Source organism: Psychrobacter sp. Pi2-52, assembly GCF_904846705.1.
GTDB lineage: Bacteria > Pseudomonadota > Gammaproteobacteria > Pseudomonadales > Moraxellaceae > Psychrobacter.
Map to the genome: position 1 here is coordinate 1 of NZ_CAJHBS010000003.1, position 57671 is coordinate 57671.

48 protein-coding genes (1 of these 48 running past the window's edge) are annotated in these 57671 nt (G+C 43.4%); 22 read left to right on the plus strand and 26 right to left on the minus strand.

Annotated features, from left to right (window positions below):
- Positions 1-833: IS256 family transposase (locus tag JMY00_RS02370; protein ID WP_201578995.1), on the minus strand; the 833-nt coding region annotated here is incomplete at its 3' end.
- 358 nt (positions 834-1191) lie between these two features.
- On the minus strand, positions 1192-2691 hold the full coding sequence (locus tag JMY00_RS02375) for a SulP family inorganic anion transporter (RefSeq protein ID WP_201578996.1): 1500 nt from the start codon (positions 2689-2691) through the stop codon (positions 1192-1194).
- Between the two features lie 678 nt (positions 2692-3369).
- Between JMY00_RS02375 and JMY00_RS02380 the strand changes: the two genes are divergently transcribed.
- The 7 genes from JMY00_RS02380 to yfaE all read left to right on the plus strand — a co-directional run bounded on the left by JMY00_RS02380 (position 3370) and on the right by yfaE (position 11666).
- Positions 3370-4329: a bestrophin family ion channel gene (locus JMY00_RS02380; RefSeq protein ID WP_201578997.1), complete on the plus strand. Its 960-nt coding sequence runs from the start codon at positions 3370-3372 to the stop codon at positions 4327-4329.
- 520 nt (positions 4330-4849) lie between these two features.
- The gene (locus JMY00_RS02385) at positions 4850-5161 is read left to right on the plus strand and encodes a DUF493 domain-containing protein (protein ID WP_310649256.1); all 312 of its coding nucleotides are present in this window, start codon (positions 4850-4852) and stop codon (positions 5159-5161) included.
- Between the two features lie 499 nt (positions 5162-5660).
- Entirely contained in the window at positions 5661-7937 is a 2277-nt protein-coding gene (gene nrdA, locus JMY00_RS02390; protein WP_201578998.1) for a class 1a ribonucleoside-diphosphate reductase subunit alpha, read from the plus strand.
- Between the two features lie 144 nt (positions 7938-8081).
- Complete coding sequence (locus JMY00_RS02395) at positions 8082-9224, plus strand: hypothetical protein (RefSeq protein ID WP_201578999.1); 1143 nt, start codon at positions 8082-8084, stop codon at positions 9222-9224.
- A gap of 430 nt (positions 9225-9654) precedes the next feature.
- Positions 9655-10026 carry a hypothetical protein gene (locus JMY00_RS02400; protein ID WP_201579000.1) on the plus strand — a complete coding sequence of 124 codons (372 nt, stop codon included), beginning with the start codon at positions 9655-9657 and terminating at the stop codon, positions 10024-10026.
- Positions 10027-10123: 97 nt separating this feature from the next.
- A complete protein-coding gene (nrdB, locus tag JMY00_RS02405) occupies positions 10124-11257 on the plus strand; it encodes a class Ia ribonucleoside-diphosphate reductase subunit beta (RefSeq protein WP_057759544.1) in 1134 nt (377 codons plus the stop codon).
- 139 nt (positions 11258-11396) lie between these two features.
- Positions 11397-11666, plus strand: a complete 270-nt coding sequence (gene yfaE / locus JMY00_RS02410; RefSeq protein ID WP_057759542.1) for a class I ribonucleotide reductase maintenance protein YfaE — start codon at positions 11397-11399, stop codon at positions 11664-11666.
- A 170-nt stretch (positions 11667-11836) separates the two neighbouring features.
- Here yfaE and JMY00_RS02415 read toward each other — a convergent pair whose 3' ends face one another.
- The gene (locus tag JMY00_RS02415; RefSeq protein ID WP_201579001.1) at positions 11837-13162 is read right to left on the minus strand and encodes a trypsin-like peptidase domain-containing protein; all 1326 of its coding nucleotides are present in this window, start codon (positions 13160-13162) and stop codon (positions 11837-11839) included.
- Between the two features lie 380 nt (positions 13163-13542).
- Here JMY00_RS02415 and JMY00_RS02420 point away from each other — a divergent pair, with 380 nt between their 5' ends.
- A complete protein-coding gene (locus JMY00_RS02420) occupies positions 13543-14367 on the plus strand; it encodes a Nif3-like dinuclear metal center hexameric protein (RefSeq protein ID WP_201579002.1) in 825 nt (274 codons plus the stop codon).
- 1095 nt (positions 14368-15462) lie between these two features.
- Entirely contained in the window at positions 15463-16671 is a 1209-nt protein-coding gene (locus JMY00_RS02425; protein ID WP_102077942.1) for a transglycosylase SLT domain-containing protein, read from the plus strand.
- A gap of 166 nt (positions 16672-16837) precedes the next feature.
- Here JMY00_RS02425 and JMY00_RS02430 read toward each other — a convergent pair whose 3' ends face one another.
- The 3 genes from JMY00_RS02430 to JMY00_RS02440 form a co-directional block, all read right to left on the minus strand.
- On the minus strand, positions 16838-19822 hold the full coding sequence (locus JMY00_RS02430; RefSeq protein ID WP_201579003.1) for a LysM peptidoglycan-binding domain-containing protein: 2985 nt from the start codon (positions 19820-19822) through the stop codon (positions 16838-16840).
- 244 nt (positions 19823-20066) lie between these two features.
- Positions 20067-20561 carry a hypothetical protein gene (locus JMY00_RS02435; RefSeq protein ID WP_101205368.1) on the minus strand — a complete coding sequence of 165 codons (495 nt, stop codon included), beginning with the start codon at positions 20559-20561 and terminating at the stop codon, positions 20067-20069.
- A 385-nt stretch (positions 20562-20946) separates the two neighbouring features.
- Positions 20947-22245 carry a hemolysin family protein gene (locus tag JMY00_RS02440; RefSeq protein ID WP_201579117.1) on the minus strand — a complete coding sequence of 433 codons (1299 nt, stop codon included), beginning with the start codon at positions 22243-22245 and terminating at the stop codon, positions 20947-20949.
- 547 nt (positions 22246-22792) lie between these two features.
- On the opposite strand from JMY00_RS02440, the gene yajC reads away from it, so the two are divergent.
- From yajC to JMY00_RS02470, 6 genes are all read left to right on the plus strand, one after another.
- Positions 22793-23122, plus strand: a complete 330-nt coding sequence (gene yajC / locus JMY00_RS02445) for a preprotein translocase subunit YajC (RefSeq protein WP_057759529.1) — start codon at positions 22793-22795, stop codon at positions 23120-23122.
- 392 nt (positions 23123-23514) lie between these two features.
- Positions 23515-25392 carry a protein translocase subunit SecD gene (secD, locus tag JMY00_RS02450; RefSeq protein WP_101205370.1) on the plus strand — a complete coding sequence of 626 codons (1878 nt, stop codon included), beginning with the start codon at positions 23515-23517 and terminating at the stop codon, positions 25390-25392.
- Between the two features lie 9 nt (positions 25393-25401).
- On the plus strand, positions 25402-26664 hold the full coding sequence (secF, locus tag JMY00_RS02455; protein ID WP_201579004.1) for a protein translocase subunit SecF: 1263 nt from the start codon (positions 25402-25404) through the stop codon (positions 26662-26664).
- Between the two features lie 231 nt (positions 26665-26895).
- Positions 26896-28299 carry an MATE family efflux transporter gene (locus JMY00_RS02460; protein ID WP_201579005.1) on the plus strand — a complete coding sequence of 468 codons (1404 nt, stop codon included), beginning with the start codon at positions 26896-26898 and terminating at the stop codon, positions 28297-28299.
- Positions 28300-28454: 155 nt separating this feature from the next.
- A complete protein-coding gene (locus JMY00_RS02465) occupies positions 28455-29186 on the plus strand; it encodes an AzlC family ABC transporter permease (protein WP_240990628.1) in 732 nt (243 codons plus the stop codon).
- Entirely contained in the window at positions 29176-29535 is a 360-nt protein-coding gene (locus tag JMY00_RS02470; RefSeq protein WP_134292519.1) for an AzlD domain-containing protein, read from the plus strand. The genes JMY00_RS02465 and JMY00_RS02470 overlap by 11 nt, the downstream gene beginning before the upstream one ends.
- A gap of 119 nt (positions 29536-29654) precedes the next feature.
- On the opposite strand, the gene purF is transcribed toward JMY00_RS02470, so the two are convergent.
- From purF to JMY00_RS02525, 11 genes are all read right to left on the minus strand, one after another.
- Positions 29655-31190: an amidophosphoribosyltransferase gene (gene purF, locus JMY00_RS02475; protein WP_101205374.1), complete on the minus strand. Its 1536-nt coding sequence runs from the start codon at positions 31188-31190 to the stop codon at positions 29655-29657.
- Positions 31191-31426: 236 nt separating this feature from the next.
- A complete protein-coding gene (locus JMY00_RS02480; RefSeq protein WP_057759516.1) occupies positions 31427-31924 on the minus strand; it encodes a CvpA family protein in 498 nt (165 codons plus the stop codon).
- A 30-nt stretch (positions 31925-31954) separates the two neighbouring features.
- Positions 31955-32989, minus strand: coding sequence for a quinone-dependent dihydroorotate dehydrogenase (locus JMY00_RS02485; RefSeq protein WP_057759514.1), 1035 nt, complete (start codon positions 32987-32989; stop codon positions 31955-31957).
- A 214-nt stretch (positions 32990-33203) separates the two neighbouring features.
- Positions 33204-33605, minus strand: a complete 402-nt coding sequence (locus JMY00_RS02490) for a hypothetical protein (protein ID WP_227526596.1) — start codon at positions 33603-33605, stop codon at positions 33204-33206.
- Between the two features lie 202 nt (positions 33606-33807).
- Positions 33808-34377, minus strand: a complete 570-nt coding sequence (gene gspM, locus JMY00_RS02495) for a type II secretion system protein GspM (RefSeq protein ID WP_201579006.1) — start codon at positions 34375-34377, stop codon at positions 33808-33810.
- Between the two features lie 32 nt (positions 34378-34409).
- Positions 34410-35681, minus strand: a complete 1272-nt coding sequence (gene gspL, locus JMY00_RS02500; RefSeq protein WP_201579007.1) for a type II secretion system protein GspL — start codon at positions 35679-35681, stop codon at positions 34410-34412.
- A gap of 189 nt (positions 35682-35870) precedes the next feature.
- Positions 35871-36329 (minus strand): histidine phosphatase family protein, encoded by a 459-nt coding sequence (locus JMY00_RS02505; RefSeq protein WP_201579008.1) that lies wholly within the window; start codon positions 36327-36329, stop codon positions 35871-35873.
- 57 nt (positions 36330-36386) lie between these two features.
- Positions 36387-37679, minus strand: a complete 1293-nt coding sequence (locus tag JMY00_RS02510) for an NAD(P)H-dependent glycerol-3-phosphate dehydrogenase (RefSeq protein ID WP_201579009.1) — start codon at positions 37677-37679, stop codon at positions 36387-36389.
- A gap of 126 nt (positions 37680-37805) precedes the next feature.
- Positions 37806-38474, minus strand: a complete 669-nt coding sequence (locus JMY00_RS02515) for a nitroreductase (protein ID WP_201579010.1) — start codon at positions 38472-38474, stop codon at positions 37806-37808.
- Between the two features lie 121 nt (positions 38475-38595).
- Complete coding sequence (zapE, locus tag JMY00_RS02520) at positions 38596-39696, minus strand: cell division protein ZapE (protein WP_057759500.1); 1101 nt, start codon at positions 39694-39696, stop codon at positions 38596-38598.
- Between the two features lie 133 nt (positions 39697-39829).
- Positions 39830-40489 carry an alpha/beta fold hydrolase gene (locus JMY00_RS02525; RefSeq protein ID WP_201579011.1) on the minus strand — a complete coding sequence of 220 codons (660 nt, stop codon included), beginning with the start codon at positions 40487-40489 and terminating at the stop codon, positions 39830-39832.
- Between the two features lie 302 nt (positions 40490-40791).
- Between JMY00_RS02525 and JMY00_RS02530 the strand changes: the two genes are divergently transcribed.
- The 3 genes from JMY00_RS02530 (at position 40792) to xseB (ending at position 43370) form a co-directional block, all read left to right on the plus strand.
- Positions 40792-41160: a hypothetical protein gene (locus JMY00_RS02530; protein ID WP_201579012.1), complete on the plus strand. Its 369-nt coding sequence runs from the start codon at positions 40792-40794 to the stop codon at positions 41158-41160.
- Positions 41161-41530: 370 nt separating this feature from the next.
- Entirely contained in the window at positions 41531-43063 is a 1533-nt protein-coding gene (gene xseA / locus JMY00_RS02535) for an exodeoxyribonuclease VII large subunit (protein ID WP_201579013.1), read from the plus strand.
- Between the two features lie 61 nt (positions 43064-43124).
- Complete coding sequence (gene xseB / locus JMY00_RS02540) at positions 43125-43370, plus strand: exodeoxyribonuclease VII small subunit (protein ID WP_101205385.1); 246 nt, start codon at positions 43125-43127, stop codon at positions 43368-43370.
- 91 nt (positions 43371-43461) lie between these two features.
- Here xseB and pncB read toward each other — a convergent pair whose 3' ends face one another.
- The 4 genes from pncB to JMY00_RS02560 all read right to left on the minus strand — a co-directional run bounded on the left by pncB (position 43462) and on the right by JMY00_RS02560 (position 49654).
- Positions 43462-44688, minus strand: a complete 1227-nt coding sequence (gene pncB / locus JMY00_RS02545) for a nicotinate phosphoribosyltransferase (RefSeq protein WP_201579014.1) — start codon at positions 44686-44688, stop codon at positions 43462-43464.
- Between the two features lie 266 nt (positions 44689-44954).
- Positions 44955-45866, minus strand: a complete 912-nt coding sequence (locus JMY00_RS02550) for an ATP-binding cassette domain-containing protein (protein ID WP_201579015.1) — start codon at positions 45864-45866, stop codon at positions 44955-44957.
- A gap of 85 nt (positions 45867-45951) precedes the next feature.
- The gene (locus JMY00_RS02555; protein WP_201579016.1) at positions 45952-47880 is read right to left on the minus strand and encodes a glycine betaine ABC transporter substrate-binding protein; all 1929 of its coding nucleotides are present in this window, start codon (positions 47878-47880) and stop codon (positions 45952-45954) included.
- A gap of 394 nt (positions 47881-48274) precedes the next feature.
- Entirely contained in the window at positions 48275-49654 is a 1380-nt protein-coding gene (locus JMY00_RS02560; protein WP_240990636.1) for a coniferyl aldehyde dehydrogenase, read from the minus strand.
- A 511-nt stretch (positions 49655-50165) separates the two neighbouring features.
- On the opposite strand from JMY00_RS02560, the gene lipB reads away from it, so the two are divergent.
- From lipB to JMY00_RS02575, 3 genes are all read left to right on the plus strand, one after another.
- Entirely contained in the window at positions 50166-51005 is an 840-nt protein-coding gene (gene lipB / locus JMY00_RS02565; RefSeq protein WP_201579018.1) for a lipoyl(octanoyl) transferase LipB, read from the plus strand.
- A gap of 194 nt (positions 51006-51199) precedes the next feature.
- The gene (locus JMY00_RS02570; protein ID WP_057759479.1) at positions 51200-51730 is read left to right on the plus strand and encodes an inorganic diphosphatase; all 531 of its coding nucleotides are present in this window, start codon (positions 51200-51202) and stop codon (positions 51728-51730) included.
- A gap of 157 nt (positions 51731-51887) precedes the next feature.
- Positions 51888-52352: a hypothetical protein gene (locus tag JMY00_RS02575; RefSeq protein WP_101205393.1), complete on the plus strand. Its 465-nt coding sequence runs from the start codon at positions 51888-51890 to the stop codon at positions 52350-52352.
- Between the two features lie 146 nt (positions 52353-52498).
- On the opposite strand, the gene JMY00_RS02580 is transcribed toward JMY00_RS02575, so the two are convergent.
- The 5 genes from JMY00_RS02580 to JMY00_RS02600 all read right to left on the minus strand — a co-directional run bounded on the left by JMY00_RS02580 (position 52499) and on the right by JMY00_RS02600 (position 57367).
- Positions 52499-53314 (minus strand): sulfite exporter TauE/SafE family protein, encoded by an 816-nt coding sequence (locus JMY00_RS02580; protein ID WP_201579019.1) that lies wholly within the window; start codon positions 53312-53314, stop codon positions 52499-52501.
- A gap of 113 nt (positions 53315-53427) precedes the next feature.
- Positions 53428-53943 (minus strand): flavin reductase, encoded by a 516-nt coding sequence (locus tag JMY00_RS02585; protein WP_201579020.1) that lies wholly within the window; start codon positions 53941-53943, stop codon positions 53428-53430.
- Positions 53944-54048: 105 nt separating this feature from the next.
- Positions 54049-55077 carry a methionine synthase gene (locus JMY00_RS02590; protein WP_102090954.1) on the minus strand — a complete coding sequence of 343 codons (1029 nt, stop codon included), beginning with the start codon at positions 55075-55077 and terminating at the stop codon, positions 54049-54051.
- A 54-nt stretch (positions 55078-55131) separates the two neighbouring features.
- The gene (locus JMY00_RS02595) at positions 55132-56169 is read right to left on the minus strand and encodes a DUF1852 domain-containing protein (RefSeq protein WP_201579021.1); all 1038 of its coding nucleotides are present in this window, start codon (positions 56167-56169) and stop codon (positions 55132-55134) included.
- Between the two features lie 310 nt (positions 56170-56479).
- Positions 56480-57367, minus strand: coding sequence for an SDR family NAD(P)-dependent oxidoreductase (locus JMY00_RS02600; protein ID WP_201579022.1), 888 nt, complete (start codon positions 57365-57367; stop codon positions 56480-56482).
- A 228-nt stretch (positions 57368-57595) separates the two neighbouring features.
- Between JMY00_RS02600 and JMY00_RS02605 the strand changes: the two genes are divergently transcribed.
- Positions 57596-57671: the start of a DUF1622 domain-containing protein gene (locus JMY00_RS02605; protein WP_197707720.1), read on the plus strand. 326 nt of this gene lie beyond the right edge of the window; only the first 76 of its 402 coding nucleotides appear in the window; its start codon is at positions 57596-57598; the stop codon falls past the right edge of the window.

A 57671-nucleotide genomic window follows, 5' to 3' on the forward strand; every position in this document is an offset into this window, starting at 1 on the left:
AAATCAGCCGCTACGGCCTTTTTATCCGTCCACGGCACAAACTTCATTGAATAGCGCACCATGTGTACGATACACAGTTGAACCTGAGCATCGGGGTAGACCGTATTGATAGCATCAGGGAAACCCTTTAGGCCATCGACACAGGTAATGAGAATATCCTGTACTCCGCGGTTTTGAAGCTCGGTAAGCACGCCAAGCCAGAACTTAGCGCCTTCGTTCTCTGATAGCCACATACCAAGCAGCTCTTTTTTACCGTTAAGAGCAACACCTAGGGCTAAGTAAATGGCTTTGTTGATGATCTGCTTGTCTTGACGTACTTTGACGACGATGCAGTCTAGATAGACGATAGGATAAACACTGCTCAGCAGCCTGTTCTGCCATGCGGTGATGTCATCTATAATGTTGTCAGTAACTCTTGAAACTAAGCTGCTTGAGATATCTACATCATAGAGCTCTTTGATGCTCTCTACGATCTCAGTGGTGGTTTGACCCTTGGCGTAAAGGAATATGATCTTGTCATCAAGACCTGAGATACGGGTTTGATGCTTACTAACGAGTACAGGCTCAAAGCTGCTATCACGGTCTCTTGGGGTGGAGATTTCAAGATCGCCTGTATCACTGCGGACGGTCTTTTTAGTGTGTCCGTTGCGCTTGTTTGGTTTATCTGCTTTCTCATGCTTGGGGTAGCCGAGATGCTCTTCCATCTCAGCCTCTAAGGCAGTATCAATAAAGGATTGCATGAGCTGCTTTTGGAAGTCTTTGATGTCATCAAAGCTTTTCATGCTACCAGCCATTTGCTCGGCCAGTTTTTTAATGTCAGATTGAGTAGTCATTGCTTATTCTCCGGTTAGTAGATTATAAGCAGTTACACAGTTTTTAGGAAACTCCCCTCAATGAAGTTGAAAAAGAGCTGTTAAAGCTTTAAAAATTTCTCATAATCTTTAGAAACACTTTGCTCCACTATAGAACATCTAGATATTTCAATATAACGATTAATTATCTTAATATCACACCATCGTCTAAACTAGCACCCTCTTCTCTTCTCTTCTCTTCTGCCATCCTATTAGCTTCTAAAATATTTACTCACAAAGAATATAATCTTCTAACCAGGTTTTAATTTGCATAAAAAAAGCCAAGGTATACTCAGCTTTATAATATTTATCAATATGACATTATCAACCCATAGTTAAACTAATGCGCGCCTAAGCTTTGCTCAGCATCTGGCTTATCATGCACACCGAAATTGTCTATCATCGCTTGGCTCGCCTCATTCAAACCGATGAGCTCTACTTCAGTGCCTTCGCGGCGAAATTTAATAATCACTTTATCTATGGCGGCGACTGCTGTCACGTCCCAAAAATGCGCGCGCGACACGTCAATGACCACGTTAGAGACAGATTCTTTAATATCAAAGGAATCAATCATACGCTCTGCTGATGAGAAAAGTACTTGTCCGTCCACTCGATAATAACGCGTTTGCGATGCTTCATCCATGTGACTATTCACACTCATATAGCGCTCAATTTTATTGGCAAAGAACAATGCTGACAGCAATACCCCAATCAATACGCCATAGGCCAAGTTATGCGTTGCGACCACCACAGCAACGGTCGTAATCATGACAACATTGCTTTGCAGCGGCTTGGTTTTTAGCTCCTTAAACGAACCCCAGTTAAAAGTACCGATAGACACCATAATCATCACAGCGACCAATGCGGCCATTGGAATAATCTTTAACCAATCGCTTAGGAATACAACCATCAGTAATAAAAATACGCCTGCTACCAAGGTAGAGAGACGCGTATAACCGCCTGATTTGACGTTGATGATAGACTGCCCAATCATCGCACAGCCTGCCATCCCGCCAAAAAAACTACTAACCACGTTGGCAATACCTTGGCCTTTGCACTCTTGCGTACGGTCGCCTTTGGTATCAGTCAAATCATCTACGATAGTCATGGTCATCATAGACTCAAGTAAGCCAACTATCGCCAGACTAATAGAATACGGGAAAATAATAATCAACGTATCTAAGTTCAACGGGATATCAGGTATCAAAAACATCGGCAGAGTGTCAGGCAGCTGCCCCATATCATTGATGGTTCGCGCCTCTGTACCTAATAAGATAGCTATAGCCGTAACTAGTACAATACTAACCAATGGCGATGGAATCACTTTACCAATCTTTGGAATATATGGATAGCCATAGATAATGACTAGACCTAGGGCCACAAGACCGTATACGTGTACTAGGTTTGAACCTGCCTGCGGCATCAGCTCAGGAACCTGTGACATAAAAATCAAAATAGCCAAGGCATTGATAAAGCCGAGCACTACGGATTGAGACACATACTTCATCAGATTCCCCAGCTTTAAGAAGCCAAAGATAATCTGTATAACACCTGTCAGCACACTGGCTGCTAACAAATACTGCAAGCCATAATCTTTGACCAGTGTCACCATTAGTAACGCCATCGCACCAGTCGCCGCCGAAATCATCGCTGGACGACCGCCAACAAACGAAATCACTACCGCGATACAAAACGAGGCATAAAGCCCTACTTGGGGATCGACACCGGCAATGATAGAAAACGCAATCGCTTCAGGGATAAGCGCCAAAGCGACGACCATGCCAGCCAAGACATCGCCTCTCACATTGGATAGCCAATGCTCTTTAATTGTATTTAACATATTTAACTCAGTTTTGGAGAACTGCTTTAGTCTGTCAATAAACGAAGTATCTAATCACTATTTAGAAAACATCTAATTGGAAAGCATCTAAAAAGTAGTTAAAAATCAGCTCACATGAAAAGTCTGACGCATCTCTATCTAGGCACATCTCTATTTATACCCTTTGATATCCAGACACGTTGCCCATTGCCTATCAAATGATAAATATAAAAATGTGAACGAGCATAGTTAGCGAGTTATCGTCATAACTTACTCTTAGTGGGGTAATCTTTACGATCCATTAGATATATCGAATAGTGATACAAACGTTCAAGCAGTGCGTGCGCACAAGAAAAAGCGTTAGACGCTTTATGAGAGTAATTGCTATAGGAAGCAATCATTACTGAGGAGGGGTACAGCTAGGGTGGCGTATTCATCTTTGCGGTGACAGCTTTTATAGAGTTAAGAAATGATATTTCGCGTCATTTTAACATACATAAAGTAGATTAATAAAAACATCTCCCTTTTGGCGAGGATTCAACTCCTTTAGCTAACCCAATTACCGAGCTTAAGTAACCACCCTACGCTTCTGTTTGAATAAATTTATAGCCTTTTGGGCTTTACAGATTTCGTTTCTATATTAGAATCATACGTGACATTGAATAGTGTCTCCATATACCCCATCGCTAGGAAACTGACATGATTGTCCGGCAAACACCCAATGCCCTTAAGATATTTTTCACTCTGCGTGGATCAATCATTCCAAAAATTTATCCGCAAATTTTGCTGATTACTATTCTTAGTACGCTCATCACGATTATTCAGCACTGGATGCCTGACTCGTTTCCTTATTATGGTATGGCAACGTTTACCTTGCTCGGGATTGCCTTATCGTTGTTTCTTGGGTTTCGAAACAATGCCAGTTATCAGCGTTGGTGGGAAGCGCGCGGACTGTGGGGTCAGCTGGTATATGACTCTCGTAGCTTAACGCGCCAAGTACTGTCTTTTATAGATGAGGACGATGCGACTGCCATAGATGATAGCGAGGATAACAATGCAACTGGACGCGATACTCAGCGAACGATGGTATATCTGACCATTGCGTTTGCCCATGCGGTGCGCCACCGATTGCGTGGTACGCCACCTTGGGCGGATATCGAGCCTTTTGTCGCATCGAGGCATCATGCCCGTATGCACCAAGCGAAAAACGTACCTGATTATATAATGCGCCTGATGGGTAAGCAGCTAAGCGACATTCGGCGTCAGGGACTGGTATCGGAGCAAGTCATACAAAACATGGACGAGCGCCTGACCTCTATGACAATTGTACTGGCAGCGTGCGAGCGCATTCATAACACACCACTGCCCTTTGCTTACATGCTGCTGGTACATCGCACGACCTATTTATATTGCATTATGTTGCCCTTCGGTTTGGTGGCATCACTCGGTTGGGCAACCCCGTTGGTTTGTGCGGTGATTGCTTATACCTTTTTTGGTTTGGATGCGCTTAGTGAAGAGTTAGAAGAGCCTTTTGGTTTGGCCGCTAACCAGTTACCTTTGACTGCCTTGTCACGCACTATCGAGATTAACCTGCGAGAAGCATTGGGAGAGACGGATATTCCACCTGATATCACTCCTATCAATGGTTATTTGCAATAGCTTTTATAATAGTTTTAATAAAAGCCATTTAGCTTACTACTTCAAGATGAAACGGACTAAATACAGACTTCACTTGAATAATCACCTATAGACCACTATAAACAGTGCATATATTCTCTGCCTAATATAGCCATTCCACTATAAAAGTATGACAGCGTTAACCTCGCTTGAAGTATCACAGTTACATCTACACTCGGTTGCCTTGTACTACTTTTAAATTGAATCGACTATAGCTTGACTGATTTAAGTGCCACTTACGACCATACTGAGCCTGTCTCAGATTTTTGCGTTATGCTTTTGGCATGATTTGAGCAGATGTTTAACTAACTAAATGTCTATAGCAGCGATTTTCGAATTACTTAATGTTAGTTACTTACTTATTTACTACTAATGACTGATTAACTTTTTCCTATTTATCTATATAAGCGAGGCTCATATCATGAGTGATGATTCAAAAGACAACAACGACAACAGCCCAAATAACCCAACCAGCAATCAGCCATCAGTTAAAGTCACTGACCTGACGCCAAATAAAGGCGCATTGGTAGGCAAAAAGACTGATATTCAAAACCCAGAGCTTTGGGAGTTCCCGATGAACTACCCACTGAGCATCATCGGTCATGAAGGCGAGCGTGAGAGTTTGCTTAATGAAGTGAAGCTAATTTTGGGTAGCCAATTCCCTGATTTTGATTTGGCATCTATCGAAGTTAAGCCGTCTAAAACGGGTCGTTTTCACTCAGCACGGGTCAATTTGTACCTCACCGCTGCTGAGCAAGTGAATGCGCTTTATGCCTCACTTGATAATGCAAAAACGGTTCGTATTGTTTTATAAGTCGCATAAAAAACTTTCACGCCTTTTTAGTCCAAATCGTCACTCGCTAGTAATAAGTTATGGGTGGCGATTTTTTGTGGTTTGATGTACAATCTGCGCCCGCATTATTGCCGCCATGACTCCCATTATCAGTCGACAATAACCGAGAGAATGAAAAGTAAATCTCACGATATTTTTACAAAAATTTTATTATTGACCGCATTTGCGTCTAACCCTTATCCCATCGTCCTTTGCCAAAATTTGGACTGCCTACAACCTTGTAGCAACATAGTTTTATTCTAAAATCAATATAGTATTTTCAAAATTTTCCCGCTATATTGTGCCTACCGATTAACAAACACGCTATATGTAGTACTCAGTGATCTTTGCTATCACTATGGGTAGTGGCTGCTTGTTGCCAAAAAACTACTGCTACCATCGACTACAATCGCGTCATAAAGAATGTCTGCCGCCCACTCGGCGCGCAGCATCACAATAAGCAATCAAAATAGAGGCCAGCATGACACATATTGACAGAATCCAAGTAACCAAACGTGATGGACGTTTAGAGCCTATTGATTTAGACAAAATTCACAAGGTAATAGCGTGGGCAGCTCATGGCTTGGACAACGTGTCTGTGTCTCAAGTTGAGCTAAAGTCGCACATCCAGTTTTATGAAGGTATCAAGACTCGTGACATTCACGAAACCATCATCAAGTCTGCCGCCGACCTAATCTCTGAAACCACGCCTGACTATCAATATCTGGCTGCGCGTTTGGCTATCTTCCATCTACGTAAGATTGCTTATAACAAATTCACCCCGCCGCACCTATATGACCATGTCAAAACTTTGACTGATGCTGGCAAATACGATCAGCATATCCTAGCTGACTATAGCCGTGCTGAATTTGATGAGTTAGAAGAGTACCTTGATCACTGGCGCGATATGAATCTTGCTTATGCTGCTGTTGAGCAAATGGCTGGTAAATATCTGGTACAGGATCGCGTGAGCAAGACTGTCTATGAGAGCCCGCAGTTCTTATATATGCTGGTCGGTATGTGTCTGTTTAGCCAATACGACAAGTCAGATCGACTTGATTTCGTCAAACGCTTCTATGATGCGACCTCAGAATTCAAAATCTCACTACCGACGCCTATTATGTCAGGTGTGCGTACGCCATCGCGCCAGTTCAGCTCGTGCGTATTGATCGAATGTGGTGATAGCCTAGACTCTATCAACGCGACCACCAGCGCCATCGTACGCTATGTGTCACAGCGTGCTGGTATCGGCATCAACGCAGGTCGCATCCGTGCCCTTGGTAGCCCTATCCGTGGCGGTGAAGCACAGCATACTGGCTGTATCCCATTCTACAAATTATTCCAGACTGCTGTTAAATGCTGCTCACAAGGTGGCGTCCGTGGCGGTGCTGCGACTCTTTTCTACCCACTATGGCATTTAGAAGTTGAGTCATTACTGGTACTGAAAAACAACCGCGGCGTCGAAGACAACCGTGTCCGTCATATGGATTACGGCGTACAGTTAAACAAAACGATGTACACGCGCCTAATCAAAGGCCAAGATATCTCGCTATTCTCACCAGGTGACACGCCAGGCCTATATGATGCATTCTTTGAAGATCAAGACAAATTCGAAGAGTTATATACCAAGTACGAAAATGATCCTAACGTACGTAGCCGTCAGATCCCAGCAGCTGATTTGTTCAGCCTAATGATGCAAGAGCGCGCGAGCACAGGTCGTATCTACATCCAAAACGTCGATCATTGCAACACGCATAGCCCATTTGACGCGACGGTTGCCCCGATTCGCCAGTCAAACCTATGTATGGAAATCGCGCTACCGACCAAGCCACTGGACAACATCAATGACGAAGAAGGCGAAATCGCCCTTTGTACGCTATCAGCGGTCAACTTGGGTAAAGTCGAAAACGTTAGCGACATCGAAGAGCCAGCTGAGCTAATCGTGCGGGCGCTTGATGCCCTGCTCGACTATCAAGACTATCCAGTAAAAGCGGCTCAAAACGGCAGCATGCGTCGTCGTACGCTCGGTGTGGGCGTAATCAACTATGCTTACTACTTAGCTAAGAATGGCGCACGCTACTCTGACGACAGCGCACTTGGTCTGACCCATCAGACGTTTGAAGCGTTGCAGTTCTATCTCTTGAAAGCGTCAAACAAATTGGCAAAAGAGCAAGGCGCGTGTCCTGCGTTCAATGAGACTACATACTCGCAAGGTATCTTGCCGATTGATACGTACAAAGCCGACTTGGATAAAATCTGCCAAGAGCCGCTACATCTAGACTGGGAAACGCTACGTGGCGAGATCACAGAGCACGGTCTACGCAACTCTACCCTAACCGCCTTGATGCCGTCTGAGACCTCTAGTCAGATCGCCAACGCGACCAACGGTATCGAGCCACCACGTGGTCTGGTCTCTATCAAAGCGTCTAAAGATGGCATCTTAAAGCAAGTCGTGCCTGAGATTGATAAGCTAAAAGATCAGTACGAGCTACTATGGCAAATGCCAAACAATGACGGTTACCTAAAGCTGGTCGCTATCATGCAAAAATTCGTCGATCAAAGTATCTCTGCCAACACCAACTACGATCCAGTTCGTTATGCTGGTGGCCGTGTACCGATGAAGATCTTGCTAAAAGACTTGCTAAACGCTTATAAAATGGGTGTGAAGACGTTGTACTACCATAACACTCGTGATGGTGCGAACGATGCCCAAGCGGATATGGAAGATGATTGTGCTGGCGGTGCGTGTAAGATTTAAGAACCGTTAAAAAATTGCACTGCAATTTTAGGTTCGCAAGAGAAATTCTTTAAATAGAATTTCTGACGGGTTGCGGGTTTGGCTTTTAGGTTAGACCCGCTGTGCGTTGTTATCATATATTTATCTACTAATATCGAGATAACTATGATCTTCCCTTATAAAAGTCCTCAATTTGAAAACCTAAAGCGAAGGTTTGAAAACCAAATACATAAGCATTCTGAATATTTAGATTTGAGTACAGAGACAAATGACCTAGTTAAAGCCGTACTCAATATATTAGACAGTAAGAACAAAAAAAACTTATCTATTTTAGATAGTATTGATCTTAAGTATCACAACTGGGAAAAAATAGGTGTTGCACTGAATGATAACGCCTTAGCGGAAGACAATAAATGCTTGTATGATTTCTCTAAACAAGAGAAACCTCGAGCTAGTTTAGTTAGAAAAGTTATAGAGTCTATATATATAGTATTGCTAGCAGACATATATGAGGCTTCATTAATAACTACTGTTGAAACACATAGATCTTTTTTTGAGCAGGCAGTAGTAAGCTTACAGTCTTACTCTTATACATTGACATATGACAGTCTAAATAAACTTTGCTATTTGTGGTATATCATTCCACAAGAAGTATTCTCAAGACATTTAAATCGACGTCTTAATAGTTCGGTCATCCAAACTATTAATAAGTTGCATGAACATCAAGACATCATTGAGGAAGAAAATAGAAAAAACATTCTACTGAAAAAGGATATTATAGAAATACAAGAAACTCTGAACAACCAAAAAAGTGAATATAACTTTGTCGGCTTGTCCAATGGTTTTAGAACACTTAGAGAGCAGAAGAAAAAAGAATTGAACAGTCAAGGCTATATATATTATGGTCTGATGGCTGTAATAGTTTTACTTATAGTCTTAAAATCTGTCTGGTCGGCTTATTATTTAAGTTCCAATAGTTTTGAGAACCCAATATTTATCATAGTTACTATCTCGACTATCTTGTTTCTTTTCATACTTCTTTATTTCTTTAAAATATCATTGGTTAACGTTAGGTCTATCAAATCACAAATATTACAAATAGACTTACGTCTCACTCTCTGTCAGTTTATACATAACTACGACTCTGACACTAAGGGGTTAAGAGAAGGTATGAAAGAAAGCTTCGAAAGGTTCGAGAGTGTCATTTTCGCTCCTATCGTAGCTACTGAAGACCAAATGCCATCGACATTTGACGGAATTGAACAATTGACTGGAATGATAGGTCTCTTTAATAAGAAGTCGGACTAACGAGCGTAAGCTTAGTTGTAGGATGCGCCCAAACGAAAAAGCCGTTAAGAAAAAAGAAAGCCGCTCTAACAAGGCTTTTTAGCACGTAGGTTGGGTTGACGAAGGAAACCCAACGGTTTGAGTCTTTGTTGGGTCTCGTACCTCGACACCAACCTACTCAAAATCATAGAAAGTTGTAGGGTGCGCCCAAACAGAAGAATCGTTAAGAAAAAAGAAAGATGCCCTAACACGGTCGTTTAGCCCCGACTATAGCGATATCCTGCTGACGCCGATGGCGATGCAGTCTGTGACTGAGCGTAGTATCGGGACAACAGGAATGCGGTCAGACACAATAGACTGCACGCCAGCGGCAAAGCAGATACAAGCGGTAGGCGGGATTGGCTACTGTTATAATGAAAACATACAGACAGAATAAAACGACGGAGGTCATGTGCAATATACCGCAATCATCAAAGACGGTGGTTTGTTTATCCCAAACGTATTTTCAGACCTAAACGATGGTGGCTCGCATATCGTACAAGTCGAGGTTGATATTGCAGAGGTGCGTCAGCAGTTAGGTGTGAATGAAGCACCAAAGACAACTATCGCCAAAAAAAGCGTGGCAAAAGCAGTCAAAAAACCCGTATCGAGAACGGCTAAAAAAGACTTAAAAATAGCAGCAGAAGAGTCTGATGTGAGTACCCTACGCAAAAGCGCACTTGATGAATTAGAAGCGCTTGATGATAGTGAACTGAGCGAGATATTCAAAGCCTATATGAACGATGGGCAAGAGTCATCACAGATATCACTAGAGAACCTCTAAGCTAAAACGCTATAATCCAAAAACGTGTCATAACATCAAATCAAAACCAGTCAAACCCATATAAATTAATAACCGTATCAATTATAAAGGCAGTCCCATGACTTACTCGATTTTTTCTCAAACGCCAAACAATGCGCTAAAAGAGCCGATGTTCTTTGGTCAGCCCGTCAACGTGGCGCGCTATGACCAACAAAAGCACCCTATCTTTGAGCAATTGATTGAAAAGCAGCTATCGTTCTTTTGGCGTCCAGAAGAAGTTGATGTGTCACGCGATCGTATCGACTTCAGCAATCTGTCGTCGCATGAGCAGCATATATTTTTGAGCAACCTCAAGTACCAGACCCTACTCGACTCTATCCAAGGTCGTAGTCCAAACGTAGTGCTACTGCCGCTGGTGTCTATCCCTGAGCTTGAGACATGGATTGAGACATGGTCGTTCTCTGAGACCATTCACTCACGCAGCTATACGCATATCATTCGTAATATCGTCAATGACCCAAATATTATCTTTGATGACATTATGCAAAACGAGCACATCTTAGGCCGTGCTTCTGATATCGCTCAGTACTATGATGAGCTATACCGCAACTCACAGCTATATAGCCTGTACGGTCCAGGTACGCACAATATCAATGGTGAGCAAGTGACCGTTGATTTGAGATCACTGAAAAAGCAAATGTACCTGTGTATCATGGCGGTCAACGTCCTAGAAGCCATTCGTTTCTATGTATCGTTTGCCTGCTCGTTTGCTTTTGCTGAGCGCAAATTGATGGAAGGTAACGCCAAAATCATCAAGCTAATCGCTCGTGATGAAGCGCTGCATTTGACTGGTACGCAGCACATGCTGAACCTGATGCGCAACGGTCGTGACGATCCTGAGATGGTCGAGATTGCTGCAGAGTGTTATGAAGAAAGTATCGAGATCTTCCGCAAGGCTGCTGAGCAAGAAAAAGAATGGGCAGGCTATCTGTTCAAAGATGGCTCGATGATTGGTCTAAACAAAGACATTCTGTGCCAATATATCGAATACATCACTAACTTGCGTATGGAAACCGTCGGCTTGCCAGCGGCGTTCCCGAACTCAAAATCAAACCCAATCCCGTGGATCAACACGTGGTTGTCGTCTGACAATGTGCAAGTAGCCCCACAAGAGACCGAGATTAGCTCGTACTTGGTTGGTCAGATTGACTCTGACTTATCAGACAGTGATTTTGATGACTTTGAACTATAAGAGCTGAGTTGTAAGAGCTTTGAGCTATAAAGGTTTGAGCGGTAGATCTTTGAAGTTATAAAATTTCTATCGCGGTAATCGTCTTATGGGTTAATAGTAGGGATAGCAATAGCACAGACATATCCCAATAGGATTAACAATGACTTGGGTAATGACCAGTAAAAAGCAGTTCTATCTACACGATGACGAGAGTCTGCTAGATGGACTGCTACGCACCGGACACGATGTGAACTATCAATGCCGCGAAGGCTATTGTGGTAGCTGCCGAGTCAAACGTATTGCTAGCTCGCATACGGTCGATTATCCATTTGACCCACTGGCGATGATTGAAGAAGATGAGATCCTGCCCTGCTGCTGCCGTGTGCAAGGCGTTATTTATATCAATCATGACCCGATTGAGAAGTTATAGCAGGGTTATATATAGATAAAGCTAGCCTTCTAGTTTCAAAAACACCAGCTCCAACTAAAAGCGCGCTCCTTTAGATAAGGAGCGCGCTTTTTTATGCTATTAGCCAAATGCATGTGCTGTCTCATACATACATTATGAGTCAGCACATAGTCGTAAGAAGAACCTACGACTTACTGCGACGCGGCATCTTGTTCAAACAGTTTCATTAGCTCTTCGCGCATACGATCACGCTCTGCCTTTGACATCATCGGTGTTTCTTCATCACCTTGAATGTTTGGCTGCTCCATTCCGCCCATGCTCTCATTTTGTAGTACGACAGGACGCTCAAGTGGTTCTTGTGCTGGACGCTCTTCTAACGTGATTTTTACTTGGGCGTTTTTACCTTGACGTAATATCTGCGCATCCAGTTCAGTATTTGGTGGCTTACGAGCAACATACTGAATTAAGGTATTGGCATCTGTCATCTCGACATCGTCGATGGTTAGGACGATATCACCGACGCGTAGACCGCTTTTCGCCGCTGGGCTGTTATCAATGACGTTTAGTACTTCTACGCCTGTTGATGTCTCTAACTGCGTTGGATCACGTAGCTGTGACTGAATCTCGATACCTAACCAGCCACGACTGACACGGCCGTCTTTAATCAAAGCATTCATCACTTGCTCAACCAATGCCGTCGGAATCGCAAAGCCAATACCCATCGAGCCACCAGAGCGCGAGAATATCACGGTATTGATACCGACTAGCTCGCCATGAGCATCGACCAGTGCACCGCCTGAGTTACCCGGATTAATCGCCGCATCAGTCTGGATAAAGTCTTCAAATTTATTGACGCCCAGTCCAGTACGACCAGTCGCTGAGATAATCCCCTGCGTCACTGTCTGACCCACACCGAACGGATTACCAATTGCTAAGGCCAAATCCCCTACACGAATCGGATCTTCGCGGAAGCCGAGTGGTGTCAGCCCTGTCATATCGACCTTAATCACAGCTAGATCACTATCAGGATCTGTACCAATGATTCTGGCACGACTCTTACGACCATCATTAAACGCGACTGTGATCTCATCGGCCTTTTCGATTACGTGGGCATTGGTCACGATATAACCGTCTTCTGATACGATCACACCAGAGCCTAAATTGGTATTGCCCTGCTCTTGTGATGGGCCACCATGATATTCAAAAAACCGGCGTAGTACGGGATCATCCATATAAGGATGCTCGGTCATCGTTTGCGTCGTATAGATATTAACCACAGACTGCGACGCTCGCGCCACCGCATTATGATAAGAAGAGATAGGCGCTGGCGTGTCCGACACTGGCTCTGCTACCTGCTGCTCCGCAGGCGGGGTTCTCGGCGGCTCCCATGTAGCCTCCGACGTCGATTTCATACTCGTGAACAACCAGATAAACGCTGCCAACACTAGCAGCAATAAGACCCAAGGTAACCATTTTAATAAAGACGCCTTGTTATTGGTGTTCCGGGATGACGACATATAAAACCTCTATAAATTTATTGCAAACAGACAGTGAAAAACGATGTGAGATAATGGCGACCGCTTAGCTAATCTTGACCCATTCATAGGATGGACAAATGCTATACAGCTAGGCAGACTCACGTGTATAAATTATAACCGCAATACCAGTAAATAGTAACGTATCGTGTACCATTTCAGTTATCCAGCTTGTCTGCTTGCTTACAACGGCATGTTAAAATAGCTTTTACGATGCTCGACACTTCAACATTTCGAGAATTGAACATAAAGCGAGAAGTCCAAAACCAAACACTCTCAAACATGACAGATAATACATAATTTTTGCTTAGTTAATCTACAGCACCTTACGACATACATTTTATTGATGACAGGAAAACATAATGACTGCAAATCATACGACAGCTGAATCCAATACTCAAAGCATTAGCGCTCAGGCATTGACACAGTTCTGTGACGACTACTTATCTACCAGCGCGTTTAAAGACTATGCGCCAAATGGTCTACAAATCGATGGTGGACGCCCGATTCAACGTATCGTCACTGGTGTCACGGCTTGTGAAGCCTTGATAGATGCTGCTATCGCTGACAATGCCGATGCGATTATGGTACATCATGGATACTTCTGGAAAGGCGAACCTGCTACGCTCACTGGGATGAAAGGTCGACGCGTGCGCAAGCTGATGCAACACGGTATTTCTATGATTGGCTATCATCTACCGCTTGATGCACACCCAATCTCTGGCAACAACGCAAAACTTGCTGACATGCTCGGCATGACGATTACTGGTGCGCTCTATCCTACCGAATCCCATCCTGTGGGCAATATCGCTACTTGCACACCGCAAAGTACTGACGATCTCATTGCTACCATTACTCAAGCTTTAGGTCGTGCGCCATTACATATCTCAGCTGAGTATCATGCAGACTCAGCTTCTCAGACAAATGGCAGGCTGATCGAACGTGTGGGTATATGTACAGGCGGTGCGCAAGACATGATTGAGCAAGCGGCTAGCATGGGCTGTGATGCGTTTATCTCTGGTGAGATATCTGAGCGTACCACACATAGCGCGCGCGAGCTTGGGATTGACTATTTTGCTTGTGGTCATCATGCAACGGAGCGTGGCGGTATTCAGGCGTTAGGAGAGATAGTCGCTCAAAAATTTGGTCTGCCAGTTACTTTTATCGATATCAAAAACCCAGCATAAACTAGCCACTTAAAAAGCCATTTTAAACGGTTATTATTTATAGAGAAAAATTTGCAGAGAAAAACTTCTAGAGAAAACGATAGTTCAAAAGCCAAACCAGACTTGCTAACAGCTTCAGTCAAACCATAAGCACAAAGTCTAGTTTGACTGCTATTTGAACTTTGTTATTCTATTTTTGATTATCGTGTACCAAATATCTGGAAAATTAACCGTTTATATTTTAATTGTTAAGTTTTATCGCTTTTTTCTTAACTCTACTTGAATAATGCAATTAGTAACCGCATATTACTACTCGTAAGAAAGAACGTTTTGTCATGAAACTTCCCATTATTACAGCTTCCGGTTATGGCACTAAAATAATGCTGGTAGTTGTTTAAGACTTTATCATGCTATATCAGCGATAAGATTTTAAACCGCTACCCATTGAAATACTATGTTTGCACTATATATGTTAGCGGCATGGTATTTTTTTATTTTTGGTGTCGCGATGACGGTATGACATAGTCAGTTTGATAGACCGCTATAAACTATCAATTCTGGTTATTTTGCTTACCCTCATCGCTGGACAAACAACTTTATTAGCCAGCTATTCTATTACTAGTAACTTAATATTAGTGATTCAAAGTATAGCCAGCCATCAAAGTTAGCATAGTTAAAACAGATGAATGTATTTGCCTCATTGGCAAAACCTTACATCAATGTTTCAAGCTATGTCTTTGTCTCAATAACTTAATCATGACCTTACCTATGTTTGATATATAGTTGTTTGGCCACTAGCCATATTTAGTTATCGATGAAGAAATCATCTGATTTATATCCTTCGCGTTGTTGTGCGTTCAGTATTTTAAACCAGTATTTATAAATACGGGTTAGAACGTTTTTATGACATATCGATAGCTGGCTGACGACAAACTATCCCACTAACTCTTAGAGAGAGTACGCTAGTGGCGCTATAGTCAAACAAGATAGAGCGGCATTTATCCTATTAAAAATGCCACTCTATTTAAGATACGATATCGATATATGTCAATATTATGCACATATATTTATACGTGTTTTTGCGGTAAGAAGGATGGCTAAAATCAGGAGACATCCATGCAGCGTATTACTTATCGTGTAAAAGTATCTGCGCAAGGGGCCAAACGCCGTATTTCTTATTTACTGCGTCCATCTAAACGCCTACTGAACACCAAAAGTAACATCGTTTCATCCGTTACCCCTATTGCGTCTAATCGTTTTGCCAGAACCAAGAAGCTGGCACAAATCTCTAGCATCGCTCTACTCTCGTTGCCCGCTGAGAGTTTGACGACTATGAACACATCGGTACCAGCTTATGACAACGTCATGCTGGAAAACACCTTGACCATTGCTGCGGTACCAGGCGATAGCACTTACTTTGCTACCGATGGCTTCCAACATGGTTTTGGGTTTGATCTGGTGCGCACTTATGCCGACGAGCTCGGTGTCGATATCAATCTAAAAGCCTATGCCAGTGAAGAAGCGGCGCTAAAGGCACTAAGAACCGGCAACGCTGACATGGCGTTGACTACGGCTAGCACCAAGCTAAAAAGCCAGCTAAATTTATCGTCAATCAATGTCAGCTGTGGTTACGATTCTAGTCTGACTAAGAACGGTCTACATCCTAAGGTAAGTTGGACGTTTAGCTCATCCAATGATCCACTATCAAGGAAGGCCAGTTACTTTTTGTGCGACAGCATCAAGCTACAAAACACACAAAAACTTGCCGCGTTCTACAATCAAAACTTGCTTAAAGATGCCTATAGTCAGGATCATTTCCAGAGAACGTTGACGGAAAAGTTACCGGACTATCAATCTTCGTTTGAAGAGCAAGCACGTAATTACAATCACGATTGGGAACTGCTGGTCGCGATGGGTTATCAAGAGTCACACCTTGATGCCAATGCTGTGTCGCCGACTGGCGTACGCGGGTTAATGATGCTGACCAATAACACTGCAAAAGCGATGGGCGTCTCAGACCGTGTCGATCCTTACCAAAGCATTGGTGGCGGTGCACGCTATCTAGAGCAAGTGAAAGCAGATTTCTCTGATGTGCCAAAAACTGACCGTATCTGGTTTGCCCTTGCAGGTTATAACATGGGTCCCAATGCGGTAAAAAGAATCCAACGTGAACTACGAGCTCAAGGTATCGATGATAAGAGCTGGGCGAACGTCTATGCTTATTTAGCAGATAATAGAGCGTCGAATAGCCGCTATGGTCAAGCGATGCACTATGTCAGTAATATCAGAAGCTATCTTGAGACTATTAAAACTCAGACTGTCTAATTTTTAGATATTACTAGGCGGTTTGTAAGCTAAACTTTCACAGTTATTTATTCTTGTTAAATAAAAAAAAGCTGCTCTTTATAAGAGCAGCTTTTTTCATGCGTTACGATTAATAATTAACATTAATGACGTCTTATTTGGACGGCATTCATTAATATTTTATTCATTAACGATTTGGAACAGTTAGACGCTGACCACGCTGCAACATCGTATCAGCGGCGATATTATTCATATCAGCCAGCTCTTGTGTTGAGACACCATATTTACGTGCTAGACCAATCAAGCTATCACCCGAGCCAACCGTATAGCTTACCGTTGCTTTTGGTACTTTAAGCGTTTGGCCGCGCTGTAGCTGAGCATTGGTCGCTAGATCGTTGGTCGCTGCCAAATCCTCTACCGATATGCCAAACTGACGTGCTAGAGCAATCAGGCCATCACCAGATTTAACTTTGTAGCTTTCAGTATTGCTCAGTTTTGTTCCGCTGCTTGCTGAGCTACTACTACTAGCAGAGCTGCTGCTTTGACTGCTACTAGATGCGCTTGCCACACTGCCACTAGCAGGGATAGTGATAGTACGACCCAGTATCAAATTCGAATTGGTATTCAAATTGTTTGCTGATGCCAAATCACTTAAGCCAATATTGTAGCGTTTGGCGACACCCGTTAAGGTATCACCTGATTTTACTTTGTAGCTGACCGCTTTGTCATTCAACTGACGATCGACCAATTCTTTAGAAGCAGGAACTTTAATCGTTTGACCACGTTGCAAGCGAGCTTTCGCATCAAAGTTGCTGTTTACCGCAGCAAGTTCCGTTGCACTCACTCCGATGCTGTTCGCAATACCAATCAGCGTATCACCTGATTTTACTTTGTAATTGGTGGTCGCGACCGAGCTTGAGCTATTACTACTACTAGCACTTGTCGTACTTGTAGCATCGAAATCAACACTGGCTGGCACTTTAAGCGTCTGACCAACATATAGCGAACTTGTGCTGTTGATACCGTTGAGACTGGCTAAAGTATCTGTCGACACATTGAATTGACGTGCCAATGCAATTAATCCGTCCCCTGCTTTTACTTTATAGTTTTTGGTCGCAGTGCTTGATTTACTCGGCTTGGTAGAAGGCGCTGCAGGTGTCGTCGCAGGTGTAGTCACTTTACCCGGTATGAGCCATAGTTTCTGACCTCTGAGCAGATCAGCACGGCTGCTCAGGTTGTTATAGCTGGCTAGCTGAGTGACCGATAAGCCAAAACGATTAGCCGTACCGATAAGCGTATCACCGCCTTGTACGACGTAACTGTCAGGCTGACTAGCGGCGGCGTTATTAGCAGTGCTCAGTGGCTCGATAGTCTTGGCATTATATAGATATAACGTACTGCCAGAGAGCAAATTGGCACTGGCATCTATCTGGTTCCATTCTGCGATATCACGCCAGCTAACCCCTGCTCGACTCGCAATGTTCGAGAGCGTATCGCCACGTTTGACCGTATAAGTGGTACGAGTGCCTTGAGGTTTTGGCTTACTTACCGAGGTTTTAGCAAAGCTAAGTTTCTTCTCTGCACCACTCGCTTCTAAGATAGACTGCTGTGTTTGTACGGCTGATAGATTAATGTTGCCATCAGCATTGATAACATTGGTCTCAGAGGTATTTCTCCGGATTTGATTGGCAATGAAATCACGCTCTTCTTTGCTAAGCGGTGGCTCTTGGACAATCGTATTGTTCTGAGTAATCTGAGCTGAGGTAGTCGGTAGACTGTTACTGCTCTTAAGCTCAGCATTGATTTTGTTAGTCTCTGCTGTGGTCAGTGGTGGCTCAGTACGAGCTGAAGAATTGCCACTGTATACCGAGCTGCTAGTTGGCGTCGCAGATGGTGAGATGTAGCTGGTAGTCTGCTGAGGTACACTTGCGCTAGCGGCATAATCAGCCAATGCACTACCAGTAGACGGTAGTGATGAGGCAGTATAGGGTTTGTTATTATAGCTTGGCGTAGTCGCTGTCGTGCTTGAGCTACCTGCGTTGTTTGAGGCGAGTACATTGCCTGTACCGTTACCTCTGAGCCCACTTAATTTGGCATCAGCATTGAGGCTGACGTCGTTAGGAATGATGACACGCTGTGGACCTGAAGAATCAACGCGGCCTGATGTCAGTGCAGTGTTTAGACGCTCTAGCTCATCATAGCTGACTCCAGTTAACTGCGATACTTCTGCCAAGCTCACACCATAGTTAACTGGTACACTACGGAAATGCTGACGGTTAGCGATAGCTGGTAGATACACACCATACTGCTCAGGCTTAGCGACGATTTCGGCTACAGCTAAGAAACGCGGCACATAGTTCATCGTTTCAGTCGGTAATTGAAGTGACCAGTAATCTGTTGGCAGTCCGCGCGCTGCGTTGGCATCAATTGCTTTTTGTACACGGCCAGGTCCAGCGTTATAAGCAGCCAATGCTAGCTCCCAACTACCGAACTGGTTGTGCAATGCTGTCAAAAAGTCATAGGCAGCACGTGTCGATTCGATCACATCGCGACGACCATCATAAGTGCTGCTTTGGTTCAAGCCATAGATACGGCCTGTACTTGGAATAAACTGCCATAAGCCCGCAGCTGCCGCACTACTCGTACCACTTGGATCGTAAGAGCTTTCGATAACTGGTAACAAGGCAAGCTCTGTTGGAATATTGCGACGCTCTGCCTCTCGTACCGTATGATAGATATAACGACTGGCACGTGCAGTTAGGCGATTGAGATAATCCTGTCTACTGGTAAACCAGCTTTTTTGACCTTCAATGCGCTGATTATAGATTGGCTTACCACCATTCATGCGGTAGCCTGCGCGTAGACGATTCCACAAATCACCATATTGCTGAATAGCAAGCTGGTTACCTTCTACCATGGTCATGTCAGTAGCTTCTAACAAGTCAGCCAACTCATCCAAACTCTCTGCATCCAAAAACGCAGTTGAGTAGTCTGCACTACCTGTATTAGCCCCTTGACTGGCAGGACTTTTGGTAATGACAGATGAGCTATTGGTCGCACCTTTGTTTTTTACCGCTGATGTATTGCTACACGCACTAATCAGTAAAGTGGATACCGCAAGCGTCAATGGCAACGCAATAAATGAGCGAGAGTGTGATAGCACAGTAGACATGATATTGGAGGTTTCCTAACGACAGAAATTAATAAGATAAAGTTGATGGATAGTATAGTATGCAATGTAAAGCAAAGACTAGCCTAATATAAAAGATAATAATAGACGCTCAAGTAGCCTATAAAACTAAGTAATAACTGTTTAACCAACTAAAACCTCTTATAAGTTAGAATCTCAGCCAGTTAGATTAGCTATTGGTTATATTGCTTATTGTATTTTTGAGTCTTGCTTGGTCAATGGCGACTTAATTAATAGCTACCTGTGATACTGCGCGCAAGAGCACTGCATTGCCAGTAGATAAGGTCAAGGTCACACGAGATGTAGTGACAAATGATACTTGCTGACCATTTTTTACCCAGCTCTCATTGGTCGTCACATTGGCTTTGGCTTGTGAACCAGTAATCACCACATTATCTACCGAAATATCATAGCGATAATTAGACGTATCATTCCAGCTGTTTTGAAGCAGCTTTAAATAGGCATCTTTATCTAAACTGGTAGATTTACCTTTTCTAGATAAAGAAATAAGCGCGTCATCTGACACAAGGCGCGATACCTGATTGATACTCTGGCTATTCGCTGATGCTTTCATTGCGGCGGCATAGTTCTGCACCAAATCTTCGGTCATAGTTGCCGCTTGTGCATTGATACTGATGGTGCTGGCTACTGCTACGATTGCAGTGATGCTGGCGCTTTTCACCAATAGAGCTAACAGCCTATTTCCCAATAATTTTTTCATGATAATCCTTAGCGATATTTTTTTCGTTAGTGTCATATAGTGACGATTAACGCTCTTTTATCATTTATTTTGGCAGTGTATCTGTATAGATATATCTATATAAGTATACTCATATCATATGCCGAGCCTATCATCGAATTCTCACAGCCATGTGACACCCTGTGTAATTATTGCGACTAGAAACACAGACTATCAAATCAAATACTCTTAACATTTTATGCTGTAAATCCTAGCTCAAACAGTTAAATTCTTTGTAGCTCTAGCTTGATAGTCAGCCCATAATGAGCTGACCATTTTTAAACCATCAATCTTTAGAACCATCAATACTTATGATTGAACTATCAACGCTAGAGTGTGGCTTCATTAAGGCGTCATTAAGGCTTCGTTAGGACTTAGGTTCGTTGTTACTATCTTCATACTGCTCATCATCGCTGAGCTTCATACCTAAACGCTCTACCCGTCTGTCCATCATCTGACGAGCCAAGGCCTGCATGTCTTCGACGCGGTCAATCTCATCAACAATCTCAAGACCTAACAATGTCTCAAACACATCTTCTAACGTGACAAGCCCTTTAACTTCACCATATTCGCCGACTGTAATGGCGATATGAATACGGTTTTTTAGCATCAACTCTAACAAGTCAAACAGCTTCATTTTAGAGAAAACAAAAGTGATGTCACGCTGAAATTGCGTCAACGGCTTGTGCATAGCATGATTAACTTTAGCCAGTAGCATGTCCGTTTTTAGGACAAAGCCTGTAATGTTATCCAAATCACCATCATAGATTGGCAAGCGAGAAAACGTCAGCTTCGGACGATCAACCAATAGTTCAGCAACGGTTTTATTCTCTTCGAATGCAAGCATCACCGAGCGCGGGGTCATGATGTCTTCGACTTTAATCGCGCCAAATGCAAGCAAGTTACGAATGATACGCGATTCTAGTGGGTCAATTTGCCCTGACTCTTCACCGATACTCGCAAGAGCAGCAAACTCACGGCGGCTAAATGTTTGCGGCTCTTTACCACGTACCAATAGTTTTGTCAGACGCTCTGAGAACCAAATTAACGGATATAGCAGCATGATGATGCCACGAACGAAATAAGCAACCAAACCACTTAGCTGACGCCAGTAAACCGTACCTAAAGTTTTTGGGATAATCTCAGACAAGAATAAGATAGCAAGCGTCATAAGGGCCGAAAACAGACCAAACCACGCACTACCAAAGACGATTGTGGCCTGTGCACCCGCTCCAATAGAACCAAGTGTATGAGCAACGGTATTTAACGTTAAAATAGCGGCTAGCGACTGGTCAATATTGTCCACTTTGAGACTTTTAAGCATTTCTGCTTTTTTTGGACTGGTCTCTTGTACATCAGCAATAAACGATGGCGTCATGCTCAGCAGAACAGACTCTGCTAATGAACAGACAAAAGAGACACCAATGGCGAGTAAGACAAAAAATATCAATAAAGAAACGCTAAGCGCAGTTGGTGCTGCCGCCCCGCTGGATGTTGATACAGCACCAGCTGCCCACACTGCCTGCGGTAGCATAAAGATTGCTAATGCAGATAGTGCCGAAAAAGAAGTATAACCAAATCGAGAACTAGTAGTCATTCTCGGGGGAGGTTCTGCAGATGCGTCTTTACGATGAGCGCGCGGACGACATAAACGAGGTACAAACATAAAAGTGGTGAACAAGTTAGGTAACCTAAAAAGAGTAAAAGGAAGATAATGTCATGAGCAATTTATATTGATTTTCAGATTATCATTAACAAAATAATAAAAGACATCTGTCTATCGTATAAATAGTTACTCAAAGCTGATTTAATCGCTATTTCAAAGCCATACTATGCTTTAAAAATCCGTAATATGGTTCAATATATAGCATACTAAATACAGGCCATCATTGCCATTTGATAGTAGCATTGATGATACCATTTCACAATAAGTCACCATTTTTAAGTTTTTGTTTTTTGATGACTTTTATTGCCCTACTATTAACGGTTGTATGACGACATCTTTACTAGCCAATTCATGACAGTTATTTAGCCTGAGGCTTTATATGTATTATTCGAATATAGTAAAAACATTGTTGTCCAACTCGTTGGCTGATAGTATGCCTTACGCTAAGAAAAACACGCTCAGCCTATGATTAACAGTTACCAAGTCTGGGATTTTTTGTTACTATGCGTCTAATTTTATTATTGTCTATGACTTACTGAGAGATATTATGAGCTTATTTATTCAAGCTGCCCATGCTGCACCAGAGACTGCAGGTGCTGCAGGTCTATTCGGTCAGATTTTACTGCCTGTTGCGTTTTTTGCGATTTTTTACTTCTTGGTCATTCGCCCGCAGTCTAAGCGTACCAAAGAACACCGTGCCATGGTTAACGCATTAACCGTGGGTAGTGAAATCATTTTCGCTGGTGGTTTAATGGGCCGTATTAAAGCAATCGAAGGCGATTATGCCGTTGTGAGCCTAAACAACAATACTGACGTGAAAGTACAACGTGCTTCTGTTATTTCAGTATTGCCTGCTGGCACGATCGAAAGCGTTTAATTAGAATGTTCACTAGCTTTTATTAGTGAAAATTTATTAGTGAACATTCAATAGTCGTCGCATTAACGAATGTAATGACTAAAAAATGACCGTATATGATTTACGGTCATTTTTCGCTATTAGCGCAGTAAGGTAAAATTGCTATATAAATTAAGCTTACTGTTTAGATGTCCTATCTTTATCCAATCTAGCCATATGATTTTTGGTGACCAGATAAACAGACATCTGTATTATTTGCTTTACTGTTTTATGCGTTACTATCATCGCGGATGATCGCAATTGTGCATGATGACGGCTGCTGAACATAGCACTCGACCGTTGCTATCGCTAACTTCCCATCTGCTAACTTGTGGCCTACGTCGCCAGTCGTTTATCAACTTAAAGAAGTGATTATGCAATATCCCGCTTGGAAATACTTACTAATTGCCGTCGTGCTACTCGTTGCCGGTCTATATGCTGCCCCCAACCTTTATCCTGACGAACCTGCTGTGCAGATTACGAGCGCAGCCGCAGGAACTCAGCTATCTGAAGGCATCTTAACCGAGTCTCAAAGCTTACTCGAAGAGGCAGGTCTAGATAACCACGATGGTACGTTTGAGGGCAACAGCGCGCTGGTACGCCTCAACAATCCAGTCGATCAGCTAAAAGCGCAAGAAGTGCTACGTCAAAACTTGGGCGAAGACTATGTCGTTGCCCTTAACCTAGCACAGACTACCCCGCAATGGCTACGCGATATCGGTGCAAGACCGATGAAGCTTGGTCTCGATTTGCGTGGTGGTGTACGCTTTGTACTCGAAGTCGATATGGACAAAGCGCTTGAACAGCGTTTGACCAGCGCCAGTCGTGATATGCGACGTGAGCTACGTGCTGAGCGAGTAGCAATCAAAGGTATCAAAACCGAAGATCGCGGCGTGGTATTGCATTTTGCTGATACTGATACTCGTAACCGTGCCCAAAATGTATTGCAAGGCTCGATGAGCAATACGTTTAACTTGCAGTCTTCTATTGATGATCAAGGTCCTGCATTGGTCTTATCGTATAACGATGCGACACTTGACGAAATCAATAGCTACGCGGTCAATCAGAACTTAACGACTCTACGTAACCGTATTGCTGAGCTGGGTGTTACCGAAGCTTTGGTACAGTCGCAAGGCGCTAGCCGTATCGTCGTTGAGCTACCTGGTGTACAAGATACTGCTGAAGCAAAACGTGTACTTGGTCGTACTGCAAACCTTGAGTTCCGTATGGTGGCAGAAGATGCTGACACTTATACTGGTGGCATACCTCCAGCGGGCACAGAAGCATTCCCATTCGAAACACTTGATGGTCCTCCTGTACTGTTAGATCGTCAAGCGATCGTCACCGGGGACAAAGTAACCAATGCACAAACTGGCTTGGATGAAAGTGGTCTACCTGAAGTAAGTATTACCTTGGACAGTGCTGGCGGCAAGCTCATGCAGAACGCCACTCGTACAGCGGTTGGTCAACAGATGGCTGTATTGTTCATTGAAAACAAACAAAGAATCACTTACGAAGAAGATCCAGCCACTGGTGAGACGACTGAAGTACGCACACCTTACGCTGAAACCAAAGTCATCAACCGCGCCAACATTCAGGCGGTACTGGGTTCGTCATTCCGTATTACTGGTCTAGATAGTAGTGCTGAAGCAGCTGAGCTTGCCCTATTGCTACGTTCAGGCGCACTTGCTGCACCGATGTATTTCGTAGAAGAGCGCACTATTGGTCCATCACTCGGTCAAGAAAACATTGATAAAGGATTGTTCTCTACGCAAGTCGGCTATCTATTAGTCTTCGCGTTTATGATTATCTTCTATCGTCTGTTCGGTGTGATTGCCAACGTTGCGCTAGCCGTTAACGTTATTATTATCATTGCGATTATGTCAATTTTGGGTTCATCACTTACCCTACCGGGTATCGCAGGTATCGTTTTGACCATTGGTATGGCAGTTGATGCCAACGTGCTGATCTTTGAGCGAATACGAGAAGAGATTGCCAATGGTGTGCGGCCAAAATCAGCCATTGTGGCAGGTTTCGATCGCGCATTTAGCAGTATTTTTGATGCCAACATTACAACCTTATTGGTCGCGTTTATCCTATTTGCGATTGGTACTGGTCCGATTAAAGGCTTTGCGATTACGCTAGCTATTGGTATTGTCAGCTCGCTATTCACCGCTATTTTGGTGACACGTGCACTGGTACAAATTGCTTATGGTAAGCGTAAATCCATCAAAAGTCTGAGCATCGGTTAGGAGAATATTATGGCGATCGATAATAACAACCCTTTAGAACAGCAGAATAATCCTGATCGAAATGGCTCAAACGGTGACACGACCAATGCAAGTACGCGTCGCCGTAACAAACCGCGTCGTGATGGTAAAGGTAGCAATACTAAAACCAATAACCCTACTACCGCAAAGTCAGGTAAAAGCTCTAGTCGTCGCGGTGGTAAAGGTCAAAATGCCGAAGACAGTCAAGCACTGTCTACCGCTGTTGATTCTGACGTAATATCAGGTGACGCCGCTGATGATGCAGCAGCTGTCGCTGAAGGTGGCATCAAGGCAGTTGGCAACCAACGTATCATTCCATTTATGAAGATAGAAAAGCCGATGGCACTACTATCTTTATTTATGGTGATCGGTAGTATCATTGCTATCGCGGTAAATGGTCTGAACTTAGGTCTTGATTTTACTGGTGGTGTCTCTGCTGATGTTCGTTATGAGCAGCCTGTTGAGCAAGTTGCTGTTGTACAAGCACTAGCAAACAATGGCTTTGATGATGCGGTTGTACAGTATCTAGGTACGCGTGAAGAGCTATTGGTACGTCTACCTCCTCAGTCTGATAACGTCGATGGACTAAGCGCAAATCTGACGCAAGCATTGGCACTACCTAGCAATACCGCTACGATTAGCAACGTAAATATCATCGGTAGCCAAGTTGGTAATGAGGTTTATCTAAACTCAGTCATGGCATTGGTATTGGCACTGGTATGTATGCTTGGCTATGTTGCCCTACGCTTCCAGTTCAAATTGTCTCTAGGTGCTGTACTGTCACTATTTCATGATGCCGTCGTAACCATCGGTGTATTTGCTCTATTCGGTTTCCCATTTGACTTAACAGTCTTGGCTGCGGTATTAGCATTGATTGGTTATTCATTGAACGATACCATCGTTGTCTATGACCGTATTCGTGAAAACTTCCGCCGTGTTCGCGGAATTACGCCAGAACAGACGATTGATTTGTCATTGACCGAGACGCTACGCCGTACGATTATGACCATCTCAACTGTTCTATTGGTCGTATTGGCTATGCTCTTCTTGGGCGGTGATGGATTATACTGGTTCTCAGTAGCTCTGTTTATTGGTTTGCTTGCGGGTACTTACTCATCGACTTATATCGCCAGTTCGATTCCGCTGCGCATGGGTCTGTCGCGTGATGACTTTATCGTAAAAGTAAAACCAGAGTTTGAAGAAGAAATCGTTACCTTTAATGATCCAAAAATGTTTGAGCAAGACAACGTTTAGTAAGGTATATTAGATAGATTGATACGTTGAACTAGCGTGTTATCACACTTTATATAATTACTGATTGTACAGCTACAACGTTTAAATAAGAGCACCTGACTCATGAATAATGAGTCTAGGTGCTTTTGTCTTTATAGCTATTTTGTCTCTTATATTAAATGTACTGCCTTACAATTTTATTACCATTTAACGAATATACCTCTTTATCGTTCACGTATAAACGAGTCACCCATGTCAGCTAATTCAGCAACTTCTCACGCGATGCCACCTATTGATACAAGCTATAAACGTATTGTCGCGATTGCGCTGCCTGTACTGCTAGCCAATTTGGCTATGCCATTGCAGAGCGTTATTGATACGGCCATTGTAGGCAACATGAATGACACAGCGAAACTTGCTGGTATGGGTTTGGCCATACAACTGCTGTCGCTATTGCTTGTTAGCTTTAACTTTTTGCAGTATGCATCATCTGGGCTTGCTGCGCAGGCATTGGGACAATTGGCTAATAATAGCAATGCATCAGCTCTATCAGTGCCCACGCCTTTGCTGTCTATCTTACAGCGCGCATTACTATTGGCATTCGTTATCGGAGCAATATTACTACTGGCAAAGCCATGGCTGATTGATTTTGGCTTACAAGCACTATCAGCCAATCCTGAGAGTGGACGCGCGGCGAAAGCCTACTTAGATGTACGCTTTTGGGGCGTGATCGCGGAGCTGATGAATTTTGCATTTATTGGTTGGTTTGCAGGACAAGGTAAGACCCGTTATATGCTTTATCAGCAGGGCTTTATTGCTGTACTTAATATCGTACTGACTCTGTTTTTTGTATTTGCAATGCAGATGGGGTTGGCTGGTGTCGCACTGGGAACGACTATTGCATTTTGGTTTGGAATACTGATGGCATTATGGTTAAGTCGCCAACATTTAAAAATATCATGGACAGCATTATTTAAAGCGGATCGACAGTATTTTACGAAAGAAAAGATGCTTAGGCTATTTTCTTTAAACAAAGATATCTTTGTACGCACTCTTATCTTAACGCTAAGCTTTGCTTGGATTACTCGCCTATCTGCCCAAAGCGGAGATGTCATACTGGCTGCTAACGCTATTTTATTGCAAGTATTAAGTATATCCGCCTTCGCTCTTGATGGCGTCGCTGTCTCTGCTGAAACATTGAGTGGACAAGCTGCAGGAAGGCGCGCTTGGCCACGTTTTCGTATTATTGTGAAGCGTACAGGCGTAGTTAGTTATGGTCTTGCTATCATGTTGAGCGTCATTTGGTGGCTTTCGATGCCTACGTATTTAGGATTGATGACCAATATTGATTCGGTATTTGCCCTCGCCTATGACTACCATTTATATGCCGTATTATTGCCTCTTGTAGGCGTTGGTGCCTATTGGCTAGATGGGATATTTTTCGGTTTGACAGCTGGTAGCGTGATTCGTAATGCGGCGCTGATACTGGCTGCTATTTTCTTCCCGTTGAGCTGGTTGCTCTATCAACAATGGGATATGACAGGTATTTGGCTTAGCGTGTGGTGTCTATTATTATTGAGACTAGTCATTCTAGGTGGGTTTTTGTACCGTGCCAATCAGACTGGCAGCTATGAAAAACTACAACCTGAAGCTTAGTTGATTTTATACTATGTTTGCTCTATCAATTTTCGATAAATCATTTTTATTAAGCTCGTTTTTCATTTTTTAATTTTGCAGCAATACCGTTTGAATTAATAATTTTTATATCGATAGATTTATAAAAATATCATAAGAAAAATTTAGGATGTCATGTGAATACTCATTCAAATGAATTAAGTCATCAACCTGAAAACCGCTACCACTGGGCTGACGGCTTTAAAAAAAGCTTGCCAGTTGCTATGGGATATCTGCCTGCCGGTATTGCCTTTGGTGTACTCGCACAGGTGGCAGGTATCCCGATATGGGCAACGATTATGCTCAGTATCGTTCTCTATGCTGGTGCAGCTCAGTATGCTTGTCTGCCGATGCTAAGCGCTGGCTTACCGATTGGCAATATCGCCACCAATATTGCCGCGATTAATCTACGTCATGTATTCTATGGTATGCCGTTATTACAGTATTTACCGAAAAATAAGCTGGCCAAGACGTATTGTCTGTTTGCTTTGACCGACGAGACTTTTTCGATCATGACCAGCTTACCAAATGAGTCGCGACGAGCGCTCATACTTCCTATCAGCCTCTTTAACCAAAGCTGGTGGGTACTCGCGAGTACGGTTGGCGTAATGATTGGTAGTACGCTCAGTGATTTGGTGCCAAATTTAGATTTTGCTTTGGTTTGTCTGTTTGCGATTCTTGCTTATGAGCAGTTTCAAAGTATCAAACGCTACTTCCCGATTGGTATTGCCGTGCTTGGCTTAATCATTGCCTCGCTATTTACCAGCGACTGGTTGTTACTAGTAGCCATCACTATCTGTATGTTTATGATTTTGGTACGTGGGTTTTGGATAGAGCGTCAAAAGACGGGAGAACATTATGACCAGTAGTTATCTTATTTTTGCTACGCTGGCCATGGCAGCAGTGACCTTTATCACTCGTGCGCTACCCGCGCTGATACCTAGAAAGCTACTAGACACACCTTGGCTACATCGGTTAAATGAGAGCTTGCCATTATCAGTGATGGTGCTGCTAATTTTGACTAGCCTTTCCTATCAAGACATATCGACGACTGTTACTTTAAGCGACACTGAATTACATCTATTAATGGCACAAATCGGCGCACTTATTTTGGTATTATTTATTTATCATATCAGCCGTCAGCTTTTGGTCAGTATGGTTGTTGGTATTGCGGCAATCAACGGGCTGTTTTGGTTATTTAACAGCTTCTTAGGCTAAAACTGTTTTGACCATTTATATAATCGTCAGTACTCTTAGCTATACCTTAAACATAAAAAAGCTAGATTCTATTTAGAATCTAGCTTTTTCTTATCTAAAAATAATGGCTTTAGTTTAGCTTAAAGCTCTTCTACACCCATCATATCAACTGGGGTATCAGCCACTATTTGTACGCCTTTTTTACCCGTTTTGGCAGTATCGTTACGCTGCTCTTGCAGGTGATCAAGATACGCTTCATTGATCTGACCAGTGATGTAACAGCCGTTAAATACCGCACAATCAAAACCTTCCACTCGGCTATGCTTGGTATCTTTTACTGCGTCGATTAAATCATCCAAATCTTGGAAAATCAAACGATCTGCACCGATGATATCACGTACTTCTTCAACGCTATTGCCTGAGGCAATAAGCTCGCTACGTACGGGCATATCAATACCGTATACGTTTGGAAATTTCACTGGTGGCGCAGCGCTGGCAAAAAACACCTTGTTAGCACCAGCATCTCGTGCCATTTGAATGATTTCATGACAAGTCGTACCACGAACGATAGAATCATCAACCAACAGTACGTTTTTGCCTTTGAACTCTAACGGTACAGCGCTCAGCTTTTGACGAACTGATTTTTTGCGCTGCTGCTGACCTGGCATAATAAACGTACGACCGATGTAGCGGTTTTTCATAAACCCTTCACGGTACTTGACGTTCATTTTTAGCGCTAACTCCATCGCTGAAGTACGCGACGTGTCTGGAATTGGAATGACCACATCGATATCGTGATCCTCACCCCATTCAGCAAGGATTTTATCTGCCAGTTTTTCACCCATGCGTAGGCGAGATTTATAAACTGAGATATTGTCCATAATCGAATCTGGACGAGCAAAGTAAACATATTCAAAGATACAAGGCGTGTATTCTTTTTGCTCGACGCACTGATGCGTATGTAGTTTATGGTTTAAATCGATAAAAATCGCTTCGCCTGGTTTTACATCACGAACGATAGTGAAGCCAGAACCTGTCAATGCAACTGATTCAGAGGCAACCATATACTCAGTGCCGCCATTCGGTGCCATACGCTTACCAAAGATAAGTGGACGGATACCATTTGGATCGCGGAATGCCAGTAAGCCATGACCAGTGATCAAAGCGACAACGCCATAAGCACCTTCACAGCGTTTATAGACAGCTTTTACTGCTTCAAAAATATCATCAGCCGTTGGATGGGTTTTGCCTAGATTCTGCATCTCATGTGCCAATACGTTTAACAGTACTTCAGAATCTGAGTCAGTATTAAGATGGCGACGATCCTCGATGTACAAAGATTTGGCCAAACTCTCAGCATTGGTCAAGTTACCATTGTGCGCAAGGGTAATACCATACGGTGAGTTGACATAAAATGGTTGTGCTTCGGCGCTGCTAGAAGTACCAGCTGTCGGGTAACGAACGTGACCGATACCGAACTTACCAACCAGTTTCATCATATGACGATTCATAAATACGTCACGTACCATGCCATTTTCTTTACGTAGATAAAGTCGCCCATCTTGCAAAGTGACAATACCTGCTGCATCTTGCCCGCGATGCTGTAGCATCGTCAAACCGTCATAAAGAATCTGATTGACTGGTTCGTGAGCTGCAACTCCAATGACTCCACACATAATAGCTATATCCTATTTTGACTCATACATTAGTACGACAATAACGGCAAACTTAACGACAGTATGTTGCTAAAACCATTCACTATCGCACGCCGCTAACCTGATGATATTGTAAGAAACTTAACGAGATTTTTCGATAATCTATGTTTGATTATCAGTGACACGTGCAAAAATTTAGAAGTATAAAAAGAAGTAAAATAATAGACACTTAGATAAAATAATAGGCAATTAAACAATTACGACTGATTGACCTGATCCCAAGCCATTCCTAGTACGTCCGATACCAACGCCTTGCCCATCGGTGCATATGGCATCAGCTCAGGCGCTAGTACTGAGGTTTGCCACTGCGGCATCTGTACTAGCAATGGCGCACTGACGCTCAATACAACCAAGACCATTAGTACGTTTTTGGCAGCACCCAGTACGCCGCCTGCCATTTTGTCCAAGACGCCCAAACGTAAGGTTTTGAGCACGCCTGAGAATACAAACGCCATCAGATGCATGATTGCCAATATGGCAATCACTACCAATAAAAAAGCCATGGCCATCTGTAACACAGGGTTTTGTACGATACCCGTCAACTGGGGCGACACCACTCCTGCCAGTCTAGTAGCAGCGATAAGGGCGATAAACCAACCTACCAAGCCTATTGCTGTTTTAATCAGTCCTACTTGAAAGCCGCGCCATAAGCCAATCAAGACAACAATAGCAATCACAATATCTAAACCACTCATGCTTTACGCCTTATTACCTTATTTATTGGATTAGCTTTCCATGGCATCGTAATAGCCACCGATTGCCTGAATGCAAGACTGCACCAGCCCAGGACCACGATAGATAAGCCCCGTATAGAGCTGTACCATGTCTGCGCCTGCTTCGATTTTTTTGACAGCTTTGGCACCGCTATCAATACCGCCTACGCCTATCAAAGCGACTTTACCATCTAACTGATCAGAGAATTGTTGCAAAATCTGGGTACTAATATGACTCACAGGACGACCAGATAAGCCGCCCATTTGGTCGCCATCACGCAAGTCTTCGACACCTACACGGCTTAGCGTTGTATTGGTCGCAATCAAACCATCAATCTCAAAGTCTATTAATTGCTGCGAGATATAATCAACTTGTAATGGCTCTAAATCTGGAGCAACCTTAAGCACTAATGGGACATAAAAACCATATTCAGTAGCTAACTGACTGTGACGGTTTTTAATCGTATCCATCAGCTGAGTCAGCGCTTCACCACTTTGCAAATCACGTAAGTTTTTGGTGTTTGGCGATGAGATGTTGACCGTAATGTATGAGGCATGCGGATACACACGCTCTAAGCAATACACATAATCATCGGCGGCTTGCTCTACCGGCGTATCGGCATTTTTGCCAATATTGATACCGATATTGCCTTTGTATTTACAGCGTTTGACATTGTCGATTAGATAATCAACGCCTTCATTGTTAAAGCCCATACGATTAATAATCGCGTCTGCTTGCTTGATTCTAAACAGCCTTGGCTTATCGTTGCCTACTTGCGGTCTTGGCGTGACGGTTCCTACTTCTATAAAACCAAACCCTAGCTCAGCCAGCGCGTCAATATAATCGCCGTTTTTATCCAAGCCTGCTGCCAGACCAACTGGGTTAGAGAATTGCAACCCCATACAGTCTGTTGGTTGCATTGACTGACCATACGCCAAGCCTAAAACACGCGCTTTATGCGCTTTATCCAATAAAGATAGCGTCATCTCATGGGCGTGTTCGGGATCCATATTAAACAAAAAAGGACGAAGTAAGGCATAAGACATAGTGATGGCAGACCCTGCTTGGAAGAAATAGTGAATAAAAAATGCGAATGAAATCGGGCGCAGCGATTATATCAGCTTAACAGAAATAAGAGCAAAGTTTCAGTCGCTAAATTTCTACATTTAAGCGGCAACCAATACTGATGAATCTCTGCTACGTAACGATAACCTGCCGTTTTCTAAGCTAAAAACATAGTATAAAGGTACTCTTAAACGTCTAAGGTACTGGGCGTCCATCAGTCAACGCAATCCAACCACGTATAATGCGATATAAATGCCAGATGAAGGTAAAGGTCATAATCAGTAAACCAAGCCCAGCCAGTAATATTGAGCCAATAGCGATATTGCCACTATCCGCCAATACGCTAACGCCAAAGCCGCCTAGCGCAAAGGTAATCAAAATGATGCCAATGACGAACCAAACGATACTGTACCAAAAGGTCTTGATTTGCCAATCGAAATGCGTGGCTAACCATGAACCATTAGCATCATGGCGTTTGGCATAGTTCATGACAATCGGCACAATCCACAACAGACCCGCGGTAAAGTAGCTGATCACATATAAGAAATAAGTGATGTGGTTATAAGTAATTAAAGAACGGCGCTTATCGTTGCTCATACTGTCCCGCATTATGTGAGGTTTTCCTTACTGGTAATATTTTTGTTCAATAGTCATATGGTTAACTATTTAATGGAGCCGGATAAATGGCTTTTCAATGATACCAATGATAAAGCATCGTTTTGCTGTCGAGGATTGAGTGTCGAGTACTAGACACACAGTAATATAAGTATCTAAAATATTTATCACAAAATGATGCGTTTTAAGAAGTGACCGTTGCTTGTACCTGTATAGATTTATTGGTCAGATCTTGCTGCATAGATAGCTGTGTAAATTGCCAACCTTGCTGTTCAAGCTTACCCAGTGCAGTGCTGACAACCGCTTGACTAGGATGCGTAAAGCTCAGTTGCACTGCATCACCAGTCGCAACCACCTGAGCACCTGCTATACCTGAGTTATTGAGCAGCGCATTGATACGACTAGCGGGTGGCATATCAGCCTCTCCAGTAGCGTTGTTCCCAGTATTCAATGCACTACTATCAATGTTACCTGCTTGAGCACGCAACCAAAAATAATCTGCCACTTGCTCCTGATAGTCACTCTTACTATCGCTCGCTGCTTGATGAACGCTATAGCCACCATAGCCGCCTATAAACAACAGTAGAAATACGGATAATACAGCTAATGCTAGCTGATCACGGGGAGGTAATGCTTGCCAGCGCGTCGTTAGTACATTTTGATAATTATTCATACGCTCTGAGAATACTTGAGCCTTAGTACTGGTTGCAGAGACAGCTGCATGACGTTTGGTACGGCGTTGTAATCGTTTCATGTTTTGACCTTTATTACCAATACCTTGATGAGTTACGACGCTGCCGCATTGTTTGCCATGTCGCTGCTTTCTGCAATATTGTTTTCTACCACATGGACGGTGACTTGACCACTAAACTGACCTTGCTCATTACTATTCACTTGCGCAAGTTTGGCATTTAAGCCTTGTGCTACCAGCGTGCTCGTAAATTTATCAAGACTACCGCGATCTGGAGCAATCAAGGTAAAGCTGAGCGCCGATGGTTGCATTACCAGTGACTGTGCATGCAATGAGGACTGCTTAATTAATGGTGATATGCGTGACAGTGCGGCCATGTGCGATGCAGGCGCTTGGCTATCGCTACGCAGTTTTGGTTGCAGCTGTACCTGCAGTTTGGTGCGCGTACTCAGTGGCTCATTGGCGAACCAAGACTGATATTGTGCTGCAATTGCAGTCTTGGTTGCGGCGGTCGCTTGATTATACTTGTACCACTGCACACCATCGGTTGCCATTTGCAGCACTAACGCTGATAGCGCAACCATCATCGCCACTCGCAAATATGGTGATAGTTGTGAGTCAGTAGATTTCATAAAGAAATTAAGCGCGTGACGTTCAGGACTGTCAATTGGCTTAGGTACTGTAGGCAGGGTCGTCAGCAATAGCTGATGATCAGCGATCAACGCTTTAGTTTGCGCCGCTAACTCTAGCGTCGATGAGGAATCTAGCGAGTCAAGCGATACTTCAATAGCTGCCTCAATAGAAGGCAACACCATTACCTCACTTAAATGCGGGAAACGCTCAAACATTAGTGGTAAATAGCTGACGGCCATACCTTGACGCAATGATTGGCGCAGCAGCATAGTCTGCGAATCTTGATAAAGAGTCACTTGCTGACCTGCGCCCTCTTCTGGCGGTGGCAACAATAAAAAATCTGGCAGTAACGCTACTATATTCATACCGGCTAGCTGCGCACTTTGCTGCCATGCCTCAATATCGTTTTGTGCCAGTGCATACAATTGCGTCGTATCAGCATGGCTCAATTGGCGGATGTTTAATTGCTCAATAGGTGTTAATGAAGTTTCTTCAAATAAGTACTGCTTACCACTATTACCAAGCTGTTTAAGCTGAGCAACATTAAGCGCCGTATCCACTTGCAACGCATGACTTGAGGGAAAATATAGACAAAGCGCCTTTTGGCTACTGGACTTATAGTTACCATAGATTGTCTGTAGCTGTTGCCAACCATTAACCATTTGCCATTGCTGTACATCTTCGTGCCAGACAGCTAGCGGGCTATGCTGCGCTCGTAACCAAACATGTAACACTGAACGTGTCCTCAATTATTGCTGCGGTTATCAAAATATTGTTAATGACTGATGCGGTTTTTGAAAGAGCTGGACGATTTTATACGATTAATAACTGGCATGCTTCTCGCAAATACCACTTCAGATCCGTTATATTCAATCAACTATGCTCTAGCAAGTTACATATAAACAAAATATTAGAAATCTAGTCTAGTAAGGCTGGTCAGGAACAAAACGATCAACTTCCGTTGCCATGCCAGTCATCACAAATTCCATATCAAACACTCTGGCTTCCGCTAGAGAAAATGACTCAGGATAATCCCCTGTAAGCAATCCCGCGATATAGGCGACGATAGACATATGACAAACAACGACCAAACACTCAGCTTCAATATTGGCAATATCTATCAAAGCTTGGCGAGCGTCATCCGAGGGCGTGATATTGTCTTGCACAGATGAGGCGGCTTGCGGTGCTCGTGACTGGAACGCAGACAAAGTCTGCTCCGCTCTAATATAAGGGCTAACTACAAAACGATCTGGGCTATAGTGAGTGGTCACATACTCTGCCGTTTGCGCTGCCTGCTGCTGACCAAAGTCAGTCAGCTGACGTGCACTATCTGGACGTGTTTCGTCTTCTGCTTGACCATGACGTACTAATACAATTTTCATAACCTTCCTTGGAGCGCTAAGTTCGACTCTCTTGATACTGATTTTTAATGATGTGTCTTACTTATCAGCATCGCTGTCTTTGCTTTTAGTATTGCTATTAGAGGTTTTCATATGAGCCGTAAGTGCTGCATTGCTATGATCATGCGCCATGACAAACTCAACATCGCTACGGAATCCTGCTTCCATTAGATGTAGCGCAACGCCTAGAGCGGCCTTGTCTTCATAAATGACCGCATAGAGCGCATGAGTAATTGGCATATAGATACCCGCTTTGGTCGCTTTTTCATGTACTTGCTGAATGGTATTTACCCCTTCAGCAGTTTGGCCAAGCTTTTTGACCGCAGCATCAATACTCATACCGCGTCCAAGCATATTACCGATACGATAGTTACGACTTAGCTCTGAGCTACAAGTGGCGTATAAGTCGCCTACCCCTGACAAGCCCAAGAAGGTGAGCGGATTGGCACCTTCCTCAACGCCGAAACGACTCATTTCTGCCAAAGCACGAGTAAGAATCATCGCTTTAGTATTCTCACCTACTTCATAAGCTGCCGCCATACCCATGGCAATTGCGTAGATGTTTTTAAGCGCGCCGCCAAGCTCGACGCCGCGTATATCATCACTAGCAAACACTCTAAAGAAGGCGCTGTGTAATGCTGCTTGTACGGCATGACGCAACGGCTCTGACTCACTTGCGATAACCGTAGCAGACGGCATATTTTTCATGATTTCTATGGCGAGGTTCGGCCCTGACATAACGCCAAAGTTCACTTCTGGCAACACTTCTTTGATGATATCGCTCATCATCGCAAAGGTGTCTTTTTCCATACCTTTAGTCAACGACACAATAGACTGACCACTGATAAAAGGCGCGATGTTTTTTAGCGTTTCACGAAAGGCTAAACCTGGCACAGCGATAAAAATAATGTCTTTATCTTTGACGCTTGCCGCCAAATCATGGCTGTATTTCAGTCGATCATCAAGCTTATAGCCTGGTAGATACTTTTTATTGGTCTGTGTTTTGGCCATCGCTTTTACGGTACGCTTATTACGTACCCACAGCGTAGTATCACAGCCATTACGTGCGGCTAAATTTGCCATTGCTGTACCGAAGCTACCACCACCTAAAAACGCCAAGCGCAGCTTGGTCGGATTGCTATGAATGTCGGCCATATCCTTTGCCACAGCTGATTCAACAGGGCTAGGATTTGACTTTTTTCGGCCGAGACCTGACTTGGTTGCTCGCTCAAAAATACCTGCAAGCATACCGTTCTGCTTTTCAGACGACTCTTTGTCCGTCTCATTCTTAGCACTGGTTTTGTCTTTATTACTATTGTTAGGACTTGTCATGTTCTTTTATCCGTGTTGACTGACGTATTATCAATAGAATCTATCGTGCTCAGCGACTGGCCTTATTATCTTTGAATTACAACTTTATGAAATTATAATCTTATTAATAGACAGTACTGAGCTACATTACGACTCGAAGCGAACTAGCGGTTCGATATCAATAGGTTTGCGTTTGGACTCATCCTTGGGACTTGTGCCAGTATAAACAAAAGCGGTCACATAATCATCCTCGCCTACACCGAAATACGCTTTTACTGCAGGCTCATTACACAGCAGCCCAGTGCGCCAAACGGTACTAAACCCTTGAGCTTTTAATGCTAAGATTAGGTTTTGTACAGCAGCACCCGCACTGAGCATCTGCTCAAAAGGTGGCACTTTTTTGTGCTCTTGCATTTGAGTCACAGCCGTTATGATTAGCGGCGCTCGCAGCGGCATATTTTGAGTTTTAATGATGGTCTTCTCAGACAACTCTTCGCCATCTTGTAGCGCTTTTGCTTGGGCTGCTTCGAGCAAGGCACGGCCTAACTCATGGCGTGCCTCACCTTGCGTCACGATAAACCGCCACGGACGCAATTTTTTATGATCTGGCGCAGTTGCCGCACACTCAATGGCAGATTCAATCTGCGCCCGCGTCGGTGCTGGCTCATCTAGATTGCCCATGCTGCGTCTTGAATTTATCCAACCTATCAGCTCGTCACTGGTAGATGAGATATCATTCGCTGCTACATTCTTCACAGACAGTTTTTTATCTTCTATTTCTTGGCTTTCATTATCAGCATTGTCAGTTGTAGTCATTGTTTTATCCTTATTTATTATTATCTATCACTGCTTATTATTTATAATATCATTTTCTTATTTTTTAACAGTTATAGAGCAGTTGAGAGCGACACATAGGCAGTCTCAACTCAGCAATAAACTACGCAACATCTTCGACTCGGTGGTCCATGCGTAGATAGTCCTCTGACTGCATCTCAAGCAGACGTGAGCGAGTACGCTCAATCTCAAACGCCAGCTTCTCTCCTTGATACAAGTCTAGAATCGGCTGCTCTGCCCGTACCAATAGTTTTACACGGCGATCATAAAATTCATCGACGAGGTAAATGAAACGGCGCGTTGGATCACGCAAGTCGTCATCTAGTGCTGGCACAGAGTCAACTAAAACGGTACTAAAGCGTTTGGCAAGCTCAATAAAATCGGCGGCTGATCGCGGCGCCATACAAAGATGACGGAAGTCACAGAATAAGATATCTTCGGTACAAGCGTTGATTTTTACTTCTCGTCCATTGATAGTAATAGGCTCTTTGCTGATTTTCTGATTATTCGATAAGCTCGCAAAACGGTTGGCTAACCAATGATAGTTCGCCTTAGTAAGCGGCGCTTCGTATAACTCAGCTTGTTGCAATACGCGCAGACGATAATCAATTCCCGAGTCGATATTCATTACCGTCGTATGACGCTCAACTTCCGCAATGGCAGGCATAAAACGGTCACGATGTAAGCCATCTTTATACAGTCCAGCTGGCTCAATGTTTGAGGTAGCAACCAAAGTTATACCGCGATTGAACAGCATAGTGAACAAATCGCCTAATATCATGGCATCAGAGACATTAGAAACAAAAAACTCGTCAAAACAGATGATAACCGCTTCTTTATAAATAATATCAGCGACTTTCTCTAACGGATCACTCTCACCTTGTAGTTTGTTAAGCTCTCTATGGACACGCTGCATAAAATGATGGAAATGCAGACGCATCTTGCGCTCGATGGTCAATGAGTCATAAAACATGTCCATCATCCACGTTTTACCGCGGCCGACACCGCCCCACATATAAAGACCCGTTGGCGCGACAGGCTTAGATTTTAAAAAGCCAAAAAAACCTTTCTTTTGCGGTGCGCTATTGATGAGCTGATGGTATATCTCATCAAGATAGCTCATGGCCTGAAATTGCTGCTCATCCCGAGTAAACTCATCTGTACTGACGGCTTTCTCGTAACGTTGCAATGGAGATAAACTCATAATACGACTCATCGTTGAATTAAATAAATATCAAAATAGTAGGGTAATTTAGCATAACGCTGGTGCTACCAAGCAAGCCATGCTAAACCATATCAAAACGGAAACCATCAAGCTGAATTAGCTATGAATAAACTTAGCTGTCCTGCCCAAAGCTATGCTGGTCTAGTAATCCTTTGAGCTCTGATAAGCGACCATGGAAGAAATGACCCGCGCCATCGACCACGCTGACTTCAATGCCTAATCGGTCTGCAAATGCCTGCATATTGTCAGGTTCAATCACCTCATCCGCATTACCATAAATCTCAAAAGTTCTATCCGCAGGCAAATTAATATCAGTACTGTCATTTTTTTCGACTGATGGTGCGATAAGGGCAATTTTTGTGACCTCAAAGTCACCCAATCCCCATATATGTGAGGCTTCAAACACTTGCTCAGCCACTCGTGCAGTAACATAGCCACCAAAAGAAAAACCACCCAGCCATAGCTTTCGAGCATTGGTTTGTTCAGCAATCCATTGTAGCACGGTCATTGCATCGACCACTTCACCTTCCGCGTAATCATGCTCGCCTGTCGATTGACCAACGCCGCGAAAGTTAAAGCGTACCACATGCATACCATTATCACGGGCAAAGCGATACATGGTGGTGACCACTTTGTTATTCATCGTACCATCAAACAACGGATTGGGATGGCACAGCAGCGCCACAGTATCTGTATTTGGATCATTGGGATTGTCATTTTGCCACAGTGCGTCAACCTCGAGCACGCCAGCAGGAGCAGGAATCAATTGCATAGTATTACTTATTAATAAAAAATGAATGGCTCAATTATCCTAGATACAATTTATATTTCAAGTGATTTGCTGTGTACGGATGCGACTTGTTTTATTTTTGGTCAATAACGGTTGTCTGCCGTTTTGGAATATTGCTGTTCTTAAAGTTTTAAACTGGTTTATATCTGGGGTAAGGTTCATCGGCAATATACCTGTAATACAGCACACAATAACTGTCTAGACACTTAATATCTGGATAAGTTACATTCATAAAGCTTTGCCTATAGCTAAGACGTTCAGCTTATATAAATCAGGAATTATTTATGAATACTTTTAATAAAACTACCAGCTTAACGGCAACGTTAGTGGCTGCACTTGCTTTGAGCGCCTGTCAAAGTACGCCTTCTTCACCAGTGATCCAGCGTGCCAACTCTATCTATGAGACAACCGGTATCGCTGATACCAAGGTCAAAGCACAACAAAATGCGATCGATAGTGCGCAAAAAACTTGTCGAAGTAAGCAAGTGATTATCGTTGATGACAACGTAAAATATAATGGTATCTTAAACGAACGTACTGGTCGTATGGTTGGCCAAGTAGGTGCTGTCGTCGGCTCGATATTTGGCACGGGCACACCAGATTTGTCACGTAGCGATGATTACGAATACACCATTAACTTCCGTTGCCAATAAATATCGTCAATACCATATAAATCAGATACCGTGTTAAGCTCACTCAGTCTACTATTTGTAGCACTTTCGCTTGCCTTCCTTGTATCTGAATTATCTTGAACCGACTATATCTAGCTAAAAACATCTATCTATTTTTCTCTACACGACAACTTCTTTTAGACGCAAACAGGTTTACGATCTAACCGCCAACATTAAGTGACATGCAATCCTTCTCTAATTAAACAGCCAACAAACTACGATATAGATAATATATCAATCAAAGCTTGTTGGCTTCGCTTTTTGTGCTCTTCTTTTTAAGTTAAACTATCCGCTATCGTATTCAGCACATCCTCGTCAGTCTTTATATTTTCATTATCTTTGGTCTAATATTATGCGCAAACCCAATCTTTCAAATATTAAACAGGCCAAAGTATTAGCACCTGCCAAAGATTTGGCCACTCTAGAGGCTGAACTCGCTGAGCAGGAAGATCATTTAGAGGATACGGTCCTACGCCTGAGTGATTACTTATCAGCAGTTGAAATGGTCATCAAACAAACTTTTGACCACCGTGTATGGGTAAAAGCTGAAATCCGTAATCTGTCGAGTAAAGGTGGTCATTACTACTTTGAACTGGCCGAAAAAGATGACGATGGCAAAGTGGTCGCCAGCTGCCGTGGCAATCTCTGGCGCTTTAAAGCTGCTCGTGTATTAGCTAAGTTTGAACGTGCGACTGGCATGCCGCTTGAGCGCGATTTGACCGTACTCCTTAAAGTATCGGCAGGATTCCATGCCCAGTACGGCTTTTCAATCACCATTGAAGATATCGATCCCAGCTATACGCTAGGCGACTTGGCACGGCAATATGCAGAAATGGTTGACCGCCTAACAGGTGAAGGGTTATTACATCTTAATCAGCAATTACCTGCCCCTTTTGATATTGAGCATGTGCTGGTCATCGCCCCTGAAAAGGCAGCTGGATTAGGGGATTTTCAAGCAGATGCTAATCGCTTAGACAGTACAGGTGCGTGTCACTTCCACTACCATAGTGCGACTTTTCAGGGCAATCATGCACCCGCTGAAATCCGCCAAGCCATCGTTAGCGCCCAGCAGCAGTTTTACGATACTTATCAGCGTCTACCTGATTTACTAGTCATTATTCGTGGTGGCGGTGCGGTTGGTGACTTAGCTTATCTCAATGATTATGAGTTGGCAGCTCTGGTTGCTGAGCAGCCCGTCCCTGTCTGGGTGGGCATCGGTCATGAGCGTGACAAAGTCATCTTAGATGAAGTGGCGCATACTAGCTTTGATACACCCTCAAAGGTGATTGCTGCTATCCATAGCCACTTGGTCAAGCTCGTCACTCAGACGCTACAATATCAAGCACAAATCAAGCAAGCGGCTCAGCGTCAACTGAATACTGCTGAGCAACAAACCGCACGCCAGTTAAGCCAAATACAGTCGCAAACGATTGGGCAGCTCACCGCTCTACGAAAGGACAGTGACTATGCATGGCGCAGTATTCAGCAAAGTGCCCAGCGCCAAGTAAAGCAAGCAGTCAGACTGACGGCTGAGCGATACACACAAACGCAAACCTTAGCGCATCAAAAGCTCGCAAAAGCCGCGACTAATAGCAAAAGTTATCAAGAATCAATCATGCAGAACGCGCAGCAGCAAATTGTGCAAGCACAGCGCGATAGCGAATATCTACGTGACATCGTGCTATTACATCGCCCCTCTCGCGTGCTCAAGCAGGGCTATACCATGCTCACGGATGCTCGAAACAAGCAAATACTCACTAGTAGTACCCAACTGTATCCTGAGCAAACCGTCAATATCATTTTAAAAGATGGCAACGCAAAAGCGCAAATTATCGATGTCAATATGGATAAGAAAGCGATAGAAACTTCAGATACTCCAACTTGACCACATAATAACATCTACAGATTATTACTCATCTACTTACCTTTAACAATTAGGAAATTTTATGACAACCCCTACTCGCCGACGCAAAAAAGCCGCCCCAAAAACCTTTAAGGCGGCTTACGATATCTTAAAAACCAATGCAGCTGAACTACAGCAACAGGATGAGCCTGATATTGATAATCTAATGACAACGGTCGAAGAATCTATTGCCGCTTATCGCGTTTGCGAGACTCGTATCAATGCTGTACAGCAAGCACTAGATGCGGCCTTTGCCGAAGAAAAATCTACCAGTAGTGTTGATAGTTAAAAAAACAGCCACTAGATAGCAGCTGTTTGGTCAAGCCAAGCGTATCAATCTCATTTGGCACATTTGGCAACGCAACAGTTTGATATTCAGTTTACTCTGGTTCGTCAACCTCAAACACTTGACGCAGATAGGCAAGATACGTGTCGTTATTGATCATGGTCTTGCCTGGGCTATCAGACAGCTTAGCGACTGGCTGACCATTGCACTCTACCAACTTGAGCACGATATTAATCGGCGTAATGCCCATATCATTGGTCAGATTGGTGCCAATACCAAAGCTAGTTCTAATGCGACCTTTAAAGTATTGATGCAGCTCCCACGCCTTCTCTAAATTTAACCCATCGCTAAAAGTTAGAATCTTGGTTTTTGGGTCTATCTTTAGCTTCTCATAATGGGCAATTGCCTTATCACCCCAAATATATGGGTCGCCGCTATCATGACGCAGACCGTCGAATAGTTTAGCAAAATACAAATCGAAATCACGTAAGAACGCATCCATGCCGACTACGTCTGTCAATGCAATACCCAAGTCGCCACGGTACTCATGTACCCACGCTTCAAGTGCGGCCTTTTGTGAATCACGCAGACGCACATCTAATGCCTGAAACGCCTGCATAAACTCATGTGCCATCGTGCCTATTGGCGTCATTCCTAACTGCTTGGCCAAATACACGTTTGATGTACCACCGACTATCTTTGGCTCAGCTTTATGTAGCGTCTCCACTACATGTGCCTGCCAGCGTCGACTAAAGCGCCTACGTGTGCCAAAATCCGCAACGATAAATGGCGGTGTATCCTGATCGTACTGAGTTTGCGCATCGGCGTACTGATGTAATAGTGCTACTTTTTCATCGAGGCGACGTTGTCCTTCTTCTATCACGCTGTCATTAGATAGCGCATTAAAATATAGCTCATTGACGATAGCCAGTACAAATACTTCAAAGAACATCGCTTGAATCATTGGCCCTTCGATATCGATAAACAGGCGACCTTTATCGTCTGTACTTACCGTAATAAAGCGACGTTTTAGCTTAAATAATTCTAGATAATCAACGAAATCTGAGCGAATAAAGCGTAAGCTACGTAAGTACTCTAGCTCATCTGGTAAAAAGCGCAATTCGCATAAGCTGTCTAGTTGCTGCTCTAGATCTTTTTGGATATCAGCCAATGGATAGGCTGCATCTTTGTTATTACGGCAGCGAAAGCGATAAACACCATGGGTTTGCGGGAACTGATGCAGCATGGCTTGTAACATCGTAAATTTGTACAAATCATTATCAAGCAATGAAGTAATAATAGGTGCATAAGAAACGGTCATGCTATAGCCTTAAAAGTGCAAAATAAGAAACAAACGTCATTTGATAGACAAAGCGACATCATATGTGGACGATAAACAATACACGCTCATTCATTATGAGCCATCGATAAACCGTTCAGTATAACGAAGTTTGGTATTTATTTCAGAGTTCACTTTTGATTGCCGAAAAAGAACAGTAAAATTCCAATAAAACAATTACTCAGACCATTCATAAAAATATCGTATAAGTCTATCCAGACAACCTATTCATGGATGGTTAACACAGTTTAAGCTTTTGCACTCATAAACTGCTCCACATAGTCATCAGCAGGATTTTGCCGTAACTCTCTTGGCGTCCCCGTTTGTATGAGTCGACCACCATTTAGCATACTGATACGCTGACCTACTTTGACAGCTTCATCGATATCATGGGTAATAAATACAATGGTTTTGTTCAGTCGATCTTGTAATTCGAGTAGTTGGTCTTGCAGCTGAGCGCGAATGAGCGGATCAAGTGCAGAGAACGCTTCATCCATTAGCAAAATTGGATTGTCCGTCGCTAAAGCTCGAGCCAGACCAACGCGCTGCTGCATACCGCCTGATAGCTCATCAGGGTAACTGTTTTCCAGATTTGATAGCCCTACTTCATTCAGCCAATGTCGAGCCGTTTCATTTCGCTCGTTTACGCTCATTTTTCGGACACGCAGACCATAAGCGACGTTTTGTATGACCGTCATATGCGGCACTAAGCCGAAATGCTGAAAAACCATACTGACGGTCTGCTGACGATAATGCTGCAACTGCTTATCGTTGAGCGCTAAAATATTAATAGCCGTAGCAGAACTCTCTTCTACTACCGTACTTTTATTATCTGTCGCTGATTGCCTATCAGTCGTTGTATGAGTCGCATCTTCTCTATTCAGAGCAGTATCTACCCATATCTCACCACTGGTTGGATCTATCAAGCGGTTAATATGGCGTATCAGCGTTGACTTGCCCGATCCTGATAAACCCATGATGCAATGCAACTCGCCTGCCTTGATATCTAGATTGATATCATAAAGACCAACTGAATAGCCCGTTTGCTCTTTTACTTTGATGCTATCCATACCCTCAGCCAGCAATGCCAATGCAGACTGTGCTTGCGTACTACTGGCATTATAAATCTTACTGATATTTTTTAGTTGAATATGATTCATCGGTGCTCTCACTATTCACGTGGTTTTTATCATTAGGGCTTCGGTCAATTACCATGGGTTCAATCGTATACCACTAGACAAATTTTTATCCAATCGGACGTCTGCCTGCTTCGATGGTTTTTTGACGGGTACGCTTACCTTGACCGAATGCTTGCGTGATACGGTCAATGATAATAGCAACGATAACGATGGCCGTACCTGCTTGTAGACCCTGACCGATATTGAGCGTTTGGATAGACTGCAATACATCTTCACCAAGCCCAGGAGCACCAATCATTGAAGCCAATACCACCATGGCAAGTGACATCATCACAGCCTGATTGATACCTGCCATAATACTGGGCAATGCTTGTGGCAATTTAATCCAAAGGAGCAGCTGTAGGTGGGTACTACCAAAGGAGCGTCCTGCCTCGACCATTTCATGATTAACTTGTGTAATCCCTAATGTCGTCAAACGAATCAAGGGTGGCAGCGCATAAATCACAGTCGCGAATAACGCAGGCACTTTACCAATACCAAACAGCATCAGCACTGGTATGAGATATACAAAACTCGGCATGGTCTGCATGATATCTAGTACTGGCGTCACAATCTTGCGTAGCAGTTTGCTACCTGACATAGCAATACCAATAGGAATACCAATCACCACCGTGACCAGTACCGATACGATAAGCAGCGCTAAAGTATCAATCAGTGCGCCCCATAAACCAAAAGCACCTATCAAAAACAACCCTGCACCACATGCCAGCGCAAACCAAATTTTGCGAACACCAAACCAGCCAAGCACAGTCACAAATGCAATAATCAACCAAGGAGGGATAACCGTTAATAATCGCTCAATAGGTAATAGCAGATAAGTAAGGGCCATCGTGCTAATAGTACGGAATACATCGCCATAGTTTTGGACAACATTTGCTAAAGCATTATTAAGTGGGGTCTCAAGCGACCATGAAGGAAAGCTTGAGGCGAGCGCTGACGCATTGATATTAGATGCAGTTGTACCGGTAGAGGTAGCACCCGTTGAGCTAAGACCTAACTTGGTAGCGAGATTGGTAGCGGCTTCATCGGACAGCCATGCTTGCCAAACCTCTGGGTTGTCACGCAAAAACACCATGGCTTGCTCATCGCCAGTGCGTTTACTTTCGCTCATCTCCAAGATAGCACCGTTGAGCTCATCAGAGGTAAATTGCACCTTTTCAAAGACATCTGCTAGTTCGGGATTGGATTCGACAAACGGGGTAGAAACAGCAATACCTAACGGTGATACTGGGAATCCTGACACGCAATCCATCTTACCATCAGCGAGCAGCAGATTTTGCCAACAAGCATCCTCATAAGCTGGAAACTCTAATGGCGCAAGGTCATATTTTGCCATTAGCCCAGTGGGCTGCCAGTAGTAAAATAACAGTGGCTTATGCTGCTCGAAAGCGGAGGCAATTTCGGCATCGAGAGCAGCACCTGTACCAGGGTGTACGTTGTTAAAAAGACTGTCTAGACCGGTGGTTTTTAGCAAACGTGTGTTGAAAATCTCACACGTCCAACCAGAGGGACAGTTCATAAATCGTGATCTACTAGGATCTTCAGGATCTTTAAATAGCTCAGTATATTTAGGCAAATCTTGATAGCTGCGTAGTCCAGGGTTTTCTTCCAAGACATATCTTGGGACATACCAGCCTTGAGTTGCACCGCCTTTTAGCGTATCGCCGATGATGGCCACTTTATTCTGCTCAATGGCTTTTTCCATGATTGGAGAGCGACCAACCCACTGCTCCCCGATGACCTGAATGTCATTCTGTGAGAGCGCTGTATCAAGTGCAGGCCCTGCTCCTGGTACTTCCTCTACCGTACAACCGTATCCATCTTCTACGATATGTCTGAGTACGCCGGAGGTGAACTGCCCACTCTCCCAGGTTAGCGCCCCAAATTTGATCGGTGATTCACACGCCGCTGACGCCGATACAGGCAATAGTATCGCGCTCATCCACAGTAAGCTTAATGCAATCCATTGGCGCATACTCTTTCCTATTATTATGTTATATCAGCATGAAGTCACTATAAAAACAATAGAACTAAAAAACAGCTGAACGTCGCTATATTAAGTTTACCAAGGCTAGCCATAGACCATTCAGCTACTATCTACTGTTGTTTAGACTTACTACAAAGTGTAGCGATTTATAGAAGTGATGACAAACGCTTATTTGTCGATTAGTTCAGTATATAAATTCACGATAATCTTGATAAAGCTCTTGAGATAAGTCGCTCTTAGTTCTAGAAATCCATGTTTGTAAGTTTATATTTCAGACAAAAAAATAGCACCTATCTGGATAGGTGCTATTGGTTATGGTATCGATTGAAAAAGGTCACTATGAATTTCTATAGCTACTATAAAATGTCTAACTCAAGAATTGTTATTTCAAGAACAACGCCATCGCCTTTTTAAACAGTCCACCATACGGCGGCAATAATAAATTCAGACCATTGAGCTTAGTTTGTACAAAAATCGGCTTCATATGGCTGAGGCGTTCAAAACCAGCCTTACCGTGATACGCGCCAGTACCAGAGTCACCCACACCACCAAACGGCAAGTCATGCTGAGCCACATGTATCAAAACTTCGTTGATACATAAGCCACCCGAGACCGTATTATTACGCACGTTTTCGATACTGCTGTAGTTGTCACTAAACACATATAGCGCCAATGGGCGTGGGCGTGAGTTCACAAAGTAAATGGCATCATCAAGCGTCTCATAATGCATCAGCGGCAATATCGGAGCAAAAATCTCATTTTGCATAAGGTCGCTGTCAGGCGCAGGCTCGCTGACGATGACTGGCGGCATTAGACGGGTTTCTATATTGGGTTCGGCGCCAGTTAACGCATGTACCTCGCCACCTGTTAGCGCATCTAAATAGCCTTTTACCCGTTTGAACTGCTCACCATTAATAATGCGAGAGTAATCTGGGTTTTCTTCAATACTAGGATAATGCTTGGTCATCCACTCTTTTGCGAGTTGGATGAATTGGTCATGGTATTGACGCTGAATCAAGACATAATCTGGCGCAATACACGTCTGTCCAGCATTTAGTGTCTTACCCATCATCACCCGATTGACGACAGACTCTAGATTGGCATCATCTAGTACGATCACTGGTGATTTACCACCAAGCTCAAGCGTCACTGGTGTTAGATTTGGCGCAGCAGCAGCCATGACCTTTTTGCCCACCGCAGTCGATCCGGTATATAGCAGATGGTCGAATGGTAGCTCACTAAAGGCGGCGGCAATCTCAACTTCACCGAGCACCACGCAGATCATATCTGGCGAAAAATAACGAGCAATGGCATCAGCAAACGTTTGAGCAAATTGCGGCGCGGCCTCACTCATTTTGACCATAATGCGGTTGCCCGCGGTGATTGCATCAATCATCGGGCCAATTGCTAAAAATAACGGATAATTCCAAGGCACCATGATACCGACCACACCCAATGGCTGAGGCTGGATTTCATTATGAGCTGGCATATACAGCGCTGAGATCGGTGCGCGGTGTGCTTTCATCCATTTTTTGCCGTGTTTTTTGGCGTGACTGATACCGGTAAAACTAGGAAACAACTCAGCAAACTGAGTCTCTGACTGGCTACGATAGCCAAAGTCTGCACTAATCGCCTTTGCAAAACTCTCTTGGTTGTCACTAAGCATCACTTCTAGATTGTCTAGCTGCGTCGTACGAGTGCCCCAATCGTTGATTGGTTGGGTACGGCTTAACATTTGCAAGCGTGAAAATTGCGCTTTCATTTCATCGATAGTCGTCGCCGTACTTAGGGCTTCAGGCACACGCTGCAGCGCAAAACCTGTCTCGGTCACTGGCTGCTCATGAGCGCTTTGGTTGCTATCTGTCATTTGTCTTCCTTGTCATAATCATAGTAATAGTCATAAGGTTTGTAGTCACTATACTATATTGGGTTAGAGGCTCTATCTTTCTAGTCAGGTGCACTCTTTGATAACCTACTCTGACTATAAATTTCATCAGATTCCATTCATCACACTTTAATGTAGCGCATCGACTGAGCAATGAACAGCACCTTTGGTTGACTACTGCGTCTGTACTAGCAGCACCGCTATGAACCACTTGCCACTGTTCTATACCTATTATTTCGTCATCAATTACTAGCTGTTTGCTATTAGCATTTACGCCATTTACAGACATTGCGACAGTATATATCTTTGGGCGATAGTCGCCAAAACTGCTACACTACCGATGAGCATTATTTATTTTAAACTTGATAATAATAAGACAGATACTCTCATGCAAAATGACACACAACCCCTCAATGATACGCTTGTCAGAAAATCTCTCTCAGCCGCCGATTATGTCCCTACTCTCGATGCGATGCTGGCACGCACCCTCGAACGTATCGATCTAAAAAAACAACAAGGGCTACGTACGCCTGATGAACTGTGGATTGTTGATCATAACGACGTCTACACGCTTGGACAGGCAGGCAAAGAAGAGCACATATTACAGCGTACTGATACGCCTATCATCAAGACCGATCGCGGTGGTCAGGTGACATGGCATGGTCATGGGCAGTTAGTGATCTATTGGTTGTTTGATTTGGACAGTCTTAAATGGAGTGTGCGCAATCTTGTCTCCCACGCTGAGCAAGCGATAGAAGATGTCATCAATGACTGTTTGCGTAGCTCACCATCTAATAGTGATAATATCAGTGCTCATGCGCGCCGCGATGCCCCAGGTGTCTACCTATATGCAGATACTGCTGCAACAGATGACCGCACCGCTACAGATGACAACTCTCTTGATAATAAGATTATGCTTGGCAAAATGGCCTCGCTAGGCTTTAAGATTAAGCATGGCTTTAGCTACCATGGTATTGCGATTAATTTAAATTGTGACCTATCTTCATTTAACGCCATCAATCCTTGTGGCTATGCCGGCATGCAAATGTTGCGACTGTCTGATTTTGTAGCCATGCAGACAGATTCAGAGCAAACAGAGCCAGAGGCGCAAACTGAACAGCAAATGAGCAATTTATTCAGCTATGAGACAGTCACTCAAAAACTTATTGATAACATCGCCAAGCGCCATGCTGGACTGATTGAATTGCGAGCTATCGCACCCAAGTAAGTTTTGAGCCCACTTTTGCATAATCTTTTTTTGCATAATATCTTGCACGCTTAGACTTAAGCATTAAGAGAAAATTCAGTACAAACTTGCTATAATCGCATGCAGTACAAATCGGACGCAGCAACTATCCTTGCTGTCTCCCTAGCTCAACCCCTTATTCAAACATTTAAAACAAAAGCAAATTGGAGCATTTTATGGCAGATTTTAACAAAATTTTGGACGCAGGCGACGTAGACGGCGGCATCATCAACGTAGTAGTAGAGATCCCAGCTGGTAGCAGCCATAAAATTGAGTGGAATCGCGAATTAGCAGTATTTGAGCTTGACCGTATTGACCCACAGATTTTTGCCAAACCTTGTAACTATGGTTTCATCCCACAAACACTTGACGAAGACGGCGATGAGCTTGACGTACTGCTATTGACTGAGCAGCCATTACCGACTGGTATTTTCTTAAAAGCAAAAGTTATCGGCGTGATGAAGTTTGTTGATGATGGCGAAGTAGATGACAAAATCGTTGTTGTCCCTGCTGATGACCGTGACACAGGCAATGCTTACAACAGCTTAGAAGACCTACCAAAGCAGCTGATCAACCAATTAGAGTTCCATTTCAGTCATTACAAAGACCTGAAAAAAGCTGGTACGACGGTTGTTGAATCTTGGGGTGATGTTGCAGAAGCGAAAGAAGTTATCAAAGAGTCTATCCAACGCTGGAAAGATCTATAATTATCAAATATTGGCAAAAATGCCAATAACGATAAATAAGAAAATACCGCAGTCACCATAGTGGCCGCGGTATTTTTTTGCTTGAACATTGCTTATCTAACATGGTTATAATGAGCATATAACTCATTCGCACTTATACGCCGTAATAAGGACAGTCATGTTTAACCCCGACCCTAGCGCAAAACCGGTCAATACCAAGTTGCCAAGAGACGTCATTATGATGGTCGAAAAAAACAACCTAGTAATGGCTATTAAAACTTTGGCGGCAGACGAAAACATCAGTATGGATGAAGCCAAAAGTAGAATTGATGCTTATGAGACCCAGCTGAAAGTAAAGCAACAACAGAAGCTCAACACCATCGCTAGTAAACAAGGCATTCCAAATCAAGCCATCAGCTTTGATAGAGAGCAAGAGGAAGACGAGCCTGGACCATTGGTAAAAAACCGTGTTAAAACCACCAAACAGAGTCAAGGGTTTAAAGGGCTGCAAGACGGTGTCGATAGTCAATTGAATGACTTAGGCTACAAGAAACCTCTACTACCTTATTGGCTAAAACGATTGCTCGTCATTGCTGTCTTGATGATAGGAATATTTTGGATATTGTGGCGAGTATTTGGTTAAGTGATTTAGCTAAATAAGAAACTGGCTCAACATATTCCCCATATAGCCACATACCGACTAGCTATAATTTAAGAATGTAGCTAGTCGAATAGTTCATTGGAAACCTGCCTTTGAATCCTTCCAAGTGTCAATTAATCTCAAATTACTTAGAGCAATCCTTTATATAAGAAGTAACAGCCTACGACGGTCAACAGTACTGCAAAGCATTTTTTCAGCAACTGCGGCGATAATGCGTGAGCGACTTTTGCGCCTAGCTTGGCGGTAAAGAAGCTCATAATGCTAATGCCTAAAAAAGCATAGATGTGAACAAAGCCAATCGTATTGGGCACGTCGACTTGAGCTTGCATGCCAAAGAACATAAACCCTAGCGCGCCTGCAATGGCGATCGGCAATCCACATGCGGCTGAGGTTCCAACTGCTTTTTGCATAACCACACCGTAACGTGTGAGATAAGGTACGGTTAAGCTACCACCGCCAATCCCAAAAATAGCAGAAGCGATACCGATACCCGCCCCTGCTGCTAGCTGCTTAGGCTTTGAAGGCAAGGCTATATGGACATTACCAGCGTCATTATTTGCTTTCTTTTTGCCACCCATAAACATTTTATAAGCGACCCAAAGCAAAAACACACCAACAATCAACTGCAGATATAACCCAGATATCTGTCCTGCGATCCCTGCACCTAAAAAGCACCCTATTGCTAAGCCTGGCGTCAGATTTTTAAAGACAGGCCACATGACTGCGCCTTTCTTATTGTGCGCCATGAGCGAGCTTATGGATGTAACGATGATAGTCGCTAGTGAAGTACCCAAGGCCAAGTGCATAATACTGTCAGGACTGTAACCCATTTGCGTAAAGACAATAAATAGCAGTGGTACGATAATAGTGCCACCGCCTACTCCAAATAGCCCTGCAGCAAATCCTGCTAGCGCCCCTATTATTAAAAAAGTTATTAATTCCACAGGATAGTTACTTCTTATTTAGATTTAATGAGATGATAATTATAGTTAAACGACTGCTCAATATTGAACGAGCAATAGCCCATAGGCTTAGGTGTTGGATTATAGATATTGGATTAAATAAGCTCCACTTGCCCCACTCTAGAATAGGCACGGTTAAAGTAAACCAACCCTTCATCAGTTCCGCCTTGTGGCTCAGCCTGATTGATGGCGACAACGCGACACATAAAGACGCTATGCGTACCGACTTCTTGAATTTGTTCAATCTCACAATCAAAACTGACTAAGGCATCTTCTAACACAGGAGCGCCTGTTTGTAATTGTATCCAAGAACCATATTCAAACCGTTCTTCTGAACACAGTTTAGAGGCAAAAGCATTGGACAGCTGCTCATGTTGCGCGCCTAATACATTGACACTCAAAATCTTGTTTTCCAGAAAGTAGCTATGTGACCGAGACGTTTGATTCATACAGACAAGCAAGGTCGGCGGTGTGTCTGTGACACTACATACTGCCGATGCTGTAAACCCATGTACGCCCGTTGCACCTGCTGTGGTCACCACATTGACCGCAGTCGTTAGCAAAGACATGGCATCTCTAAAGTCGGTCGCGTCAATCCTATCTTTAATCATTGCTTCAATCCTGAGAAACGTTAAAAAATAACGTTAAAAAATTGTGCTTCAATTTTAGTTTTGCAAGGGAAATTCTCTAAATAGAATTTCCTAAATAGCTAAACTCTAAGCAGTTAGTTCTTGACGAACGATTTGAGCACCAGCGCTTAGTGCTGCGAGCTTACCACGTGCGACTTGGCGAGACAAAGGTGCCATGCCGCAGTTGGTCGCAGGATACAGCTTATCGGCATCAACAAATTGTAGCGCTTTGCGTAGCGTATCGGCCACCTCTTCTGGTGTCTCAATAGTGTTGGTTGCCACATCAATGGCACCGACCATCACTTTTTTACCACGAATCAATTCAATCAGATCCATAGGTACACGTGAGTTTTGACACTCCAGTGAGATGATATCGATTTTCGACTGTTGCAGTTTAGGGAACGCTTTTTCATATTCGCGCCACTCTGAGCCCAGTGTCTTTTTCCAATCGGTATTGGCTTTGATGCCATAGCCGTAGCAAATATGGACAGCTGTCTCACATTTCAGGCCTTCAATGGCGCGCTCTAAAGTCGCAATACCCCAGTCGTTTACATCATCAAAGAACACATTAAATGCAGGCTCATCAAACTGGATAATATCGACGCCAGCCGCTTCTAATTCTTTCGCTTCCTGGTTCAGGATTTTAGCAAATTCCCAAGCCAATTTTTCACGGCTTTTATAATGACCGTCATATAACGTATCAATCATCGTCATCGGCCCTGGCAACGCCCATTTGATTGGCTGATCGGTTTGCTGACGTAAAAACTTGGCATCATCAACGAATACGGACTTTGGGCGGCTCACCGCACCAACGACTGATGGCACGCTCGCATCGTAGCGATTACGGATTTTGACCGTTTCACGCTTCTCAAAGTCGACACCATCAAGGTGTTCGATGAACGTAGTCACAAAATGCTGACGGGTCTGCTCGCCATCACTCACAATATCAATCCCTGCATGCTGCTGCTCTTGCAATGATACGCGTAGTGCATCTTGCTTGGCTTCAAGCAACTGCTCGCCCTCTAACGCCCAAGGTGACCAAATTTTCTCTGGTTCTGCTAGCCAAGAAGGTTTTGGTAAGCTGCCAGCGGTAGACGTCGGTAATAGTAGTTTCATACGATTTATCTTCTAATTAATTTATTTTTTATTATGTTGATGAGTGATGCTCAGTTAAGCGGCTTGCTTCCTAGCCGTTTCTTTATCAGCAGCTTCTTTTTGAGCAGTATCGCCTGTTACATCATAGCTTGCAGCCCATTCCTCAAGGATTGTTTGATACGGCTTGATAAAGTGTGTTTCAGTAAATCTGCCTTGGGTCACTGCCATCTGACTGCGTTCAGCACGGTCATAGACCACTTGAGTCAACGAATAATCTTGGTAATTCAGGCTAGGTTGATACACTTGACCAGCGCTTGAGTTGGCATTGTAAATCTCAGGACGGTAAATCTTCTGAAAGGTCTCCATAGTACTGATTGCACTAATCAGCTCAAGATCGGTGTAATCACCGAGCAAGTCCCCTGCAAAATAAAATGCTAGCGGTGCAGCGCTACCCTCAGGCTTAAAATAACGTACCGTTAAGCCCATTTTATGAAAATAGTCGTCGGTCAACGAGTATTCATCTTGCTTGTATTCAATGCCCAATACAGGGTGCTGATTGACAGTACGGTAGTAAGTCTTGCTGGTTGACACGCTCAGGCAAATCACAGGTTTTTTGTGAAAATGAGCGTTGTAAGCCTCTGAATTCAGTAAGTACTGAAACAATTTGCCGTGCAACTCACCAAAATTATCTGGCGTTATGGAGGCTAGTTTTTTGTCGCGATGCTCTGGTAACACAATACTAAAATCATAATCACGCACATAAGAGGAGAAACTGTTGCCAACCATACCGTCGATACGCTTGTTTTCTTTGTGATCCACAATCGTTGTTTTTAGCGTTTCGATAATAGGAAAGGTCTGACCATTGCCTTTAACATCCAGATCGACAGAAATGATATCAACTTCAACAGAATAACGATCTGCTGTCAGATTGTCCCAATGCGCCAATGCATTGAATCGATTATTAATCATGGTTAACGTTTTGCGTAAGTTCTCTTGGCGGTGCTCGCCGCGTGCCAAATTTGCAAAATTAGTTGTCAAACGCGTGCTATCTGCAGGCTGATAGTTTTCGTCAAAACGAATGTGCTTAATTGAACAATTGAATTCTTTACTCATGGTGATCCGCTACCTTATTTATCTGAGATAAAACCAAATCTGTGTATGAGGTGAATCATACCGAAATCTAAACATGAATAAAAACGATACAATTTAAACATAAGATGAATTTCATTCATCTTACTGAAAATTAGATATATAAAGGAAATTTAACAGAGGAAGTTTTGAGTATTTATTTATCGCATAATTGAGCCTTTAACATACTGGTGGCGAAGAAGGCTTTTATACTGCTTAAGAGTATTTGAGGCATTAAAAAAGGACACCGCAGCGTCCTTTTTTATTCTAAATCAAGGCTCATATACAGCCTATTCTAATGATGCTCACCAGGCAGTATTCTGGCAAAGGCACGCTGAGCAAGGTTTGGTTTCTTATCAGTAGTCAGTCCAGCGCGGGTGCTTGGAAAAATACGATAACCCATCGATTGAATACCAACGTTGATTGCTGGTGCTAGTGAATAAGTGGCTGATGCAAACTTACCCATGTTGCTGGCAATACTGTTTGGTTTATGAACGATGGCTTTTGCGACCATCATCGCCGCTTCATCAGGCATTAATGCAGGCATGTAGCGGTACAACTTAGTAGGCTCAATCATCGGGGTACGCACCAATGGCATAAAAATATTGGTAATCGTCACATTATCGCCCTTCACTTCAGCAGCTAAGCAGCGGCTAAAGGCATCCAATGCCGATTTTGAGGCGACATAAGCGGCAAAACGCGGACTGTTTGCCAATACGCCAATAGAGGAGATATTCACAATTTGACCAGTCTGACGTTCAATCATCCTCGGCAAGAAGCTAAGAATTATTTTGACGGCGCCAAAATAATTGATATCCATAGTACGCTCAAAATCATGGAAACGATCAATAGACTCGTGAACCGAACGCCGAATTGAACGACCAGCGTTATTGACCAAGACATCAACATGTCCGAAATCTGCCAAAATTTGCGTGCTAACTTTTTCGATATCATCCATATTGGTCAAATCACAAGGGTAATAACTGGCATTGCCACCAAGCTCCTCGATACTTTCTTTAACGGCTTTTAGTTTGTCTTCGGTACGTGCTAATAAGATAACATGCGCACCGCATTCACTAAGTAAATATGCTGTACGCTCGCCGATACCACTTGAAGCGCCTGTGATGATAATATTCTTGCCTTTGACGGCTTTGGTGATTGCTTTTTTCGAGAGATTGGCCATAAAAAGTCCTTTTCGTTTATTCTATAGTTATTGGCATTCGGTTATAGCATAGCAAAAAAATGTCGTAGGGAGTGAACAAAACCATAGTGGGCGTTAGCTAACGGAACTTTTACAAATTTCGTCGTCAACATAAATATTTATAAATACATTTTTAGCTTGTTGTTAATTACTAAGTACTAAGTGTTAAGTGCTATGCTTTTTTCTAATCCATTACGAGGAGTACCTGCTTTGATAGACACACTAACTCACTATATCGACTTAATTGCCAAAATGATCGAAGTCATTGGCGTCCTCATTATGTTTT

Excerpts from the sequence above, each read along its gene's own strand:
- JMY00_RS02375 (WP_201578996.1), bottom strand. The coding sequence starts at position 2,691 with ATGTTAAATACAATTAAAGAGCATTGGCTATCCAATGTGAGAGGCGAT.
- JMY00_RS02380 (WP_201578997.1), top strand. The coding sequence starts at position 3,370 with ATGATTGTCCGGCAAACACCCAATGCCCTTAAGATATTTTTCACTCTG.
- nrdA (WP_201578998.1), top strand. The coding sequence starts at position 5,661 with ATGACACATATTGACAGAATCCAAGTAACCAAACGTGATGGACGTTTA.
- JMY00_RS02395 (WP_201578999.1), top strand. The coding sequence starts at position 8,082 with ATGATCTTCCCTTATAAAAGTCCTCAATTTGAAAACCTAAAGCGAAGG.
- nrdB (WP_057759544.1), top strand. The coding sequence starts at position 10,124 with ATGACTTACTCGATTTTTTCTCAAACGCCAAACAATGCGCTAAAAGAG.
- yfaE (WP_057759542.1), top strand. The coding sequence starts at position 11,397 with ATGACTTGGGTAATGACCAGTAAAAAGCAGTTCTATCTACACGATGAC.
- JMY00_RS02415 (WP_201579001.1), bottom strand. The coding sequence starts at position 13,162 with ATGTCGTCATCCCGGAACACCAATAACAAGGCGTCTTTATTAAAATGG.
- JMY00_RS02420 (WP_201579002.1), top strand. The coding sequence starts at position 13,543 with ATGACTGCAAATCATACGACAGCTGAATCCAATACTCAAAGCATTAGC.
- JMY00_RS02425 (WP_102077942.1), top strand. The coding sequence starts at position 15,463 with ATGCAGCGTATTACTTATCGTGTAAAAGTATCTGCGCAAGGGGCCAAA.
- JMY00_RS02430 (WP_201579003.1), bottom strand. The coding sequence starts at position 19,822 with ATGTCTACTGTGCTATCACACTCTCGCTCATTTATTGCGTTGCCATTG.
- JMY00_RS02435 (WP_101205368.1), bottom strand. The coding sequence starts at position 20,561 with ATGAAAAAATTATTGGGAAATAGGCTGTTAGCTCTATTGGTGAAAAGC.
- JMY00_RS02440 (WP_201579117.1), bottom strand. The coding sequence starts at position 22,245 with ATGTTTGTACCTCGTTTATGTCGTCCGCGCGCTCATCGTAAAGACGCA.
- yajC (WP_057759529.1), top strand. The coding sequence starts at position 22,793 with ATGAGCTTATTTATTCAAGCTGCCCATGCTGCACCAGAGACTGCAGGT.
- secD (WP_101205370.1), top strand. The coding sequence starts at position 23,515 with ATGCAATATCCCGCTTGGAAATACTTACTAATTGCCGTCGTGCTACTC.
- secF (WP_201579004.1), top strand. The coding sequence starts at position 25,402 with ATGGCGATCGATAATAACAACCCTTTAGAACAGCAGAATAATCCTGAT.
- JMY00_RS02460 (WP_201579005.1), top strand. The coding sequence starts at position 26,896 with ATGTCAGCTAATTCAGCAACTTCTCACGCGATGCCACCTATTGATACA.
- JMY00_RS02470 (WP_134292519.1), top strand. The coding sequence starts at position 29,176 with ATGACCAGTAGTTATCTTATTTTTGCTACGCTGGCCATGGCAGCAGTG.
- purF (WP_101205374.1), bottom strand. The coding sequence starts at position 31,190 with ATGTGTGGAGTCATTGGAGTTGCAGCTCACGAACCAGTCAATCAGATT.
- JMY00_RS02480 (WP_057759516.1), bottom strand. The coding sequence starts at position 31,924 with ATGAGTGGTTTAGATATTGTGATTGCTATTGTTGTCTTGATTGGCTTA.
- JMY00_RS02485 (WP_057759514.1), bottom strand. The coding sequence starts at position 32,989 with ATGTCTTATGCCTTACTTCGTCCTTTTTTGTTTAATATGGATCCCGAA.
- JMY00_RS02490 (WP_227526596.1), bottom strand. The coding sequence starts at position 33,605 with ATGAGCAACGATAAGCGCCGTTCTTTAATTACTTATAACCACATCACT.
- gspM (WP_201579006.1), bottom strand. The coding sequence starts at position 34,377 with ATGAAACGATTACAACGCCGTACCAAACGTCATGCAGCTGTCTCTGCA.
- JMY00_RS02505 (WP_201579008.1), bottom strand. The coding sequence starts at position 36,329 with ATGAAAATTGTATTAGTACGTCATGGTCAAGCAGAAGACGAAACACGT.
- JMY00_RS02510 (WP_201579009.1), bottom strand. The coding sequence starts at position 37,679 with ATGACAAGTCCTAACAATAGTAATAAAGACAAAACCAGTGCTAAGAAT.
- JMY00_RS02515 (WP_201579010.1), bottom strand. The coding sequence starts at position 38,474 with ATGACTACAACTGACAATGCTGATAATGAAAGCCAAGAAATAGAAGAT.
- zapE (WP_057759500.1), bottom strand. The coding sequence starts at position 39,696 with ATGAGTTTATCTCCATTGCAACGTTACGAGAAAGCCGTCAGTACAGAT.
- JMY00_RS02525 (WP_201579011.1), bottom strand. The coding sequence starts at position 40,489 with ATGCAATTGATTCCTGCTCCTGCTGGCGTGCTCGAGGTTGACGCACTG.
- JMY00_RS02530 (WP_201579012.1), top strand. The coding sequence starts at position 40,792 with ATGAATACTTTTAATAAAACTACCAGCTTAACGGCAACGTTAGTGGCT.
- xseA (WP_201579013.1), top strand. The coding sequence starts at position 41,531 with ATGCGCAAACCCAATCTTTCAAATATTAAACAGGCCAAAGTATTAGCA.
- xseB (WP_101205385.1), top strand. The coding sequence starts at position 43,125 with ATGACAACCCCTACTCGCCGACGCAAAAAAGCCGCCCCAAAAACCTTT.
- pncB (WP_201579014.1), bottom strand. The coding sequence starts at position 44,688 with ATGACCGTTTCTTATGCACCTATTATTACTTCATTGCTTGATAATGAT.
- JMY00_RS02550 (WP_201579015.1), bottom strand. The coding sequence starts at position 45,866 with ATGAATCATATTCAACTAAAAAATATCAGTAAGATTTATAATGCCAGT.
- JMY00_RS02555 (WP_201579016.1), bottom strand. The coding sequence starts at position 47,880 with ATGCGCCAATGGATTGCATTAAGCTTACTGTGGATGAGCGCGATACTA.
- JMY00_RS02560 (WP_240990636.1), bottom strand. The coding sequence starts at position 49,654 with ATGAAAGCGCAATTTTCACGCTTGCAAATGTTAAGCCGTACCCAACCA.
- lipB (WP_201579018.1), top strand. The coding sequence starts at position 50,166 with ATGCAAAATGACACACAACCCCTCAATGATACGCTTGTCAGAAAATCT.
- JMY00_RS02570 (WP_057759479.1), top strand. The coding sequence starts at position 51,200 with ATGGCAGATTTTAACAAAATTTTGGACGCAGGCGACGTAGACGGCGGC.
- JMY00_RS02575 (WP_101205393.1), top strand. The coding sequence starts at position 51,888 with ATGTTTAACCCCGACCCTAGCGCAAAACCGGTCAATACCAAGTTGCCA.
- JMY00_RS02585 (WP_201579020.1), bottom strand. The coding sequence starts at position 53,943 with ATGATTAAAGATAGGATTGACGCGACCGACTTTAGAGATGCCATGTCT.
- JMY00_RS02590 (WP_102090954.1), bottom strand. The coding sequence starts at position 55,077 with ATGAAACTACTATTACCGACGTCTACCGCTGGCAGCTTACCAAAACCT.
- JMY00_RS02595 (WP_201579021.1), bottom strand. The coding sequence starts at position 56,169 with ATGAGTAAAGAATTCAATTGTTCAATTAAGCACATTCGTTTTGACGAA.
- JMY00_RS02600 (WP_201579022.1), bottom strand. The coding sequence starts at position 57,367 with ATGGCCAATCTCTCGAAAAAAGCAATCACCAAAGCCGTCAAAGGCAAG.